Origin of the sequence: Pedobacter sp., assembly GCF_031119335.1 — a bacterium.
Classification (GTDB): domain Bacteria; phylum Bacteroidota; class Bacteroidia; order Sphingobacteriales; family Sphingobacteriaceae; genus Pedobacter.
The window spans coordinates 1-44,349 of record NZ_JAVHXT010000022.1; the positions used below are offsets into that span (position 1 = coordinate 1).

The following is a 44,349-nucleotide window of genomic DNA, read 5'->3' on the forward strand; positions in this document are numbered from 1 at the left end:
CAGCAGCTAAAGGTGAAGGTGCAGCAGTTAAGAAAAAAGAGGATACGCACAAAATGGCTGAGGCTAACAAAGCGTTCTCGCACTTCAGATTCTAAAAAGAAAATTTGATTACACCGATTAAAAGATTGCACTGATTGAATATTGATGATATCTGTGAAATCCTAAATCTGTGTAATCATATATCAAAACAAGATGGCAAGAGATTTAAAATTTACAAGAAATATTGGTATCGCTGCTCACATCGATGCTGGTAAAACAACTACTACCGAGCGTATTCTTTACTATGCTGGTGTTAACCACAAAATTGGCGAGGTACACGAAGGTGCTTCTACAATGGACTGGATGGAGCAAGAAGCTGAGCGTGGTATTACCATTACTTCTGCTGCAACAACAGTTTTCTGGGAATATCGTAAGAATAAATACCAAGTAAACGTAATTGATACTCCTGGACACGTGGATTTCACGGTTGAGGTAAACCGTTCGTTACGTGTATTAGATGGTTTAGTATTCTTATTTTCAGCAGTTGATGGTGTTGAGCCTCAATCTGAAACTAACTGGAGACTAGCTGATAACTATAAAGTGCCTCGCATTGGTTTCGTTAACAAAATGGACCGTTCTGGAGCTGATTTCTTAAAAGTTGTTAAGCAAGTTAAAGAAATGCTAGGTTCTGATGCTGTTGCTTTGCAATTGCCTATCGGTGCTGAAGATTCTTTCCAAGGTGTGGTAGATTTAATTAACAACCGTGGTATTGTTTGGAACGAGCACGATAAAGGTATGACCTTTACTGAAGTGCCAATTCCTGATGATATGGTTGACGAAGTTGCTGAGTACCGTGAGAAATTATTGGAAGCAGTAGCTGGTTATGATGAGTCGTTAATGGAGAAATTCTTCGACGATCCTAACTCGTTAACTGAACGTGAGATTTTAGATGCTTTACGTAAAGCAGTATTAGATAATGCTATTGTTCCTATGGTTTGTGGTTCATCTTTCAAAAACAAAGGTGTACAAACTATGTTGGATTTAGTAATGGAGTTATTGCCTTCACCACTTGATCAAGAGGCTGTAAAAGGTACTAACCCAGATACAGGCGAGGAGATTTCTCGTAAACCAGATGTTAAAGAACCATTTGCAGCATTAGGTTTCAAAATTGCAACTGACCCATTTGTAGGTCGTTTGTGCTTTATCCGTGCTTATTCTGGTAAATTAGATGCTGGTTCTTACGTGTTGAACACTCGTTCTGGTAACAAAGAGCGTATTTCTCGTATTTTCCAAATGCACGCTAATAAACAAAATCCTATTCCTTTTATCGAGGCTGGTGATATTGGTGCGGTAGTTGGTTTTAAAGACATCAAAACTGGTGATACTTTGTGCGATGAGAAAAACCCAATCGTTTTAGAAACTATGGTTTTCCCAGAGCCGGTTATCGGTTTAGCTATTGAGCCTAAAACTCAAGCTGACGTTGATAAATTAGGTATCGGTTTAGGTAAGTTAGCTGAGGAGGATCCTACGTTCGTAGTAAAATCTGATCAAGAGACTGGTCAAACGGTTATCTCTGGTATGGGCGAGCTTCACTTAGAGATCTTAATTGATCGTTTAAAACGTGAGTTTAAAGTAGAAGTTAACCAAGGAGCGCCACAAGTAGCTTACAAAGAGTCTATCCGTGGTACTGCAGAACACCGTGAGGTTTACAAAAAACAATCAGGTGGTCGTGGTAAATTTGCTGATATCAAAGTTGTAATCTCTCCAATTGATGAAGATTTCGATACAAGTAAATCAGCTTTACAATTCGTTAACGAAATTGTTGGTGGTGCAATTCCAAGAGAATACATCCCTTCAGTTCAAAAAGGTTTTGAAGTTTCATTAGCGAACGGTGTTTTAGCGGGTTACCCACTATCAGGAATGAAAGTTCGTTTAATTGATGGTTCGTTCCACGCAGTCGATTCAGATGCTTTATCATTTGAGTTAGCAGCTAAGATGGCTTACCGTGAAGCTTTACCAAAATGTCGTCCTGTATTAATGGAGCCTATCATGAAGGTAGAAGTTTTAACTCCAGAAGCTAACATGGGTGATGTAATGGGTGACTTGAACCGTCGTCGTGGTCAAATGCAAGGTTTAGATTCACGTAATGGTGCACAAGTAATCAAAGCATTGGTTCCACTTTCGGAAATGTTTGGTTATGTAACTCAATTACGTACCATCACTTCAGGTCGTGCAACTTCTACAATGGAGTTTGATCACTATGCTGAAGCACCTCGTAACGTACAAGACGAAGTTGTTGCTAAGTCTAAAGGTAGAGTTAAAGGTAGTATTGAAGACTAAATCGTATTGAGATATGCGTATTGAGTATAGAGACTTTTCCCAATACTCAATACGCACTACTCAGTTCCAAAAATAAATCCGCCGTTAGTTATTAATAGCTCTAACTATCGGTTTAATTAAATAACAAGATGAGCCAAAGAATTAGAATTAAATTAAAATCTTACGATTACAACTTGGTAGATAAATCTGCTGAGAAAATCGTAAAAACTGTAAAGCCTACAGGCGCAGTAGTTAGCGGACCAATTCCGTTGCCAACAGAGAAAAAAATCTTCACTGTATTGCGTTCACCGCACGTAAACAAAAAAGCTCGTGAGCAGTTTCAATTGTGTGCTTATAAACGTCTTTTAGATATTTATAGCTCAAACTCAAAAACAGTTGATGCTTTAATGAAGCTTGAATTGCCAAGTGGTGTTGAAGTAGAAATCAAAGTTTAATGATTTTAATACAACATTAAAAAAGCCCCGATTGAATTTTTCAATCGGGGCTTTTTGGTTACATTTTAATTGTTTTATGTGTAAAATTATCTACGCATAAATTTTTCTCATTTGTAAAACGTTTTGTTGTGGTGTTATTTTGAGGGTTGTTATTTTTGGCGCTTTTTTAGATGTGTTTAGCAACATCTATCTAACCAAATGAAAAAAAGATATTTAATAGTAGCTGTGTTTCTTTGCATGGTTATTTACCTTAACGCAGGCGCCCAACAAGGCTTCGGAACTAATCAGCCTGCACCATCGTCGGTAATAGACATGAGCTCAAATAATAAAGGGGTCTTGCTGCCCAGAGTAGCTTTAACTAGTACCAATGATTTGCTAACCATCCCATCGCCAGCAAACTCATTAATGGTTTTTAACACTGCAACTGCGGGATTATCACCAACTAATGTTTACCCAGGTTATTATTACTGGAATACTGCGTTAAACAACTGGATTAGGCTTGTTGATACCAAGAATAACTATTATAATGGCTTGTCAGTAGATGGCTTGAACAACGTGGGGTTGGGTGGTTCGTTAAATCATAACTCGTTTATTTTTTATAATGATAAATCTTTAACTTTTTGGGATGGCGTTGAAGGTAATCCTTTTGCTAGTTCTCACTCTACTGTATTAGATAAAAGCGGTTTAAAGTTGAGGTATAACGACGGAGGAGGCGTACCCCATCCTTCTGTTAGAGATTACTATTTAAGCATAGAAAACACAAGGACAGGACATGACACCAACACACAATTGGGAACTCCTTTTGACGGCGTTACAACCGGCATTAAAAGTATATTCAGTATTGGTAATGCAAATAACGAGCAATATATTGGCGGTCAGTTTGGCTCTAATGTAGATAATCCAACGGGTGTAAATACAGTACAAATTGGTGTAATTGGCAAAGTTGGTTACAATATTAACCACACGCAAGCTAATCAGGTAATAGGTGGATATTTTCAGTCAAATAATACCTCTACAGCTGGATTAAGTAACTACGCACTTTATACCAAAGCAACGGGTGTTAATCCTTATGCTTTATATGCAGATGGCGGTGCTGTGCTAATTAAAGATTTAGATACTACTTCAGCTCCGGTTTTAACGGGCGTTAGACCTATTTATGCCGATGCCAACGGTAAGCTGGTTATCGGTTCTGCTGGAGCAGGCACATCAAATTGGGGTTTGCAGGGCAATGCGCCAAGCGCTGGAGATTTTTTTGGTACAACGGCTAATTTTAGCGTACCTGTTAAGATCAACAACAATCTACAATATACTATAAATGAAGGAGGGATAGATTTTAATCCAGCGGCTGCAAGTTTTGATGCTGTTAAACCTTGGTATCAGCTCAGAATGTTTGATACAGCTAGCAGCAATGAAAATGGCGTGTATATGTACAAAGATGGTTCTTCGCAATTGTCGTCTTATGAAGCAGCAACGGGAACCATCAATAATTTCTTTACCACTATACCTGGTACAACGCTAGGGTTTTCAAGTGGCGCTTATATTCAGGCCTCTAATGGTACAACTACACAAGCAAGTTTAATTGCTACCCAATTTGATAAAATTACAGTATCTAACAATGTTCCAGTAGCATTTAAGGGAATAGAATATGGAGCAGATTACAGTGCAAATTATAGTCCGCTGAGTTTAATCACTAAACAAGACTTAACTACAGCTATTGCGGCTTTACCTACAAATATTAAAGGCAGGGTTGCTTGTGCAGGTACAGCAAACCAAACTATTGCAAATGCAAATGTTACACCTACTGCCGTAATTATGATAACCTACGAAGATGCTGCTGGTAGCGTAATTTCTGTTGGCTTAGGAGCCCGAGTAAATGGAACTTCATTTGTTGTAAATTTTGCCGCTTTGCCGCCAACTACAGCCTTTATTAACTATACTATCATTCCATAATCTTACTATGAAAAATAAATTAACACTTACAGCTGCTATTATTTTAGCAAGTGTAAGCATAGCTTTGGCGCAATCTCAAAATGTTAGAAATTTAAATTTTAATAATGATGATCCTTCGGCAACTACTAGGAAATCTATTATTTTAAAAGCTCCTGCAGCTACAACGCTAACTGCAGACCAAACTTGGATATTGCCTGGAACATTGCCAGCGGCAAACCAAACGCTAACGGTATCATCTGTTTCTGGTTCTACTGCAACATTGGGTTGGGCTAACAATTCAAATTCTTTTCCCGCTGTGTTCGTTACAGCTAGTCATGTGGTAACTGCTTCAGATTATTACATCATTGTGAAACCTACTACTAATGCTACCGTAGACATTACTCTTCCTTTGGCTAGTGCTAATACAGGTAGGGTAATTTCTATCAGTAATTTTGCAAACCCCACACCTACTACGGTTAATATCAAGTCAGTTTCTTTTCCACAATTAAAAATTGGATATGGAACGGCGCAGTCTTCGGTAGTACTAACAGCCAACAACTCTACAACTAGCATTGCGTCAGGAGCTGGAAAATCAACTTGGATCAGTGATGGAAATTTGTGGTATCAAATAGGCTTGTAAGAAAATATACATAAAATGCACTCAAAATCAGCTTTTTATTTTGTTGAAATTACGGTGACGATTAACCTAATTTATTAAGCTTTTATAGAAGGTTTAAAAAATAGATACAAACTTCACTCAATGAACCCACGTTTTTACTAGTTTAAAATCTGTGTTTGCTCGATAGAGCTTTTTTGAGTTAAACATTTTTGTTGCTTTGATTTGCCAAGCAAGTAATTGCTTTTAATTCAAATGCTAACAATATGCGCAAACTCCACAAAATACGGTTAGTCTTTGCTCTCTCTGTTTCAATGGTATGCATTAAAACTAATGCGCAAGATTTATCTAACCTGAAAAATCAAAAGCCTTTTAGCTATTCTGGAGCACTAGAGCTGCGTTCAATTGGCTATCAGATGAATGGGGCGCCTGATCGTAGGAACCCACTTTCGCTTATTGTTAGCGGTAGTCCTACTTTAAGTTTATATGGATGGGATATTCCGTTCAGTATTGTTTATGCAGACAGAAAGACTAATTTTCAACAGCCGTTTAATCAATTTGGTTTAAGCCCAAGTTACAAATGGATTACCCTACACGGAGGATATAGAAACGTTAGCTTTTCGCCTTTTACTTTAGGCGGGCATACCATGCTAGGTGCCGGGGCTGAACTAAACCCGGGAAAACTTAGGTTGGGTTTTATGTATGGTCGCTTAAATAAAGCTACAATAATAGATCAAACCACACAGTCGTTGGCACCGCAGGCTTTTAATAGAAAAGGTTATGCCGTTAAGGTGGGTTATGGTTCGCAAAAAAGTTTTCTGGATTTTAGTTATCTCAAAGCTAAAGATGACAGTGTAGGTTTTCAACGTGGGCAGCAGAACATGCAATTTAACCCTATTGCACCGGCAGGGAACTCCGTTGTTGGCTACAAAGGGCAGGTTACTTTCTTGAAGAATTTCTTAATTGAAAGTGAAGGTGCCATGAGTTTATATACCCGAAACCTATATACCAATATTCCTGATACTTTAGAAGATCCCATCCTTAAAAAGATAAAGAAATTTGCTACAGTAAATGCAAGCAGCGAGCTATATACGGCATTTAGTGCGGGTGTTGGCTATCGTGATAAAAAATATGGACTAAAGGTAAACTATAGGCGTGTAGAACCAGAATTTAAATCGATGGGGGCTTATTTTATTACCTCAGATTTGGAAGCTTGGACAGTGACCCCATCTTTTGTGGCTTGGAAAAACAAAATCAGTTTTAATGGAAGTATAGGTATCCAGAACGATAACCTTCAAAACCAAAAGGCAGCTATGAATAAGCGCTTTATTGGCGCTGGTAATGCTACTGTACAAGTGAACGACAAGTTTGGTGTAGATGCCAGCTACAGTAATTTTTCTAACGACCAAACACCAAATACGGTGCGTTTTGCCGACAGTTTAAGGATTGTGCAAACCACGCAGATGTACAGTTTAATGCCCAGATATATCATTAGTACAGAAAAATACAGCCACATGATTACGCTATCGGCATCGCTAAGTAATCTCAACGATTTTAACCAGTTTTTCGATAACAATGCCATCAGCAGGAATATGGATACCAAACAATTAATGGCAAACTATAACATTGGTTTTATTAAACAAGGGATAAATGTGAATACCAGTGTAAATACAACTATGCTCGAAGGAATGGGCATTAACCAAACTTATACAGGTTTTTCTTTGGGGGGAGATATTACCCTCCTCAAATCGCAGTTAAGATTAGCCACCAACCATTCCATCACCTTTGGTAAACAAGAGTTAGGGAAAAGCATGATTTATAACAGCTCCCTAAACACAAAATACCAAGTGAGAAAAGGACATATTTTAGATTTTGGCGTGTATCTGCTGAGTAACTCTCCAGCCGATAATGCAGGCCTGCAACAGAGATATACAGAGTTAAGGGGTGAATTAGCTTATCAATTAAGATTTTAGCCATGAAGAAATTATTACGTTTTTTTGCATTTGGTTTGGTGTTGCTGCTGGCAGCTCAGGTACTACAAGCGCAAGTTGGTGTGTCTATCCGGATTTTACCGCCATACCCAAATCGCATCACCGATTACGAAGCTAGGCCGCAACAAGTGTTGATTACGCTTACTAACCAATCTGCGGGTACACAACAGATACAATTAAGGGCATCTGTAGTTGGCGATAATGGCATTAGGTTAGAAGTTGGGCAGAATTACAAAAGTCCAACGCCGATAACCTTGGCTCCAGGACAAGTACGTAGCTTAAACGGTGCCGATTTGGTTACTTTGTTCGACTATAATAAGCTTACCTATTCGGGTATTACCAAAGATCAGTTTATTCGTGGTAATGGTTTGCCAGAGGGCAGTTATCAGGTTTGTATGCGGGCATTTGATTACAATACCAATGCGCCAATTAGTGCCGATGAACCTATAGGCTGTAGTAACAGGTTTAGCATTACCAGTTTAGAGCCGCCACTCATTATAAAACCTTTCGAAAATGAGGAGTTAAAGCAGGTGGCAGCCAATATATTTACCATTAACTGGACTACGCCGCCGGGAGCACCACCATCTATCAGGTATAAAGTTCGCATTATCGAAGTTTTGGGTAACAGAAACCCTAACGACGCTTATTTAAGTGCCGTGCCTCCTTACTTTTTTGAAAAGGAGGTAATGGGCAATGTTTATGTCTACAATCCTTCAGATCCACAACTTACGCCGGGCCGAAAATATGTTTTGGCGGTACAGGCTATTGATCCTAATGGGGGTTTTACCTTTAGGAACAATGGAATTAGTCAGGTGGTGCCTTTCGGGTTTGGAACTCAAGAGGTGGTAACTACAGATACAAAATCACCAGATGGTAAAGAGAAACAAAAAAAACCAGCAACTACGCATAGCATTAAGGGAAAAGCGCTCTGGGCGTTTAGAGCAAGTGAAGATACTTATAAGGGTGCAAATGGAATAAGTTTGGGCGGCGGTCTGTTAGGCTTTCTTGGCGCACAAAATAATGTGGGTGCGGTAGTTCAAATGCCAGCAGCATTTCCTACAGCTGGACTAGGCACGTTTAGTCTAAATTCGGGTACAACGGTAGGCAATAGTACTCCAAACAGGGGCACTTCTTCAACGGGACAGGCTAGAACTGAAACAATTGGTGGTTTGGTTTACGCTTCTTTTAACCCTTTAACAGATAACGCCAATAATGTTCGCAATGCGATGAGTACCGACCGTACTTTAGTCGCTTCCGTTGGTAACAATGGATATATGGCAAGTGTGGTAGCCCCACCAAATTTAGGCAGTACACCACCACTTTCATCTTATATCTCAGTTACTGGGCATCAAAAATTAGATTTCGGAATAGATGTGGCTGTATCTACACCATCTTCAACCAAAAACCCATTTGCTGGTGCCACAGTGAAAATAATTGGAGTTCCTTTTGATATTCCCGTAGTGTCTAACCCATTTAACAACAGCGTAAATAAGCAGAAGGAACAACAGCAGCAAGAAGAAAGTTCCAAATTCGGTATTTTTTCACCTAATGTTAAAAATAGCAACCCTACACCATCTAAAGTTAGCCAGCCAGTTTCAGTTAATAATGCAGCCAATACCGTTAAAGGTGCCAGCCCAAGTTTAAATACTGGCGCTGTTACCAAAGACATACAGCCAACAAGCAATTTGGGTAAAAGTACAACGAGTGGCGCTAGTATTTTGATTACGAAATCTATAGAACCCAATCTTATTGCTTCGGGTAAAACCGATGCCAATGGAAATTTCGATGTGAATTTCTTAGATCCAGAATATGCTGGTGGAAAACAATTTAAAGAGCTTAAAATTGTAGTAAGTAAAGGTAGTTTAGAAGAAACCAAAACAGTTCCCATCAGTGTGCTAAATAATACAGAGATTGATTTGGGAGAGATTATCTGCATGGCAAATACCTATCGTTTTACGCCAACTATAGAACTGCCAGACATACACGGTACTGCCAATGATAATAAAAAAGTGGTAGTAAAAGTCTATAGAGAAGAAGCTGATGCTGTTGCCTATCCGTTTTTAGCACACGATGGAAACTTGGCCGCAGATAAGAAACAGAAACTTGTAATTAACGGCAAGCAGATGGTGCTGGTAGCCGCAGATAGCACGCAGGTGAAAAGCGCTGCACAATTCAAGCTCAGCAGATTGTTTCATGGCATTAACTATACCGTGCAAATTAGCACAGGCATTAACGCACAGGGCAAATCGGGAGGTTTAAAAGTTGCTGATGTAGATTTAAACAGCACACAAATAGTTAATGTAAAACCAACCTACACCTTGGTTGCTTCGCCTCCGGCAGTTATTGGAACGGTACAACTAAGTTTAAAAACGGGGTTCGCCAGCGTAAAAGGGGCTATTGTTAAAGTAGAATTTAATGATGATGACGTGGAACCTCAGGTTGGAATGGTTAACGTTGGAGTTGGTACAGCTACAATGTTAGCTGGGCAACAGTATCAATCTAACTTGGTTAATGCTGTGATTGGTGCTAATTCGAATTTACAAAGAGCAGCTTCGTCAAGCCAGCCGAGTAATAACGTCGCAACTGCGCTTTCATCAACTACCGCTCGGTTCTATGCACCACAAGTAGGTAACTCCGTATTTGGTGGAGGTCAGTCCAACATGCTAACACAGACGGTTGGAAATGTTTTGAATAACAGTTTATCAACACAGTCTTATTTTGGTGCTTACACCGCCACTACAGATAGCGCAGGTAACTATATCATCAACAATCTTCCTAAGTTAAAAGAGGGCAAATCATTTACGGTTAAACTCTTGAGGGTGCCTAACGAATTTAAGTCGCTAAAAGTAGAACCTACCAGCGAAGTGGTTATTAATAGGGTTGGGCCGGGCGAACGTAAGGAAGTTTCTTTTAGACTTAAACCAGATTTGGTGCAAGTGGTAGGCCGCGTGGTAGCCGAAAATAAAACTGCTTTAAATAATGCCCGATTAAATTTTGAAGGATCTACCGATTACTTTAATACCGGCGAAACTGGTTTATTCAATACTACCTATTTTGCAGGAGAGCACTATCTTATTATTAAAAAAGAAGGCTACGCAGATGCTAGGGTAAAAGTTGTTGTGCCAGAGAAAAAACAAAGCGGTGGCACACCACAAAATGGTGCTACACAATTGCCCGGCAACATAGTCCAAGGACAGCATTTATTTAACACACTAAATGTTTTTGAAGATACTAGAGCTAATCAAACGTTAACCAATACAAAAGCAAACACTGTTGATTTAACCATACAATTGGTAAATACACCAACCGTTAAAAATCAACTGTCTACAGGTGCTACGTTTTCGCCTTTAATGTTTGGTGTGGCAAGTTCTCAAAGTGCTGCTAAAATCAATGCTTCTGGTATAAAAGGAGTTGCTACTGCAGTAACTCCTACAGCAGCGCCAGTTAAGGCGGGAGTTGGGCAGGTTGTAAGTTTCACCTCCAATAACAATACACCTAGCGCTAATAAAATTACCGACTTTACTTCGTTTAGTGCCGTTGGAGAAATGTACAACGGTCCGTTGGTGGGTTCTAACTATGGCGTAAATAGTTTAAGTTCTCTTGATCTGGGAGATATCGGTTTCTTAAAAAGAAAAGTAGGTAAAATTAGGTTTAAAATAGTTGATGAAATATCTAACACAGTAATAGCCAACGCTACCATTAAATTATTTGATACTACGGCGGTAACCGACAGCAAAGGCGAATGGTACTACGAAGGCTTTGGTGGCGATGCTAAAGTGATCATTGCCCCACCTAGCAACAGTGCTTACGTAATGGTAGAGCAAAGTTTATTGATTAACGAAACTGGAGATGAAGTTGCTAGGGTAATCAAACTGCAAAAAGGCATTAACGTTACAGGCAGTGTGGCAAGTAATGGCACGGCGATAGCTGGGGCAACCATCAAGGTTGAAGAAAAACCCTACTTGCTTACCACCACAAACGCTACCGGGCAGTACAGTTTTTATGTGCCAAAAGGTTCGTTTCAGTTAAAGGCTTCTAAATCTGGCTATGTTTCTAAAACGGAAAGCATTACAGTTAATGAGCAGCCCTTATTAAAAGATTTCGAACTTGGAAGCGGCGGAGGAAGAAACATTGCTAAAGTTCTAGGGTTTGATGTAGAACTAGACCAAATGACCAGCGAAGGCAACGCTTATCGCATTTCGGGTGCATTTGTTAACCTCGTTCCAACAAGCGATTTAAAAGCTAGTTCTACTATTAACTTAAAATTCAGCAATATCAAAATTAGTTTCGATGCTGCCGGCAACGCCATTCCAGAAGGAAATAAAATAGTTACCGACGAAATATCCATTCCTTTTAAATTAATGGGCTTTTTGCCAGTAACGTTTAAGTCCGCAAACGGAATTACCGTAGAAGCAGAGGGTACCGGCGGTAAAATTGCTGCAGAATTGGTAGCAAATACGGCGCAAATATCTGGGAGCAGAGGCTGGGGTTTCCCCAACACCGATATGAAGCTAACACTTAGCAATGCTACAACCTTAGTAACAGCCTTTGTTTCTTCTTCTTCGGTGCCGTCTAGCACTAGGTATTCAATTAAAGGTACACAAAGTGGATGGCAGGGTAACATCTACGGGTTTAAATTTATTGCCCAAACAGACGCCTCATTTATAGACAGAGAAGGCTTGCACTTGGTTGGCGAAATACATACGCCAGATTTAGGAGTCATCAAGTCATCAACCGTTAAGGTAGAAGAGTTTTTAGTAGGTACCGATTTATCGATTAAGCGACTAAATGTTTCCCAAAGCAATTTACCATCAATAAAAATAATGGATTGGAGTGCCAACTTGGCGTCTCTTATCTTTAACGAAGATGGTTTTAAAATTGGTGGCAATATGGTTGTTAAAGTGCCTGCATCTGGCAGTTCAACTATCAATTTTTCTGAAGTAAGAATTGGCAAAGACGCATTTTTTGGAGGAAGATTTGATATTCCAGAAAATGGCATCAATATCTTCAATATCGTAAGTTTAAAGAAAGGAAGCAGTCCAATTTCATTTGGCCAGGTACCTAACCAAAATGGCGTTTACAAACTTGGCGGTTCTGGAAAAATTAAGTTTACCAAGTTTATTACTTCAGAAATTAACATCCCGGTATTTGAAGTGCATACCAGTGGCCGGTTCTTGGTAGATGCGCCTACAAATTTCTCTGCAGATATCAGCTTTGCGAAAATTAAAGTAACTGGTATTAAGTTCGATAATACAGCAGGTTCACCATCAATAGGCATACAAGGTTCGCTATCTGTTGATGTGCCTATGCTTAGCTTGTCTGCTGCCGATATCACCTACAAAAATACGAATGGAAGTGTAAACTTTAGTATCGGCAAAATCAAGGCATCACTAGATATTCCGGTAATTAAAACGGAAGTGGAGGTGGTGATGAGCGATAAAGGATTTGCAGGAGCGGGTAAGTTGGGCATACCGGGCACACCAATAAATGCGGGTATCGATTTCCATTACTTTAAAGAAAATGGAGGGATAGATTTTGGGGCCAAGTTTAGCGCAGGGGTGGTTATCCCGATAGGTTTTGTAACTATAGAAAGAGTAGGGGGTGGTTTTAGGTACAATACCGGCACCAAAGATTTCATGATCGATATCAATGGCGGTCTATCTATCGCAAATTTAGGGGCGCTTGTGAAATTAGATCCCATTGGTTTAACGGTAAGAAGCGGACCGGTAATAGAAGGTTATGCCAGCGTGGTAGTGGGCACAGCATTGAATTTGGCACAGGCAAGGGTAAAACTAGATATTCCACAAAAAACCTTTGCGGTGCAGGTAGACGCTTCTATTGAGCCAATTAAGGGGGTAGCCCATGCTAAATTACAAGGAGACTTGATTATAAGTGCTAAAGAAAATGATGCTTTTGTATTCTTGGGCGCAGGGGTTGATGTGAACTTGCTCGGTTTAATCCAATCTAATGGAGAATTTGCCTTAGGTGTAGGCGTCAAAAATCCATCAACTCGCGGCGATAGGGTAAGTTATTATTTCAGAAATGTAGATAACCGTTACGTTAGAGATGTATTCTCGGGGGTGTATATAAACACAACTGCCCGAATGGGTATACCAGAAAATAGGGCAATAGGTTTCGATTTTAAAATAGCTAGTGCAAAGATATGGTATTACACAGAGTCTAATGCTAAACTGATACTGAATTTTGCAGAAAGCAGCTATTTATTTGGGCTGTCAGGAAAATTTGGAGGTGGATTTGAATTTTGTGTAGCCCGTATTGCTTGCGTGGGCTTCGATTATAGGGCTTGTTACGAATTTATGGGAGGAAGAAATGATGCCGATGGTTGGTTCATTTCTGGTAAAGCAGCTGGGCGTGTTTCATTAAAAGTGGGCGGTTGTAACCCAGGCTGTAATGATTGGACTATTAAACCGTGGTGTGCCGGCTTTAAGCTATGTGGAGAAGGAGGGGCTGAAGTTTCGTATAAACAAAGGGGAGGTTTGAAATTGGGAGTTTTTGTAGGCGGTAATCCTTTGTGTAATTAACATTTATCTAACTAAAAAGAAATTAAAATGAGCAATGTTTTTTATAATGAAATAGATAAGCAACAGCGTTTAACAAAGTTGTTTTGTATAGTTCTTGTGTTGTTTTCCTTTACTGCATTGGCACAAAAACAGCAGTTTGCAGCCACGGGTGTACCTATGGGCAATCTAATGCCAGGACCTAACGCGGTATACGGCTTTGTAGTAACTGATGAAAAGGAGAATACCTTTAATGCTTATTTGGACAAGGTAAAACAGTACGATGTATATAAGGACGAAAATGGCACCGGAAACTTTAAGAAGATAACTTCGTTAACTTTCCCAATTTCTTTTGCAGAATTTACAAAAAGGGCAGGAGCCGACGTAGCGGAGCACACCAAAATTCAGCTTGGCACCAAAACCGACGATGAGGCATACAAAGTTTTAGTTTCGGGAGATCCAAGAAAAATAGGATTGCTGTTTCTTTCGAAAGAGTTTTTATATGGTATGGGTAACTTATGGAAAGATAGCGATGTGAAAAAAAATCAACCTAACACAGCTTATAGATTGGTTCAGGTAGCGGTAGACGGAAAAGAACAAGTTTTATTTACCCAAAAAGTAGGAGAGGTAAGCAGAACCGCTTTTAATAGGTACGAGTTATTAGATGTTACCGCTACAGATAGTGCTATGCAGGTGCTTTGGGGCAATAAATATACAAATACTCCAGCATTTATGGGTAAGGTTTACAGAAAGGCGCCAACCGATAAAAACTTTGTTTTAATGCCTAAACCTGTTCTGATTACGGATATTGCAGATAGTTCTAAAGTGGCCTATCAAGAAAATGTTGTGCCGGGGCAATTGTATCAATATTATTTAGTGCCCGAAGATTTTGCCGGAAACGAGGGATACCCTTCCGATACAGCTTATACTATAAGTAAGTCGTTCAGTAAGTTGAAAGGAATAGCAGATTTTAAAGCGAAGGATACTTTAAAAGGCGCTTGGTTATCTTGGTCGGCTTTACCTAACGATGGCGTTTACACAGGCATACAAATTTTAAGATCAAGAAAAAATGCAGACGGTTTTGTGGAGGTTGCTTCAATTTCGCCCAATGATAGTACTTATTTTGATAGGGCGCTATTGCCTAATGTAGTTTACTATTATCAAATAAGACCATTGTTGATTAATGTAAAAGGGTACAAGCTAATGCCATCGGCTACTACAAATATAGCAGTGAAAAGCCCAAATGATATACCTATGGCACCGCAAGGCTTAAAAGTTTGGCAAGATAGTACGGCGCAAGTGAAGCTCTATTGGGATATCAACCCAGAAATTGACCAATTTGCCTACTATGTGCTTCGTGGCACATCTGCAGATAAGATGGAGGTAGTATCGAAAGCCTTGCGCACAAATGTCTACACAGATTCATTGGCTGGGCTAGATGCGCAAACCACCTACTTCTACGGTATTAAGTTGATGAATATCTCCCAAAAAATGAGTGATATATCTCAAGTTGTTGCTATCAAACCTTTAAAATTAGAGCTAGTACCTTATCCCTCTGGTATAAGTGCACGCTACGCCGAAGGTAGAGTTAAGCTTGTTTGGGATGATATGTTGGGTAAACATGATGACATTGTTGGCTATCGCTTGTACAGGAAAAGCAAAACTGACAAGGACTTCATCTCGATAACGCCAAATTTAATCAATACAGAGTTTTATGAAGACACCACAGCCTTACCTGGTGTAACTTACGAGTATGGCGTTACGGCAGTAAATAGCGCAGCTAACCAGAGTGTTTTATCGCCAACAAGTAATATTACAGTGCCTACTTCCGAAGTGTTAGCAGCGCCGGCAGATTTATATCTGCTTAACAAAGCACAAGGTATCTATATTTCTTGGCCGGCACATGCCGATGTTAAAATGGTGAATGTAATCTATAGAAAATCTCCTACGGATAAAGATTATCGTTTGGTAGCTGAGGTAAATGATGTAGACAATTACACGGATACCTCGGCGCAGGTGGGGATATTGTACAGTTACCGTATCGTAGCAAAAACTAACGCTGGTAGTAGCAATCCAAGTGTAGAAAAATCAATAAGAAGAACCGCATTATAAGAAGGTTTAAATTTTGAAAATTAAATGATAAGGTTATGTTTATCAAAAATAAATTATTGGGCTTACTGTTGGTAATTGTAAGTTTATTGTTGTTGCAATGCGCAAAAACGTACGATTACGAGTTAACGGATAATACCCCGAAGATAGATAGTATTAGACCCGAGCGGGGAACTGAAAATACGCAGGTGCGTATCTATGGAAAGAATTTCCCGAAAGATACTGCAAGCTTAAGAGCTTTTTTCAATAACAAACAGGGACTGATTATAGAACAAACTACAGCTAATGTAATTTTAGCGACTGTGCCTTATGAAGCCGGCACTGGACCCGTTTCGGTTAAAAGCGGTGATCAAACTTTTGCTGGCCCTACCTTTACCTACGATTATGATGCTCCGGTGATTTTGGATGTATCACCGTTAATAGGTATTGCTGGCACAGAAATCACCATTAATGGACGTAAGTTTAGTGGAATTGCTGCCAATAATAAGATACAAATTAACGGGGTTGATGCGGGTATAAGCTCATCGAGTACAACTCAATTAAAAGCTATAGTGCCAGAAGCGAAAAATGGTCCAATTACCGTTACATCCAACAATATATCAAACCAAGGGCCGGTATTTAAGTTCATTCCACAGATTGCAAGCATCGATAAAACGAGTGCGTTTGTAGGTGAAACAGTTAGGCTTACTGGAAAATACTTTGATGTGGCTACTGCCAAATCGGTAACTTTTAATGGTGTTTCGGCCAGCATTGTGAGTGGAAGTGCCAGCACTTTAGATGTAACTGTACCGGCTTCTACCAGTGGAAACATTGTGGTAAACATAGATGGTGTGAACAGTAACCCAATAGCATTTAATTACCGAATAGCACCTGCCATTACGGGTTTAAGCAAAACATCCGCCTTTGCGCAAGATACTTTAACCGTTTATGGAGCTAACTTTGCAGGAAATGCAGCGCCAATAGTAAGGTTTGGTAGCACTGAAGCTACGGTAATGAATTATGTGCACAATAGCATCAAGGTACGTGTGCCAAACGGCAGTGGTGTATTGCCTGTTACCGTTACAGTAGATAATGTGAACAGTAATTCTGTTTCGTTTACTTACTTGCAGAATATAGTTGCAGCGAGCTTAAATCAAACTTCGCCAGTTTTACGTAATGTTTCTGGGATTGATGCGGCAACAGTAGTAGTTAAAGGAAGTAATTTTGGTACAGATGCGAGTAGAATTCGTGTAACTGTTGGAGATCAGAATGCCCAGGTTACAGCAGTTGATGATGCGAACGTAACCTTCCTGTCGCCAAGCTATCATTCGTCATTGCCTAATCAGCAGCAAATTAAGATTTTCCATCAAAATGTAGAAGCTAGTTATCCAAACGGAAATCTCACATTTACGTATTTGGAGCCAACTATTTTATCAACTACTTGCACTGTAGTGCCGGCGGTGGGTTTACCTGCGGGTTGGTACACGTTTACATATAACATTGCTGGAAATCATTTTAATGCCACGGCACCAAATTCAAACTTTGAAATTTTAATTGATGGCGTAAAATATACTACTACAGTAAACGGAAATAATGCTGTAGTTACTACAACGCAAACCAGTCATTTTATTAAAAATAGGTATGATATTCGTGTAAATAATAAATGGGGAAGCTTTATTTCTGCGTTTCAACGAAATGTAACCATCAGTAATTTCGATTTTACGTTTAACAACAATCAGCGTATTGTTACCATTACCGGCGAAGGTTTTGGAAGCACTGTAGATTTGAACCGTTCGATAAGGGTTTATCGGATGGATGGCAGTACAAAAGTCTACTTAAATGTAGGGGCAATTACGAGCTGGACAGACAATCAGCTAACTACAACATTTACAGATACATATATTGATGATAGGACTTATGGAGTAGAGGTGAGAGTAAATAGTAGAAACGCCACCAGAGAGAAATTCTTAAACTATCAGCAGGTAAATTAGGGTTAGTTCATAATAGCAAGTGCCCCAAGGTTTTCCCGGGGCATTTTGCTTTGTTTTAGAACGATTTCTTTAAATAGGTTTTGAAATAGTTACCCATTACATCTACAAATGCTTTTGCAAACACTGGTCTACCTTCAGCGTCGCGTACTCCTTTAAAATGGCTTTCTATTTGCCAACCGAAAATATTAGGATATTTGTTTGAGGTGTATCTCTGCGTATTATAACCTCCGTTAAAATATTTATCTTCCTCTAAAGGAGCTTTATCCTGTTTTGAAGGTACAGCATCAATACCTTGTTGCGCCATTAAGGTGCCAAAAGCATCTGGTCCGACTAACAGTTGCTCAAGATCAAGGTGTTTATCTGTAGATAGTAAATTTGCCATCGAAGATTTTGCAACCTGTTTGTTGTCTTTAGCATCGAGTGCTCTTAATTCCTCTGCTTTTAAAAGATAACCCACTTCTAAACGCTGCTTACTGTGTCCGTGGCCATGTAAATCAATATAAATGGCTTTGCCAAATTTTTTCGTTGCTAAGGCTAAAGCAGTATCAATATAATTATGAAATTGGTTCCAAGGTTTTTCCATAGCCTTATTACCGCAAGTGCCTTCTGTCATATCTCTATTTTGATCTACGTTTTTTCTAGAGATGTTAGAAATGATGATGTAAGGTCTAGCATTGTATTTGGCGATAAAAGCTTTTTCAATTTCTTTAGCCAGCTCAATAGTTCTCGAGTCTGTAACAGTAACGGCGCCTTTGCAATCTCTCAGTGCATCGGGTAAAGTAATTGCTCCACCATGAGGCACGCTGATAATCAATGGTAAGTCACCAACAATAAATTCGGTCCATTTTTCATCGTCGGTGTAGGTTTTTCCAACTTCCCATTTTTGGGCGTAAACAAAACCAGAAAAGAGTAAGAGCAGTAAAGTCAGTTTAATATGCTTCATATTTGCTTTTTGTTTTTAAGTTCTAAATATATAGACTTGGCAATTTGTGTTTGGTACCGAAATTCATCAAATTATTATCAGTATTTTTATCAATTTCGATAAAAAATAAAAAAATGATATTAAAAGAGGTCCTATCTATTTTGGTATCAGTCTATCATATAGTTTTGAGGATAATTGTCTTGATCCCAAACTAACCTAACAAAAAACAAACTAACAATTCATATGAAAAAACTTTACGTTTTTACTATCGTTTTCTTTTTCGCTTTGTGCTTTAAAACATTTGCGCAAAACATAAAATATGTAAAGCTAGGCGCAACAGGTAACGGATCAAGCTGGGCTAACGCGTCAGGAGACTTGCAGGCTATGATTGATGCCTCGACAGGTGAAGATTCTATTTGGGTAGCGAAAGGTATTTATAAACCCACTAAAGCACCTTGGCCTACAACAACTAACAATGCCCCGGTTACAGAGCGAGATAATGCATTTGTGATTAAGAAAAATGTTAAAATATTTGGAGGTTTTGCGGGAACTGAGACACTTTTTGAAGAAAGAGATTTTGTTCTAAATGAAACAATATTGAGCGGCGACTTAAATAATGATAATGTAGCATCTATAGGTGATGCCTATCATATCATGGTTTCACTTAATAATTCAGATGGTTCGGAAGTAAACGGTTTCATTTTTCAGCATGGTTTTGCCGATGGTGATTTAGCAATGGGAACCGGCTCGGCAACATCAGCAGTAAGCCTTGCTCAATTAAACGGAGGTGCATTTTGTAGTAGAGGGACCAACACAGCGGTTACCTTCAAAAATTTAATTGTGAGAGATAACTATGCAAAAAGCCATGGTGGTGCTTTTTACCAGCGTACTGGGGGAGGTGCCAAAGAATTCAGATGGGAAAACATTAAATTTATAAATAACATTTCAGGCGGAGCAGGTGGAGCTATTTATACTTACCCATCTATTAATAATCAAAGATTTGTGATAGAGGGATGCTTTTTTGATGGTAATAAAGCGACAACATCAGGCGGTGCAGTTTACCACAACGGTACAAATGCTGGTAAAATAACAATTGGTAATACTACAGTTAAAAATAGTACCGCTGTGGCTAGCGGAGCTGGGATCTATATTACGCAACCTTCTGGCGACAGCACTGTCATAAGTAATAGCGTTTTCGAAACGAATAAAAGTTCAGCAAGTGCGACTGCAGCTGCTTATGGTGGGCATTTTTACGGAAATAGAACTTTGATTATTAGTGATTCGAAATTTATTGATGGATCAAATACACAGGGTGGCGCTATTTATGCTAGCTCTACAGCGATATTATATATATATAATAGTCATTTCGAAGGAAATAAGTCAATATCTTCTGGTAGTGGTTTAACTTCTGGCGGTGGTGGAGCTATTTATTTAGGTGCAAACCTTACAAGAAAGGGACTCATCCAAAATTGTACGTTTTTAAATAATACATCGGCAAACTTGGGGGGGGCAATTCACTTCCAAACTAACTCTACTCCAATTGTTAGCTCCAGTTTTTCAAAAAATATTGCTGGTTTAGGGGGAGGCGCACTTTCGGTTTATGGAACTTCAACAGCTGGTGTTAACCTAGATATTCTAAACTCGTTATTTTACGGCAACGAATCGAAAGGTACGGCAGCTACTTGGGCTGGAGGTGCAATTTTTTTAAGGGACAATAGTAGCGCACACATTGTGAACAACACTTTCTACGCAAATAAGTCAGCTACAGCAGGTGGTGCAATTTCTCAGGCTAATAACGATGCAAGTATAGGAGGTAATAGCGGTGTAATAAAGTCTAACATTTACAATAGTATTTTTTATGCTAACACAGCTGCAACTTTCGCAGATATTAGAAGGTTGGGTGCCAACAGTTTATCGGTTGTAAATACGCTTACGCAAGCCTTTGGAACGGACGGTGTAGATGACAACATTGTTGGTGTTAATCCAGCATTTGAGAGTGTGGACGAAACAAGTGCAAGTTTCTTAAGGTTGAGTTCTACCAGTCGTGCAATTAATATGGGCGAGGCTAGTCTACTTATCGATACTATTAAAACAGACTTACAAGGTAAAGATAGAATTATATACGACTTTTTAGATCTAGGAGCTTACGAATACGATGGTACATTGGATAACTTCTTAGCTTTCCCGATTGATGAAAATTCTCCTGTCGGTACTTTTGTAGGTAAACTTACTTCAACTATTGGAGGTACGCTAACGTGGCAGATGCTGTCTGGTAATACGGGAGATAGTTTCACCTTGGATCCAGCAACAGGCGACATTAAAGTTGCCAATAGCAGTTTACTAGATTTCGAGACCAGAAAAGCATTCCGTTTGCGAGTTCAAGTAAGTAACGGAACGGTAGTTAGTATTTTTACTGCTTTCGTAATTATAGAAAATGTAATGGAAGACCCTCAAACTCCGATACTTTCTAATAAGGACAGGGGAGAGGTGAGGAGTTATTTCCCAAGACTGCAAGGAGTGGCAGAACCATTAAGTACAGTATATATTTACATGAATAAGCAACTAACTCCCTACACTGCAGAAACAGATTCTAGAGGTAACTGGAGTTTTAAATTTCCTGAACAAATTACCCCAGGTGTTCATTCATTCTATATTGTAACCGAAAACAGTTTAGGTAGAAGTAACCCAAGTGCAGAGGTGAGTGCAAACTTCATTCTTTACCCAGGAGTTGTAGTGCCAAATAATATTCTAACACCAAATGGTGACGGAAAAAATGATGTTTGGATTATAGCGCATTTACCATTAATGTATCCCAAAAACCAGGTAACTGTTTATGACAAATCTGGGAAAATCGTATTCCAAAAATCAAACTACCAGAACGATTGGGATGGTACTTATAATGGAGCAACTTTAAACACCGGAACATACTATTATCATATCAACATAGGTGCTGATTTAAAACCAATAAAAGGCGCATTAACTATTTTAAGAGGAAGATAATAAGCACCGATCATCAATAAACATGAAAGAAATTGTTAACCAAACAACAATGAAAAAAAACTACATTACTTATATAACGGCGTTATCCATCCTGTTTTTTATCTCAATAGAATTGAAAGCTCAGGTAAGTCCGCCAATGTCGATGTATTACCTAAACGAATATCTATATAATCCCGCTGCCGCAGGTAAAAAGCAAGGTCTAAATGTTGGGTTATCCTACAAAAACAACCTTACCGGTAGCAACGGACAAACGGTTGCCAACACCATTACCTTAGATTACGGTATGGGTAAAAGTGGATTTGGTTTGTCCGTAAACACAGATAAAGATGGAATCTTAAACGTAAATAGATTTGCAGCTACTTACGCCTACAATATACAAACATCAACTACAGGTAATTTAAGGTTCGGTTTGTCGGCAGGCGTAGCCTCGTTAAAAGCCAATATGTCTGATATTATTGGCGATGTAGACGATCAATTAGTTCAGCAATTTAACGATCAAGGTTATATCTTTGATGGTGATCTAGGTGCGCACTATACCAACGAAAAATTGAGCTTAAGTGCTGTAGCTCCAAACTTGCGCAGCTTAATCTATTCAGAAAATGTGAACGACGGCTATAATTACACTACTTTTTTCTTGTCTGCAGCTTACCAAGTATTAGATGGTCCAGTAAAATTAACACCTAAATTAATGTATAGGGGTTTAGATGGATTTGATAGTGTAATTGATGCTGGTGTAAATGCACAATTTGCAGAAGATAAGTTTAATTTAATGGCATTTTACCATAGCAGCAATAGCCTTTCGTTAGGTATTGGTTTTAATATCATAAAAAAATATCAAATGCAGGCTTCTTACTCGCTGCCAATAAATAGTAATTTAAAACAATATACTTATGGCGGTGTAGAATTGGGTTTAAAAGTTAATCTCTCTAAATAAATGTTTCTCCAAAGTCCCGGTTTTCCGGGACTTTTTTATATAATCATTTTGTTTAACCTGGTTTTTAATGCCAGTTTTTTGCGTTTTATACCTAATGTGCTAAAAAATGAAAAAATCTTTTTGAATAATAAATAAGGATTAGTATTTTTAAAGAACCTAAACCACAAACTAGCTAACTTGCTTATTTCTAAGTGAATGTTAGCACATAACTATTTTAATGGCATTGTACGATTTAACAGCAGAAAAGCTATTGTTAAAGGAGATTTCCGATGGAAATTCTCTAGCTTTTAATAAGATGTTTTGTCTTTATCGAGGCAAAATTTTGGCTTTCGTAGATTCGTTTATCCATAGTAAAGCTGATGCTGAAGAAATAGTACAAGAGACCTTTCTGGTAATTTGGCAAAATCGCGAAAAACTGCTCGCCATAGAACATCCACGAAACTATATCTATACCATTGCCCGTAATAAAACCTACGATTATTTAGCTAAGGTAAGTAGAACTGAAAAAACAATTAACGATGCCTGGGTGAATACATCTGTTTCTCTGAATAATATCGACGATCAAATCAATCTTAAAGAAAGTGTGTTTTTGATCAACAAGGTATTGCAGACACTGTCTCTTCAAAAGCAGGAAATATTCAACATGAGCCGCAATCAGTACATGAGCCACGAAGAGATAGCTCAAGCGGTTGGACTTTCCAAAAGTCGCGTTAAAAATGTAATAGTAGAAGTACTCAAACATTTAAAGTACCACATTTCTAAGCACAATATTGTAGTTTCTTTATTGCTTCTTTTGAAATCTTATTTCTAAATCTTTTCGTTTTTAAAGCTGCTGTAAATTAAGTGTATAGTGCTTTTTTGTAGTGTTTTTTGCATTTCCGTATTTTTTTAAAAAAAAGTTGGTCTTGGGCGGTCCGTTGCCAAAGCTAGTCAGTCTATATAAGACAACAACAAACCTAAACCAACCGATTTATGAAAAAACTTTACCTTTTAATTTTAATTGCATTGAGTGCTCATTCACTTTCTGCGCAAACAATACGATATGTTAAGCCTGTGGCGACTGGTACAGAAGATGGTTCTTCTTGGGCAAATGCTAGTGCCGATTTACAGGCTATGATTAACGCATCGGCTTCTGGAGATGAAGTAAGAGTTGCTGCTGGTACTTATAAACCAACTGAAAAATTGCAAGCCATTACCTACGTGGCATCTCCCGGCACGGGTGTGGCCACTACTAACAGGGATATGGCATTTATTATGAAAGGTGGCGTAAAGGTTCATGGAGGTTACGATAGTGCTACAGGTAGTAGAGATATTATTGCTAATGTTAGCATTCTAAGCGGAGATCTGAATAATGATAACATTGCCTCAGATGGTGATTGTTACCACGTTGTGAGCGCCAGAAATAATGCAGATGATGCCGAACTAGATGGTTTTACCATTCAGCATGGTTATGCGAATGGAACTGCTTTGGTAAGCGCTAATGGTACTGCAGGAACGAGCGCTACAACAGTTGCTCAAAATGTAGGTGCTGGTATCGCTGTTAGAGGTACTAATACAGCCATAAAGTGGTCAAATCTTATTATTAGGGATAATCGGTCGTTTGATGTGGGTGGCGGTATGTACATGAGAATTTCTGGCACAGACGTTTCATTCGAATTTGACAACGTTAAGTTCATTAATAATACAACATTTAGTGATGGTGGAGGGCTATATGTCTATGGATCTCTCGACAAGCCGATTTTAAAGTTAAACAACATGTCTTTTATCACAAATTCAACAACTTCTACCTTAACTGGAACTAGCGATGGTTCCGGAGGGGGCGGTTTATTTGTTGCTGGAGCAACGGCAGCAAGTAACTTACGGTATGAAGTAAGAAATAGTTTGTTTTATAATAATACTTCCGCACGAGCAACTGGTGGTGGCGCTGCCGCATATTTGGCTTCGTATACGAATGGCTCAATTGTTAATTCGACTTTTTATATGAATACAGCGACCGGAAACTACGGAGCTGTAGGCTTTAATAATGGTTCTTCAACCACTATAAATTTGTATAACAACATTTTTAATCAAAATTCTACCGATATAAGAAATGGAACTGGAGCAATCCAAGATTTGCAAAACAATTTGTTCCAAAACAGTTTTTCTACTTCTGGTAGCAGAACAGCTACAAATAACATCGTCAACGCTGCTCCCGCTGCGCTCTTCGCTAGCACAATTTCTACAGACACTGACTTTCTAACTTTGTCTGCCACTAGCGTTGCCTTAGATGCTGGTTCTAACTCACTTTCTACGGCACTTGTAGATCTAGCTAATAAGCCTCGTATTCGTAACAATACAATTGATTTAGGAGCTTTTGAGTTCCAAATAGGGAATTATCCACTGCCAGTTAAACTAGAATCGTTTACAGCAGTTAAACAGGGGGCAATTGCTGTTCTAACTTGGAAAACACAAAGCGAGCAAAACAATCAAAAATTTGTTATAGAGCGTGGTTCATCAGCAGCTAATTTTAAATTTCTGAAAGATATTACTGGTGCCGGAGATAGCAATACACCATTAACTTATTCGATTACCGATTTTGCTCCACTATCTGGTAACAATTATTATCGCCTAACACAATTTGATAAAGATGGCAAGTCTGAAGTTTTGGGTACACAGGTCTTAAATTTCGAACTATCTTCTTCAAAAGCACAAGTATATCCAAACCCTGCCAAAAGTTACATCGAAGTGAAATCATCTTCATCAAATGCTATCGTTTCGTTAAATCTAATATCTTTGACAGGACAAAACATATCGACCAATAACTACGCTCAAGCAGCTTTAAATGAAAATGTAAAGCTAGATTTAACGAATATTCCTACAGGTACTTATATCCTGTGGATTAACAAAGGAAAATCAAATGCACAAAAGCAAACTTTATTGGTCGTGAAATAAATTAACGGCAATAAAAGTATAAATGAACAATCAAGAACATCAGATGACACACGGAACAAATAACAGATTAGCAGAACTTTTCAAGAAGTATGTGGATAAAACCATTACCGAAGAAGAATATGCAGAGTTATTTGTGTATATAAGAAATCCAGAAACCAAGGAACAGGTACTTGCTTTTATGGATGAGCATAATAGAAAAGTGCAATCTGATGTACTTGTTCATGAAGTAGATTGGGATGGGATGTATGCAAATATCACCAACCCAAAAAAGTTGGATGGTCGTAAGCGTATGCCAATTTGGAAATATGCTGCGGCCGCTGCAGTGTTATTGGTAACAGTATTTACTTTGTACTACACGGTACAAAAAACTGCTGAAAATAAGCCATTAGCTTATCATAACGATATTTTGCCTGGCGGTGATAAGGCAACTTTAACATTGGCCGATGGATCGCAAATTGTGTTGGATAATAAAAATACAGGACAGGTAGCTACAGAAGGAGCTATTTCCATAGAAACAGATGCCAATGGACAGATTGTTTATCTAGTTAAAGGAGATAGCGAGGCAGAAAGCCAAAAAATAAATACGCTATCTACGCCTGCTGGCGGTAAATTTAGCGTAGTGCTATCAGATGGTAGCAAAGTTTGGCTAAATGCAACTTCTTCCATCAAATTTCCAGCTGCATTTGCGAAAGATGAACGCAGGGTAGAGATTAAAGGCGAAGCCTATTTCGAGATCGAAAAAGATAGTTCAAGACCGTTTTATGTTAAAAATGGAAGTTCGGAGATTAAGGTATTAGGAACGCATTTTAATGTAATGGCTTATCCAGATGAGTACCGCTCTGAACTTACTTTGTTAGAAGGTTCTGTGCAGTTTACTAAAAGCGGAAATTCTGAATTGCTAAAACCAGGCAAACAGATCTTGTACACCGAAACCAGTACAGAAACCAAACAACGCGATGCTAATATTGAAGAAGTGATGGCATGGAAAAATGATCTCTTCGTTTTCAATGACACCAATATCGATGAAATTATGAAAGAGCTAATGCGTTGGTACGATGTTAAAATAAAATACGAAGGCGAGAAACCAGATATTTCGTTTACGGGTATCATCCCTAGAAATGCCAATGTTTCTAAAGTGTTAAAAGCCTTAGAACTAACCGGCGATGTAGTATTTGGTATTGAAAGTAATGTAATAACCTGTGAAAAGAAAATGAAGAAGTAAGAAGAAAACTATAAAAGCTAAAAAGCTTTTCCCGGCGGCAACCAGGAAAAGCAGTAAGAAGGCTTAAAAAAATAATAAACAAACCACTATTTATTCAAAACCCTTATATACAAATGTATGAAAGAAAAAATACATTGTAGATTGTCGTATGCTAATTTTAGTAACGATTTTTCGACCAAACAAAAACAACTATTTAAAAAAGCCTTACTGGTTATGAGAATCATTGCCGTAATTGTGTTTGTTTTCAGCTTACACGTTAGTGCCAAAACTTTGGGGCAAAACGTAAGTATCAAAAAGCAAAACATCACTTTAAAAGAAGTGTTTAAAGAACTGAGAAATCAGACTGGCTACTATTTTATCTACAATAGTAAAGAAGTAGCAGATGAAAAAAGGGTTTCTACAAATTTTTCTAACGCACCTATCGATGTAGTATTGTCATCGGTTTTAAAGGGAATGTCTTTAAGTTATACCATCGAAGACAAAATTATTTCCTTAAAACCTGCTACAGACAATCGGGATAACACTGCTTTAGAAAATGTAAATCAGCAAGACCGAACAATAACGGGAAAAATTATCGACGCTGAAGACAATTCTCCATTATACGGTGTATCTGTAAGAGTTAAAGGCTCTGTAGTTGGCACTATGACAAATGGTGAAGGTGAGTTTTCTGTTAAGGTAAAAGCCAGCGACAAAGTACTAGTTTTTACATATATAGGATATGTAACTAAAGAACTACCGCTTACATCAGCTTTAAAATACGAAGTAACCTTGGCCAGAGACAGTAAGCAACTAGATGAAGTTGTTATTGCATTTGGTACGTCAACCAAGGCAGAATTAACAAATTCAGTAACCAAAATATCGGCTAAAGACATAGAACAAAGGCCTATAAGTAACCTCAACTCCGCAATAGTTGGTGCCTCTCCAGGTGTACAAACTACCGCAGGCAGTGGACAACCAGGCGAAGGCCCAGTGGTTCGTATTAGAGGTTTTGGTTCTATTACCGGTGACAATGATCCGCTTTATGTTTTAGATGGCGCACCTTATGAAGGCGTAATCAGTAACATCAATGCTGAGGATATCGACAATATTTCTATATTGAAAGATGCGTCTGCAACGGCACTTTATGGTGCAAGAGCTGCAAATGGTGTAATCATGATAACAACCAAAAGAGGCTCAAGCACAGGTAAAACTAATATCACAGCTAAATTTACTCAAGCCTTTTCTAATCGAGGTTTACCTAATTACGAAACGCTTAACGCTTACGAGTATTTTCCGGTAGTATGGGAAGGGATTAGAAATAGTGTGTTAGGCACTAGCGTTAACCCAGCAGACAGCCTAGCAGCTGCTACAGCGGCAACCAATGGCTTAATTGGTTATGTTGGTTGGAATCCTTTTAATGTTGCTAATGATGAAATTGTGCTTGGCAATGGCCTACTTAACCCTAACGCTAAGCTTTTATATCCTGATGATTTAAGCTTTGGGAAAGAATTACAGAGACTAGGTATGCGTTCGGACATGTCACTGTCAGTAAGCGGTGGGAGTGCAAAAACGGATCATTTTGTTTCTGTGAACTATCTCGATGAAAATGGTTATGTAAAAGGCTCGGATTTTAAACGCTTTTCTGGTCGTTTAAGAGTAAATGCAGCCGCAAGTGATTGGTTAAAGTTTGGTCTCAATATGTTTGGTACCTACACTAAATCTGATCAAGCGAACGAGTCGAGCGGTATCAACGAAAATCCATTCTATGTAGATTTAATAATGGCACCTATTTATCCAGTTTATAAACACGACCCTATAACCGGGGCATATTTGTTGGATTCAAAAGGAAATAAAATATTTGATAATGGTGATTACAGACCACTATTTACAGGTAGAAACGTAGTGTACGAAACGCTGTATAACGTTAATCAGGATCGAAGAAACTCTTTAAATGGAGTAGCGAATGTAGAGGCAAAATTTTTGAAAGACTTCAAATTTACATCTAACTTCAGTTATAATTTAGGCAATTTCCGTGGCGTGGCCTATGATAATAGTGTGATGGGAGACGCTATCGGTGCTGGCCGTACCATTAGAATCAATACTACTACAGCATACCTGAACTTTAACCAACTATTAAATTGGTCTAAAACATTTAATAAGCACAAAGTTAGCTTGCTTTTAGGTCACGAGAATTACTGGAGTTATTATGATTATTTCAGGGGTGCTAAAAGAATGGAGGGTATTGAAGGTTTGCCGGTGTTAGATAACATGACAACTACAACCGCCTTGGGTTCTTATGATAGAGATTACAGAACAGAAGGATATCTTTCAAAACTTGATTACAGTTACAAAAGCAAATACATTTTATCTGCCTCGTTTAGATATGATGGGTCATCACGTTTCCATCCAGACTACCGTTGGGGTAAATTTTGGTCGGTTAGTGGTGCTTATAATATAGACAGAGAGAAATTTTTTAAGGTAAAATGGATAGATAACCTAAAAATAAGAGGTTCTTATGGTGAAGTAGGTAACGATAGGACAGGTACTTATTTTACCTATATGAACCTGTATACTTTAGGCTATGATAATGGTTCGGAGCCGGGAATGATTTTTACACAGCTGGGGAACGATAGGTTAAGATGGGAAACCAACTTTAACGCTGATGTGGCGGTAGAGGTATCGGCTTTTAAAAATAGATTTGGTGCAACTATTGAGGCATTCAGGCGTCAGTCTAAAAATCTGTTATTTGACATTAACATGCCGCTAACTTCGGGCGTTTTAACAAGAGATGATAACTTCGGAAGTATGAGAAATCAAGGCATCGAGTTGCAATTGAATGGTGTTCCTGTTAAGACAAAAAGTTTCAATTGGAGTGTAGTATTCAACGCAACAACTCTTGAGAATAAAATCATGTCGTTACCAGATTCATACATAAATAGACAGAACGGTACTAAACGATATAATGTAGGTAGATCTTTATATGATTATTGGCTGTATGACTTTGTAATGGTAAATCCGAATAACGGAGCAAATTTATATCGTCCAGTAGACAAAACAACTACTACCAATAGGGTAATAATTGGTGCTGACACACTTACATCTGGTACGGCCAACGCACAATATTACTATGCAGGTTCTGCTATTCCAGATTTTTTTGGAAGTATAAACAACACTTTTACCTATAAAAACTGGTCTTTGCAAGCGTTGGTAATTTATCAAATAGGTGGTTACACTTATGATAACGATTATCAAAGTTTAATGTTTAGAGGAAGCACATCAGCAACCTCGAACGGTAGAGCAATGCATAAAGACATGCTAACTAGATGGCAAAAACCTGGAGATATTTCTACCGTTAATAAGGTGGATATTACAGCGAGTTACTTATCGCAAAGTGACAGATGGTTAACGAGTTCTAATTACTTGAACCTGCGAACGGTAGCTTTAACGTATAGCTTTCCCAAGAAAACAGTGGCTAGGCTAAAGTTAACAAATGCCAAGGCTTATGTTAACGGAGAGAATTTATTTATCACATCAAAACGTAGAGGCTTAGATCCAACGCAAACTTATACTGGTTCAGCGTCGTATACTTATGCACCTTCACGTATTGTAAGTTTCGGTCTTAATTTAACATTGTAATACTTTTAAGATGAACAAGAAATTTTTATATACAGTTTTTACGCTTTTATTAATAGGCTTGGGCTCATGTAAAAAGAGCTATTTAGATACCAATCCTTCTGATCAAATTAAGTCTGATAGGGTTTTTGACAACATTAATAACGTTAGGGTAAACTTAAACGGCATTTACAGAATGTTGTATATGCAGTACTCTAATCAAGAAGAAGATGGACAGGCTTCGATGATGATCGTCTTCGACTTTTTAGGAGAAGATATTGTACATACAGCTACAGGTACCTCTTACTTTAGAGGCTCTTATAGATGGGCAGACCATAGGGCAGAAGGTAATGCTTTGCCACTGTTTTCTTATAGAATGTACTACCGAATTTTGGCTAACGTAAATATGCTCCTAAGTGGATTAGATAGAGTGCCAGATGTAAGCCAGGTAGAGTTAAATACGGTTAAAGGTGAGTTGCTGTCTCTAAGAGCATTTTCACATTTTATGTTAGTGCAGTTATTTGGTAAAAGATATAATCTAAACGATGTTGGCTTGCCAGATAATAAAGAAGGAGAATTTCCTAATTTGGGAGCCCCATTAATGACCTTTTATTCTGAACAGCCACAACCTAGAGCTTCGGTAGATGACATGTATGCATCTATTAACAAAGACTTAGATGAGGCTATATTATTATTGGCCGGAGCTCCCGCCAGAGGTATTTATAGAACTCATATCGATAAATCGGTAGCCCATGGTTTAAAAGCGAGAGTAGCATTAACGCAATGGAACTGGGATTTGGCTATCACAAATGCTAAAGAGGCCAGAAAAGGTTATACCTTAATGTCTAACGCTGCTTATCTTGATGGTTTTACAGATATGAAGAACGCAGAATGGATGTGGGGAGCTCATCAGTTAACAGAACAGTTGCCTACCTATGGCTCGTTCTATGCCTATATGTCTTCTAATTTCAATTCGGCGCATACCAGACCAAATCCAAAGCTAATCAATGTATTGCTTTACAATAGTCTAACTGTTACAGACGTTAGGAGAAAATTATTCTGCGATGATGTGAATGATTTTGTAAATTTTCCAGGGGTGGTTAACGCTTCAACTGGTCAGCCCGAGCCTCAGCAGGTGAGGAGAAGATTGATGCACAAAAAGTTTGTAGTTGCCGATCCAGCGGTTAGTGGAGGTGATATACCATTTATGCGTGCTGCAGAAATGTATCTGATAGAAGCCGAGGCTTTGGCCATGAAGGGCTTAAAACAAGAAGCACTAGATGTGATAAAAGTATTAGCGATGAATCGTGATCCTAATTTAGACCCGGCAACCATTGATGTAGACGATATTGCAACCTACATAGATATACAAAGAAGGATTGAGCTTTGGGGTGAAGGGTTTAGATTTCTGGATCTTAAGCGTAAAAACCAAGCTCTTGATAGAACCGGAACAGGAGCTACCACTGAATTAGGCCAATATTTGGAAAGATCTGCTGGAGGTATCTGGTGGCAATTTAAAATTCCTAGAAGGGAAATTCAGGCCAACCCTTTTATCAACGTAAACAATCCATAAGCAAATAATAAGTTAGTTAATATGTTAGCAGGAGGGCACATTCGTGCCTTCCACTAGCTTTCTATTGCCAAAATTAAATCTTTTCTTGTTATGAATTTCATTAAAAATTTCCGGTTAAGCTTTATAATAATGCTTTGCGTATTAGGGCTGCTTGCTATTTCTTTTATAGGTAAGCAGGAAGATGATAAAATCAAAATAGCTAAGCAGGTTAAATTTAGTGCAAAGGTTAATGTTGCCGACAATGTAATATTGCCTGAAGGATTTGTTGATACCTTGAAAAAAGCTGAGGATATTCTATCAAAAATATTGTCATCAGAAGAGTTCAAAAAGGAATTATCTAAACGTTCTTTTGCCGATTCGGCCTTTTCAAAAACGAAAAAAACTTGCTTCGAACGTATTTATGATGAGAAAGGTAGAGTCAGCGGATTAGGCGTCTACGAAAATATCACCCGTAATCCAAATATCGAGATAGAGTGGGTTATCAAAAAATATAAGGATGGTGAAAAAACCAGCGTAATGGGTTTTGCTACCTTTTGCGTTAACAGAATTACTAGCCACGACTACTGGATTAAAAACGGACAACATTTGTCGTTAAGGTTTGTAAGGCATTTGGCACACGAGTACACCCACGTATGCGGCTATAAGCATGATAAGTTGCTGCCAAAGGAACATAAGTTTAAAAAAGGTGATGATCCTGCAATGGGCGTGGGAAGTATTGTTGGTGATATCATGCTAGATTGGACAAAAAAAGGATTGCTTTAAACGATAACGTAAAATTAATAGCTCATGAAAAAAATAATCCTAACCTCATTAACAATGGCGGCATTTGCCGCACTTGTAGCTTGTAAAAAAAATAAGGAAGGCGCTGATCCTAAAGAAGAACTTCCAAAGTATGCTAATATTGAGACCGTGAAAGATGTGAAATTGAGTTTAAGCTATACCGTTACTTCAGACGCCACTTTGCCATCTACTTTTGCTGATACGGTAAAGAAAACGCAGGATTTGCTAAATAAAGTTTTTGCTTCGAAGGATTTTCGAGATGAACTTTACAAGCGTAATTTTCACGATTCTGCTTATACTAAATCAACTTCTACTTGTTTCAATAGAGTTTACGGTAGTACTGTTACCGGACGTAGCATAGCTGGTAAATCCGTTTACGATAACTTACTACCCAATACAACTTTCAGTATTGCTGTAAACATAAGAAAGAACGGAGATAATACCACTACATTAGGTTCGGCAAGTGCTTGCGGAACTAGAATTACCACCAATGATTATTGGCTTAAATTAAGTGAAAAGAGGCTGGCACAGCGTTTGGCTAGGCATTGGGCACATGAATATACCCATATTAGAGGTTATAGGCACGATTCGAATGTGCCCTCAGGATACAAATGGGGCAGTGATGTAAACAAAGATCCTGCTTATGGCGTGGGAGATGTGGTGGGTGTAGTATTAGACAAATGGACAGCTGCTGGTCTAATTAAATAGATGATAACTAAATCGTGATATGATGAAAAGAATTAATTTGTTGCTTATTGCTGGGGTTTTATCAGTATTTGTTGCATGCAAAAAAGGTGGAGATACGGGGGGAGACGGTGGCGGAACTGGACCAAAGCCCACAGAAGTTGTATACAAACCTAATACAATAGTTTACGGAAGTAATAAATATGTTACTTTTAAGGTAGGAGATGCTAATTCTCCCATTATTTTAGCGTCACCTCATGATGGTGAACTTACACCTGCTAGTATGCCTCTGCGAGATCATAAAGATGCCGTTACAGTAAGAGATTTGTATTTGACGCTTCTAACCGAGGAGATTTCTAACGCACTTTTTGCTAAAACAGGTTTGCGTCCTCATGTCATTTTCAATGATGTGGCAAGATCGCGAATGGAGCCCAACAGGTCTTTGGAAGAAGCTTATCATAAAAGTGAAGCAGCTAATGCTTTATGGCGTGAATATCATGCTTTTTTAAAGGGTGCACGAGATATGGTGCAACAAAATGTGGGTAAAGGCTTGTTTCTAGATATGCACGGGCACGGACATACCAAACAGCGTGTTGAAGTAGGTTACATCGTGTCAAGGACTAACTTAAATGCAACCGATGCTGTTCTAAATTCGGTACCTGCAACTTCCAGTATTTACCATTTGGCCAAAAATTCTCCATACACTTTCTCTCAACTAATTAGAGGCGATTATGCTTTCGGTACGCTATTGGCTAATGAAGGAGTTCCCGCGGTACCGAGCAAACAAGATCCCAAACCAGAACAAGATGATTATTTCAACGGAGGTTATTGTACTTTAACGTATGGTTCCAGAGACGGAGGAACGGTTTCTGCAATTCAATTGGAAACCAACGGTTCTAACCTTAGAAATACCCCAGCTCAGCGCAAAGCTTCTGGAGCCAAAATAGCCGATGCAATTATCAAATACATGAAAAACCACTACGGTTTGTTTCCAAATGTAAACTAGTAAAGTTGTTTAAACGTTAGATAAAACCTACTTTAGAAAATATGATAATTTATAGTTGATTAGATGTAATGAAGTTAAGTGCTAAAAAATACCTTTTAGGTGCTGCATTTGTATTACTGATGCAAGCATGCGCTATCAAGAAACCTACAGAAATCCATCAAAAAGTTAATGTAGATCTAGCTGCGATTAAGATTAAACCACAAGAAAGAAAAGTTTTTGCTTTTAAGGGGGAAGGTGTCTTTTTTAGTAATGATTTCCAGTCTGCGAGGGTAAATCAACTTCAAAAATTAAACGATAGTACTTTCAATATCACCATAGAGGCCGAAAATAAGCCAATTAATCCAAGTGCTTGGTTCGCCTTTAAAGTTTGGGGGAAGCCACAAAAGAACGTTTATATCAATTTATTGTATCCCGACGATAAACATCGCTACCACCCAAAAACCACAATAGATGGGCAGCAATGGCAAACTATTAATGATGTAAAAGTTAACAAAGAAAAAACCGAAGCCTCATTTAAATTGCAGCTTACAAAAGATACCTTAACAGTAGCGGCACAAGAAATTATTTCGTCTAATCAATCTTACCGATGGATGGATGAATTAACCAAACAACGTGGGCTTGTTAAAACTGTAATTGGACACAGTATCGGAGGGAAACCAATTGTTGCGCTAAATTCTACCAAAAGCGATGGTAAAAAAATCGTCGTTGTTTTAAGTCGCCAGCATCCGCCAGAAATTTCTGGTTACATGGCTATGGTTCAGTTTGTGGAAACCTTGTTGGGAAGCAGTGAGCTCGCCGAAAATTTCGTTAATAATTACGAGTTGGTAATTATTCCAATGATAAACCCCGACGGTGTGGACGAAGGCAATTGGCGACACAGTTTTGCTGGTGTAGATTTAAATAGGGATTGGATAGATTTTAAGCAGCCTGAAACACGGGCTATTAGAGATTATCTATTGGCTAAGGTAAAGCAGCAAAATGCAAAGGTTTATTTTGCATTAGATTTCCATTCAACTTTTAACGACGTACTTTATACTAATGATGATAGGCCAGACACCAATAAGCCAGGCTTAACCAATGCTTGGATCAAAGGCTTGCATGATTTCGAAGGAGCCAGACAAACTCCAGTTAAACCTTCTGGAAATGGTGGTAACGTATCTAAGGCCTGGTTGGGCAAAGTTTTAAATGCCGAAGCCCTAACCTACGAAGTTGGAGATAACACCCCACGTTCTTACATCAAAGAAAAAGCAACTAAAGTAGCAGAAGTACTGATGGAGGAGTTGCAGAAGAACTAGGTGCTTTAAAGCCGTAACCTTACCAAGAGCGTAAATGGCCTTATTGGATTCCGACACAATACGCAGTAAACCGATAGGGCGAAGCCCAGAGCTCATAGTTACCTATAAAAACATAAATACGCTATAAACTTTTGTAGTCACCTCCAAGTTTAGCTCCATATAAGAAATTAGGCAGTCGAGCGTCGGCAATTGCTTTAGGGCAAGACATTCTAATTTCGCCATCAAAGTTTTGCTAGCGTAATGTTAGGAAGGCAATACAGCCTTGATTTTTGCAATACTTTGTATCAAGACAAAGTATTAAGAATCTTTACCTTCTCCCATTCAGCTCATCCAACTTATTCCGTTCATCTTGTAGCTCTCTAGCCAACTTACGCTCTTTCTCTACAGATTTAGCCTTAAAAGCCTGATACTCTTCGGCTACCTCGTTATAAAGCTGGGTGCGGTGTTTTGCTTCGGTGATGTTTTTGGCAGATCTGGCAATTACAATAATTAAAGCTACAGCTAAAACGCCTATTACACTCCAAACCATAATATTATAGGTGCCTTTCTCAAATGGAATGCCCAAAAATCGGATTTCATTAACTTTATTGGTGTTCTCCGTTAGAGAAGCTTCTTTGCCAGAAATCTCCGTTTTTAAATAACTGATAGTTTTGTCTTGCTCGGTGAGTTTTTGTTGGATGTTTTTCTTCTCGGCTCTTTCCTTACGTAAAGTATCGCTCACACTTTTCCAAAGTTGGTCTAATCTATAACCAGCTACCATTTTGTAACCATCGGCCGATGTGCGTGTTCGCGATAGCATAAATCTATATTGCCCATTTAAACTTGGGTCGGTATTTTTAACCGTATCACGATAATAAGTTGTTCTTTGGGCTGCAGCCGTAGGTTTTTGAGTAGTGGTAGCGGCAGGTGTTTGGGCAAAAGTATCGTTGCAAAAGAAGCTAAATAACAAAATGCTAGAAATAGAGAGTAAGGCTTTTCTCATAATGATCATCATTTATACTAAAACAGTATTAGTAAAAATTTATTGTGAACTATGTCAATTGTGTTGTATGCTGTTAATTTTGCTCAAGTTAGGATGTTTAATCAATATTTCAATTGACTAGCGTCATTTTTTTATCCTCCTGCAACAATAAATTTGCAAAATGCGTATCGGAATAATTGGTTTGGGAGATATGGGCAGGCTTTATGCCCTTGCCTTTGCAAAGGCAGGTTACGAGGTTTGTGGCACCGATGTTAGTGATAGATTAGAAGCTTTAACGAGGGAGCTTTCATCCCAGCAAATCGAAATTTTGCCTGATGGTCACGAGGTTTCCAGAAAATCCGACTTTATTATTTACTGTGTAGAGGCTGAGAAGGTAGAAGCGGTAGTATCGCAATTCGCCAAATCTACGAAGTATGGTGCCATAGTAGCTGGACAAACTTCAGTGAAACACCCAGAAATTGCCGCTTTCGACAAACACCTGCCTATCGATGCGAATATTGTTACTTGCCATTCGTTGCATGGACCAGGATTTAACACCGAAGGACAAACATTGGTTGTTATTCGTCACAGAGCAAGCGACGAAGTTTACCAAAAAGCTTTAAAGTTGTACAATGCGTTGGGTTCTAAAATCATTCAAATGAAGAGCTACCAGCAGCACGATAAGATTGTAGCCGATACCCAAGCAGTTACGCACATGGGTTTCGAAAGTATGGGCTCTGCTTGGAAAAATGCTGGCTTTTATCCTTGGGATAATCCAGTTTACGCTGGTGGGATCGATAATGTGAAAGTGTTGACTACCTTGCGCATTTTCAGCTATAAATCGCACATCTATGCCGGCTTAGCTATTTTAAATCCTTATGCACAAGTTCAAGTACGCCAGTATGCTAAAACTGAAAGTGAATTGTTTAGCCTAATGATTGCGGAGAACGAAACTGCTTTCAGGGAAAAAATCTATGCCGCTAAAAATTTTGTGTTTAATGACGATAGACCTTTATTATTGAATGATCAGGTAATGGATGCTTTTAGTATGGCCGATAAATCTCACACCCGAAAGCCTAATTCACACCTCAGCATTTTGAGTATGGTTTGCGCTTGGCATGCTATGGGCGTAAGTCCGTATGATAATCTCATCTGCCAAACACCGCCTTTCCGTTTACGTTTGGGTATAGCCGAATATCTTTTTAAAGACGAAGAACTATTGGAAGAAACTATCCAAGCGGCACTTTACGATAAAAGCATCAGAAAAGATGACTTAGAATTTCATACCGCTGTACATGAATGGGCTTCAATTATCGGTTACGGCGACATGAAAGGCTACAAGGCGCATTTTGAGGCTGCCAAAACTTTTTTCGACGGTCGATTAGAGCAAGCAAGAGCACTAAGTGCTGAGATGATTTCTAAATTGATGGACTGAGATCCTCTGGTTTAACTACATGCTTACGTAATGCGTCATTGCGAGAAGGAACGACAGCCTGCTCCGACCATTCGGCGAAGCAATCTATTTAAAAGGTAAGCAAAATCAATATTGTGTTTTATGTTTTATTATTGTGTTTATCATATAGAAATAATTTTTTGTAAACTTTTTTATTTTTTAAAAAGTTCAATTGTTTGATAATTAGATTGTTGATTGTGTGTTTTTGTAAACAATTGTTTTAAATCATTTTTATTAATTTTCTTTTTTGGTAAGTTTGGGTAAGGAAAAAATCAATACTATGGAACAGATAACTGCTCAAAAAACTAATATCTATACACAAGATGAAGCTTATGCCGCTGCACTTCAATATTTTAAAGGCGATGATTTAGCCGCTAGAGTTTGGGTAAACAAGTATGCTTTAAAAGATTCGGCCGGGGTTTTGTACGAACGTGATCCTAACGATATGCACAAACGCATATCATCTGAGATAGCAAGGGTCGAGCAAAAATATCCTAATCCTTTATCCGAAGGGGAGATTTTCGAACTCATTAAAGATTTCAAATATATCATCCCGCAAGGTAGCCCTATGACTGGCATTGGAAACCCTTTCCAAATAGCTTCGCTTTCAAACTGCTTTGTAATTGGCAACAACGGTGATTCAGATTCCTACGGTGGAATTATGAAAATAGACCAGGAACAAGTACAGTTGATGAAACGTAGGGGAGGTGTTGGTCACGATTTGTCGCATATCCGTCCAAAAGGTTCTGCAGTTAAAAACTCGGCACTAACTTCCACTGGTATTGTGCCATTTATGGAGCGTTTCTCTAATTCTACTCGCGAAGTTGCGCAAGATGGTCGTAGAGGTGCTTTGATGTTGTCGGTGTCTATCAAACATCCAGATGCCGAAGATTTTATTGATGCTAAATTAGAACAAGGTAAAGTGACAGGCGCAAATGTGTCTGTGCGTATCAACGATGAGTTCATGAAAGCGGTAGAAAGTGGAGTGCCTTATGTTCAGCAATATCCTGTTAAAGCGAGTAATCCTTTGTTTACAAAAGAAACTGATGCCAATTCGCTTTGGAAAAAGATTGTGCACAACGCCTGGCGATCAGCAGAACCAGGTATTTTATTTTGGGATACCATTATTAAAGAGTCGCTGCCAGATTGCTACGCCGATTTAGGTTACGAAACGGTGTCTACTAATCCCTGCGGTGAAATTCCTTTGTGCCCATACGATTCTTGCCGTCTTCTGGCTATCAACTTATATTCTTATGTAGAAAACCCGTTCACGTCAAAAGCTTCATTTAATTGGGAACTTTTCAAAGAACATGTGGGTTTGGCGCAACGAATGATGGATGATATCATCGACTTAGAATTAGAAAAGATTGATGCGATATTAGAGAAAATAGATGAAGATCCAGAAGAAGCTGAAATCAAAAGAACGGAGCAAAATCTTTGGTTAAATATCCGTAAAAAGGCCGAAGAAGGAAGGCGTACAGGTGTGGGGATTACCGCAGAAGGCGATATGTTGGCTGCTCTAAATTTGCGTTATGGCACAAAAGAGGCTACTGAATTTTCAATTGAAGTTCATAAAAACTTGGCTTTGGCAGCTTACAGGTCATCTGTTGATATGGCAAAAGAAAGAGGCGCTTTCACCATTTACGATGCGGATAAAGAAAAGGCTAATCCGTTTATGTTGAGATTAAAAGAAGCTGATGCGCAACTGTATTACGATATGACGGAATATGGTCGCAGAAACATTGCTTTATTAACCATCGCACCAACTGGTACCACAAGCTTAATGTCGCAAACTACTTCGGGTGTAGAGCCAGTATTTATGCCGGTTTACAAGCGCCGCAGAAAAGTAAATCCTAATGATAAAGATGTAAGAGTTGATTTTGTTGATGAAGTAGGCGACTCTTGGGAAGAATACATTGTATTCCATCATAAATTTAAAGATTGGATGGAAATTAATGGTCACGATACTACTTATAATTATAGTCAGGATGAGCTAAATGCGTTGATCGAAAAATCACCTTATTATAAAGCTACGTCAAACGATGTTGATTATTTGGAGAAGGTGAGGATGCAAGGTGCTATCCAAAAATGGGTAGATCATTCTATCAGCGTAACTATTAATATGCCAAACGATGTATCGGAAGAATTGGTTGGCGAATTATATATGGCGGCTTGGAAAGCAGGATGCAAAGGAGTAACAGTTTATCGTGATGGTTCGCGTTCGGGGGTATTAATCGCCATAGATGATAAGAAAAAGGAAGGAGCTAAGGTTGATGAAGAGGCGACTTTTCCAACTACCCGTCCTCAGGTTCTGGAGGCTGATGTAGTGCGTTTTCAGAACAATAAAGATAAATGGATTGCTTTTATTGGTTTGGTAGATGAAAGGCCCTATGAAATTTTTACAGGCCTTGCAGATGATGAAGATGGTATTTCCATTCCTCGTTGGCTTAACCGTGGTTCTATTATCAAGAATAAGGAGGCCGATGGCACTTCTAGGTACGATTTCCAGTTTAAAAACCAAAGAGGGTATAAAACTACCATCGAAGGCTTGTCACATAAGTTTAATCCAGAATATTGGAATTATGCAAAGCTGATTTCAAGTACCTTGCGCCATGGTATGCCAATTGAAAAAGTGGTAGAGTTAATTGGTAGTCTACAGCTAGATGAAGCTATCAATACTTGGAAAAACGGTGTGGGAAGAGCGTTAAAACGTTACATACCTGATGGTACAGAAACAAGTAAAGCCAAATGTAGCAACTGTAACTCTACCAACTTACATTACCAAGAAGGTTGTTTAACCTGCAGCGACTGTGGTTCTTCTAAGTGTGGGTAAGGCAACCCATTAATAGCACATCATTTCTCCTAGACTTACGAAGTTTTTAAACGGCGAAGCCCTCAACTTTTCCGTTGAATAACAGTAATATGTTAAAGTTAAACTTCGTAAGTCTTCTAAGCGTTTCGTCATTGCGAGGCACAGTTTGTCGCGACCATTCCTATCGTGTGGACACAAATATTGGAAAATGTTGTTTTCCTCCCCCTGCCCCCTCGGAGAGGGGGATATGCAAAATGCTTAGGCACAGTGTGTCCCCCTTTGGAGGGGGATTCAAGGGGGAGGAACGAGATGTGTCCACACGATAGGGCCATTCGGGATAAACTGTGCCTCGCAATGACGTTTTAAACTATGGTGTTGCCTCGACATCCATAGAATAAACCAGCCAAAAACCACTATAATCGATAATTTCTAAGTATCCTATAGACTTTCTTTTATTGCTGTTTTATTGCATAAAGCCAATTCCTGTCGCTTATATTTGTTGCATGTCAGTATTGCTATTTACCTTAATTGTGCTTATCGGTGCTTTTTTAGCGGGCTTTTTAGGTTCGTTAACTGGTTTAGGTGGTGGCGTAATCATCATTCCCTTGCTAACTTTAGGTCTAGGTGTCGATATACATTATGCTATTGGAGCATCAATTATTTCGGTAATTGCAACGTCTACCGGTTCTGCCGCAGCGTACGTAAAAGAAGGCCTTACCAATATGCGAATAGGAATGTTCTTGGAAATAGCAACCACCGTTGGTGCAATTTTGGGAGCTGTAATTGCAGTATATTTAAATGCAGGCTATGTAGCTGTAATATTCGGTTGCATCCTCATTTTCTCCTCATTAATGACTTTGAAGAAAAAAGTAGATCATACTACTTTAGAATATACGAGCAAAGGAGCCAAGTTCTTCAAACTTAATGGCTCTTATCCAAATCAAGGTGTTGTTACGCCTTACGCTGTAAAAAATGTAGCTGGAGGATTTTTTATGATGCTTTTTGCAGGAACTTTGTCGGGATTGTTAGGCATCGGCAGTGGTGCCTTAAAAGTAATTGCCATGGACAACATCATGCGCTTGCCTTTTAAAGTATCTACCACTACCAGTAATTTTATGATGGGCGTTACAGCTGCGGCTAGTGCGGTAGTTTATTTACATCGTGGGCAAATAGATCCCGGAATTGCAATGCCGGTTTGTATTGGTGTTTTAATTGGAGCTACGGTTGGTGCAAAGGTTTTGGTAAAAGCTAAAACAGATAAATTGAAAATGATTTTTGCAGTAGTGGTAACTATATTGGCATTGCAAATGATTTATAAAGGTTTAACAGGAGGATTTTAAAGATTGTTGGCAGTTCTCCGTTCGTCGTAGCGTCATTCCCGCGTAGGCGGGAATCTTAAAGCATTAGAAATGACTTTTTGCTTTAGTATCCTTAAATAAATTTTGGGATGGATGATATCGGGATAGCGAAAGCTGATAAAAATTGAGGAAGAAAACAGATTGTTTTTAAAATAAGCATGGAACAAACAAAAAACATAACAGATAAAGACATCCAATCGCTAGTAGGCAATTTATTGCGAGCTGGAGTTTATATCTCTATGGTGATCGTTGTTCTTGGTGGTATCATTTATCTATCTGAGCACGGCAGCGAGAAAATAGACTATGCAGAATTTAGTTTCAACAAGGTTTCTTTAAAAACTGTAGAAACTATATTCGCAAACGTGCTAACTTTTAGAGGTGCGGCGGTAGTGCAGTTCGGCTTGCTGATGTTAATATTCACTCCAATTGCTAGGGTGTTAATGGCGGTCGTAACTTTCTTCCTCGAAAAAGATTATCTATATGTATTAATAGGACTAATTGTTCTGGCAATTATTATGGTGAGCTTAAGCGGCGGTTTTGCGCATTAACGCTGATTTGTCAATTAATGAAAAGTTCCTTTAGGCGGTTTCGATGTTTCAACTGGGTGCCTATCCAATTCCCCTCTCAACTTTTTACCGTAATGGTCCAGCATTTCATCGGCGGCTCTTAACAGCTTTGGTTCTTTTTTCTTCTTAACAAATGTAGCTGGATCTTCTTCTTGCATATATTGCATCCTTTTTGCTGCGCAAGAGCTAAACATTATACTGGTGAATACAAATAGATATATTACCAAAGCTTTTTTCATGGTTATTACATTATATGATAGCTCTAATGTAGTAATTTATAATGTAGATTTGAAGCCATTCCTGTGTGTTAAATACGATGGTGGTTTTTTAATGGTGTTAAATATTATCATCATTTTTTACTTGAGCCATGTGTTGTTTTCTTTTGCTGAATTGAGTTAACCAAACCCTATTGAAGCGAACACGTAGTGGCAAACCTATGTGTTTGCCAACGTAGCAAAGCGTAAAGAGGGGGCTAAGCCTTAATAATGCTTCTGTACATGCTTTTCAAAAAAAAACTGAAAAAATATAATTCGTTATTTATCAGTTGTTTGTGTTTTCTCATAGATTCTGCGTAGGGTAAAACCCGATCACTTTTTTCTAGCAAAAGCATCGGCTAATAAAACCTTAAAAATTTTTTAGCTAACTATTTGAAAATTAATAATTCTTGCCTATCTTTGCCGTCCCTTTGCGGGGATTGTATATCCACCTTGAACGAAGCCCTACTGCTTCGATGGGTGTTAACTTAAATAAAGAAATGTCAGGAATTATTGGAAAAAAAGTAGGAATGACCAGTATTTTCGATGCAGAAGGAAGAAACATTCCTTGTACTGTAATCGAAGCTGGGCCTTGTGTAGTAACACAAGTTAAAACCGAAGAAAAAGACGGTTACTCGTCAATCCAGTTGGGATTTGATGAGGCAAAAGAAAAAAACGTAACGCAGCCATTAAAAGGCCATTACGCTAAAGCAAACACAACTCCAAAACGTAAATTGGTAGAGTTCGCTGAGTTTGAAAATGCTTTAAACTTAGGCGATACAGTTACTGTAGACATCTTCGCTGAAGGTGACTATGTTGATGTTGTGGGAACTTCAAAAGGTAAAGGTTTCCAAGGTGTGGTAAAACGTCACGGTTTTGCCGGTGTGGGTGGTCAAACTCACGGTCAGCACAACAGGATGCGTGCACCAGGTTCGTTAGGAGCTTCTTCATGGCCTTCACGTGTATTCAAAGGAATGCGTATGGCTGGTAGAACAGGTGGTGATAGAGTGAAAGTTCAAAACTTACAAGTATTGAAAGTTTACGCTGAGCAAAACCTAGTAGTAGTTAGTGGTTCCATTCCAGGAGCTAAAGGTTCTTACGTAATCTTAGATAAGTAAGCA

Annotated in this window: 28 protein-coding genes and 1 pseudogene; 26 read left to right on the plus strand and 3 right to left on the minus strand. The window is 38.7% G+C overall.

The features are described 5' to 3' along the window. The 9 genes and pseudogenes from REI64_RS17475 to REI64_RS17515 all read left to right on the plus strand — a co-directional run. Positions 1 to 95, plus strand: a pseudogene (locus REI64_RS17475) (30S ribosomal protein S7); the annotation flags it as partial. Positions 96 to 192: 97 nt separating this feature from the next. Further along, on the plus strand, positions 193 to 2,319 hold the full coding sequence (gene fusA, locus REI64_RS17480) for an elongation factor G (protein WP_308851442.1): 2,127 nt from the start codon (positions 193 to 195) through the stop codon (positions 2,317 to 2,319). A 128-nt stretch (positions 2,320 to 2,447) separates the two neighbouring features. Next, positions 2,448 to 2,753: a 30S ribosomal protein S10 gene (gene rpsJ, locus REI64_RS17485; protein ID WP_008244591.1), complete on the plus strand. Its 306-nt coding sequence runs from the start codon at positions 2,448 to 2,450 to the stop codon at positions 2,751 to 2,753. Positions 2,754 to 2,951: 198 nt separating this feature from the next. Beyond that, positions 2,952 to 4,703: a hypothetical protein gene (locus REI64_RS17490; RefSeq protein ID WP_308851443.1), complete on the plus strand. Its 1,752-nt coding sequence runs from the start codon at positions 2,952 to 2,954 to the stop codon at positions 4,701 to 4,703. A 7-nt stretch (positions 4,704 to 4,710) separates the two neighbouring features. After that, on the plus strand, positions 4,711 to 5,322 hold the full coding sequence (locus REI64_RS17495) for a hypothetical protein (RefSeq protein ID WP_308851444.1): 612 nt from the start codon (positions 4,711 to 4,713) through the stop codon (positions 5,320 to 5,322). Between the two features lie 290 nt (positions 5,323 to 5,612). Then, the gene (locus tag REI64_RS17500) at positions 5,613 to 7,271 is read left to right on the plus strand and encodes a hypothetical protein (RefSeq protein WP_308851445.1); all 1,659 of its coding nucleotides are present in this window, start codon (positions 5,613 to 5,615) and stop codon (positions 7,269 to 7,271) included. A 2-nt stretch (positions 7,272 to 7,273) separates the two neighbouring features. Continuing rightward, a complete protein-coding gene (locus REI64_RS17505) occupies positions 7,274 to 13,831 on the plus strand; it encodes a carboxypeptidase regulatory-like domain-containing protein (protein ID WP_308851446.1) in 6,558 nt (2,185 codons plus the stop codon). A 27-nt stretch (positions 13,832 to 13,858) separates the two neighbouring features. Further along, on the plus strand, positions 13,859 to 15,919 hold the full coding sequence (locus REI64_RS17510; protein WP_308851447.1) for a hypothetical protein: 2,061 nt from the start codon (positions 13,859 to 13,861) through the stop codon (positions 15,917 to 15,919). A gap of 35 nt (positions 15,920 to 15,954) precedes the next feature. After that, on the plus strand, positions 15,955 to 17,886 hold the full coding sequence (locus tag REI64_RS17515) for an IPT/TIG domain-containing protein (protein ID WP_308851448.1): 1,932 nt from the start codon (positions 15,955 to 15,957) through the stop codon (positions 17,884 to 17,886). Between the two features lie 55 nt (positions 17,887 to 17,941). Here the strand turns inward: REI64_RS17515 and REI64_RS17520 are convergent, their stop codons facing one another. Beyond that, complete coding sequence (locus REI64_RS17520) at positions 17,942 to 18,829, minus strand: hypothetical protein (protein WP_308851449.1); 888 nt, start codon at positions 18,827 to 18,829, stop codon at positions 17,942 to 17,944. A 222-nt stretch (positions 18,830 to 19,051) separates the two neighbouring features. Here REI64_RS17520 and REI64_RS17525 point away from each other — a divergent pair, with 222 nt between their 5' ends. The 11 genes from REI64_RS17525 (at position 19,052) to REI64_RS17575 (ending at position 35,824) form a co-directional block, all read left to right on the plus strand. Beyond that, positions 19,052 to 21,808 (plus strand): gliding motility-associated C-terminal domain-containing protein, encoded by a 2,757-nt coding sequence (locus REI64_RS17525; RefSeq protein ID WP_308851450.1) that lies wholly within the window; start codon positions 19,052 to 19,054, stop codon positions 21,806 to 21,808. 49 nt (positions 21,809 to 21,857) lie between these two features. Continuing rightward, on the plus strand, positions 21,858 to 22,742 hold the full coding sequence (locus tag REI64_RS17530; RefSeq protein ID WP_308851451.1) for a PorP/SprF family type IX secretion system membrane protein: 885 nt from the start codon (positions 21,858 to 21,860) through the stop codon (positions 22,740 to 22,742). A gap of 217 nt (positions 22,743 to 22,959) precedes the next feature. Next, on the plus strand, positions 22,960 to 23,553 hold the full coding sequence (locus REI64_RS17535) for a sigma-70 family RNA polymerase sigma factor (protein ID WP_308851452.1): 594 nt from the start codon (positions 22,960 to 22,962) through the stop codon (positions 23,551 to 23,553). A gap of 161 nt (positions 23,554 to 23,714) precedes the next feature. After that, the gene (locus tag REI64_RS17540; RefSeq protein ID WP_308851453.1) at positions 23,715 to 25,673 is read left to right on the plus strand and encodes a T9SS type A sorting domain-containing protein; all 1,959 of its coding nucleotides are present in this window, start codon (positions 23,715 to 23,717) and stop codon (positions 25,671 to 25,673) included. A gap of 22 nt (positions 25,674 to 25,695) precedes the next feature. Further along, positions 25,696 to 26,895 carry a FecR domain-containing protein gene (locus REI64_RS17545; RefSeq protein WP_308851454.1) on the plus strand — a complete coding sequence of 400 codons (1,200 nt, stop codon included), beginning with the start codon at positions 25,696 to 25,698 and terminating at the stop codon, positions 26,893 to 26,895. Positions 26,896 to 27,108: 213 nt separating this feature from the next. Next, positions 27,109 to 30,510: a SusC/RagA family TonB-linked outer membrane protein gene (locus REI64_RS17550; RefSeq protein ID WP_308851455.1), complete on the plus strand. Its 3,402-nt coding sequence runs from the start codon at positions 27,109 to 27,111 to the stop codon at positions 30,508 to 30,510. 10 nt (positions 30,511 to 30,520) lie between these two features. After that, positions 30,521 to 32,059: a RagB/SusD family nutrient uptake outer membrane protein gene (locus REI64_RS17555; RefSeq protein ID WP_308851456.1), complete on the plus strand. Its 1,539-nt coding sequence runs from the start codon at positions 30,521 to 30,523 to the stop codon at positions 32,057 to 32,059. 129 nt (positions 32,060 to 32,188) lie between these two features. Next, positions 32,189 to 32,821, plus strand: coding sequence for a hypothetical protein (locus tag REI64_RS17560; protein WP_308851457.1), 633 nt, complete (start codon positions 32,189 to 32,191; stop codon positions 32,819 to 32,821). Positions 32,822 to 32,845: 24 nt separating this feature from the next. Continuing rightward, positions 32,846 to 33,547: a hypothetical protein gene (locus REI64_RS17565; protein WP_308851458.1), complete on the plus strand. Its 702-nt coding sequence runs from the start codon at positions 32,846 to 32,848 to the stop codon at positions 33,545 to 33,547. Positions 33,548 to 33,569: 22 nt separating this feature from the next. After that, on the plus strand, positions 33,570 to 34,529 hold the full coding sequence (locus REI64_RS17570) for a hypothetical protein (protein WP_308851459.1): 960 nt from the start codon (positions 33,570 to 33,572) through the stop codon (positions 34,527 to 34,529). A 68-nt stretch (positions 34,530 to 34,597) separates the two neighbouring features. Beyond that, positions 34,598 to 35,824: a M14 family metallopeptidase gene (locus tag REI64_RS17575; protein WP_308851460.1), complete on the plus strand. Its 1,227-nt coding sequence runs from the start codon at positions 34,598 to 34,600 to the stop codon at positions 35,822 to 35,824. Between the two features lie 307 nt (positions 35,825 to 36,131). Here REI64_RS17575 and REI64_RS17580 read toward each other — a convergent pair whose 3' ends face one another. Continuing rightward, positions 36,132 to 36,806: a hypothetical protein gene (locus REI64_RS17580; protein ID WP_308851461.1), complete on the minus strand. Its 675-nt coding sequence runs from the start codon at positions 36,804 to 36,806 to the stop codon at positions 36,132 to 36,134. A gap of 160 nt (positions 36,807 to 36,966) precedes the next feature. On the opposite strand from REI64_RS17580, the gene REI64_RS17585 reads away from it, so the two are divergent. From REI64_RS17585 to REI64_RS17600, 4 genes are all read left to right on the plus strand, one after another. After that, entirely contained in the window at positions 36,967 to 38,220 is a 1,254-nt protein-coding gene (locus REI64_RS17585; RefSeq protein ID WP_308851462.1) for a prephenate dehydrogenase, read from the plus strand. Positions 38,221 to 38,518: 298 nt separating this feature from the next. After that, positions 38,519 to 41,071, plus strand: a complete 2,553-nt coding sequence (locus tag REI64_RS17590) for an adenosylcobalamin-dependent ribonucleoside-diphosphate reductase (protein ID WP_308851463.1) — start codon at positions 38,519 to 38,521, stop codon at positions 41,069 to 41,071. A gap of 482 nt (positions 41,072 to 41,553) precedes the next feature. Next, the gene (locus REI64_RS17595; RefSeq protein WP_308851464.1) at positions 41,554 to 42,390 is read left to right on the plus strand and encodes a sulfite exporter TauE/SafE family protein; all 837 of its coding nucleotides are present in this window, start codon (positions 41,554 to 41,556) and stop codon (positions 42,388 to 42,390) included. Positions 42,391 to 42,566: 176 nt separating this feature from the next. Then, positions 42,567 to 42,956 carry a DUF1634 domain-containing protein gene (locus tag REI64_RS17600; protein WP_308851465.1) on the plus strand — a complete coding sequence of 130 codons (390 nt, stop codon included), beginning with the start codon at positions 42,567 to 42,569 and terminating at the stop codon, positions 42,954 to 42,956. Between the two features lie 14 nt (positions 42,957 to 42,970). Here REI64_RS17600 and REI64_RS17605 read toward each other — a convergent pair whose 3' ends face one another. After that, complete coding sequence (locus REI64_RS17605; protein WP_308851466.1) at positions 42,971 to 43,213, minus strand: hypothetical protein; 243 nt, start codon at positions 43,211 to 43,213, stop codon at positions 42,971 to 42,973. On the opposite strand from REI64_RS17605, the gene REI64_RS17610 reads away from it, so the two are divergent. Together REI64_RS17610 and rplC are read left to right on the plus strand one after the other, a co-directional pair. Next, entirely contained in the window at positions 43,212 to 43,373 is a 162-nt protein-coding gene (locus REI64_RS17610) for a hypothetical protein (protein WP_308851467.1), read from the plus strand. The two genes, REI64_RS17605 and REI64_RS17610, sit on opposite strands and share 2 nt — an antisense overlap. 355 nt (positions 43,374 to 43,728) lie before the next feature. Further along, complete coding sequence (gene rplC, locus REI64_RS17615; protein WP_308851468.1) at positions 43,729 to 44,346, plus strand: 50S ribosomal protein L3; 618 nt, start codon at positions 43,729 to 43,731, stop codon at positions 44,344 to 44,346. Positions 44,347 to 44,349: the final 3 nt, after the last annotated feature.

Coding starts and splice junctions, on each gene's coding strand:
- REI64_RS17500 (WP_308851445.1), top strand. CDS start 5,613: ATGGTATGCATTAAAACTAATGCGCAAGATTTATCTAACCTGAAAAAT.
- REI64_RS17550 (WP_308851455.1), top strand. CDS start 27,109: ATGAGAATCATTGCCGTAATTGTGTTTGTTTTCAGCTTACACGTTAGT.
- REI64_RS17590 (WP_308851463.1), top strand. CDS start 38,519: ATGGAACAGATAACTGCTCAAAAAACTAATATCTATACACAAGATGAA.
- REI64_RS17520 (WP_308851449.1), bottom strand. CDS start 18,829: ATGAAGCATATTAAACTGACTTTACTGCTCTTACTCTTTTCTGGTTTT.
- REI64_RS17510 (WP_308851447.1), top strand. CDS start 13,859: ATGAGCAATGTTTTTTATAATGAAATAGATAAGCAACAGCGTTTAACA.
- REI64_RS17585 (WP_308851462.1), top strand. CDS start 36,967: ATGCGTATCGGAATAATTGGTTTGGGAGATATGGGCAGGCTTTATGCC.
- REI64_RS17525 (WP_308851450.1), top strand. CDS start 19,052: ATGAAAAAACTTTACGTTTTTACTATCGTTTTCTTTTTCGCTTTGTGC.
- REI64_RS17610 (WP_308851467.1), top strand. CDS start 43,212: ATGGTTATTACATTATATGATAGCTCTAATGTAGTAATTTATAATGTA.
- rplC (WP_308851468.1), top strand. CDS start 43,729: ATGTCAGGAATTATTGGAAAAAAAGTAGGAATGACCAGTATTTTCGAT.
- REI64_RS17530 (WP_308851451.1), top strand. CDS start 21,858: ATGAAAAAAAACTACATTACTTATATAACGGCGTTATCCATCCTGTTT.
- REI64_RS17565 (WP_308851458.1), top strand. CDS start 32,846: ATGAAAAAAATAATCCTAACCTCATTAACAATGGCGGCATTTGCCGCA.
- fusA (WP_308851442.1), top strand. CDS start 193: ATGGCAAGAGATTTAAAATTTACAAGAAATATTGGTATCGCTGCTCAC.
- REI64_RS17605 (WP_308851466.1), bottom strand. CDS start 43,213: ATGAAAAAAGCTTTGGTAATATATCTATTTGTATTCACCAGTATAATG.
- REI64_RS17535 (WP_308851452.1), top strand. CDS start 22,960: ATGGCATTGTACGATTTAACAGCAGAAAAGCTATTGTTAAAGGAGATT.
- REI64_RS17490 (WP_308851443.1), top strand. CDS start 2,952: ATGAAAAAAAGATATTTAATAGTAGCTGTGTTTCTTTGCATGGTTATT.
- REI64_RS17580 (WP_308851461.1), bottom strand. CDS start 36,806: ATGAGAAAAGCCTTACTCTCTATTTCTAGCATTTTGTTATTTAGCTTC.
- REI64_RS17540 (WP_308851453.1), top strand. CDS start 23,715: ATGAAAAAACTTTACCTTTTAATTTTAATTGCATTGAGTGCTCATTCA.
- REI64_RS17495 (WP_308851444.1), top strand. CDS start 4,711: ATGAAAAATAAATTAACACTTACAGCTGCTATTATTTTAGCAAGTGTA.
- REI64_RS17570 (WP_308851459.1), top strand. CDS start 33,570: ATGAAAAGAATTAATTTGTTGCTTATTGCTGGGGTTTTATCAGTATTT.
- REI64_RS17515 (WP_308851448.1), top strand. CDS start 15,955: ATGTTTATCAAAAATAAATTATTGGGCTTACTGTTGGTAATTGTAAGT.
- REI64_RS17595 (WP_308851464.1), top strand. CDS start 41,554: ATGTCAGTATTGCTATTTACCTTAATTGTGCTTATCGGTGCTTTTTTA.
- rpsJ (WP_008244591.1), top strand. CDS start 2,448: ATGAGCCAAAGAATTAGAATTAAATTAAAATCTTACGATTACAACTTG.
- REI64_RS17575 (WP_308851460.1), top strand. CDS start 34,598: ATGAAGTTAAGTGCTAAAAAATACCTTTTAGGTGCTGCATTTGTATTA.
- REI64_RS17560 (WP_308851457.1), top strand. CDS start 32,189: ATGCTTTGCGTATTAGGGCTGCTTGCTATTTCTTTTATAGGTAAGCAG.
- REI64_RS17545 (WP_308851454.1), top strand. CDS start 25,696: ATGAACAATCAAGAACATCAGATGACACACGGAACAAATAACAGATTA.
- REI64_RS17600 (WP_308851465.1), top strand. CDS start 42,567: ATGGAACAAACAAAAAACATAACAGATAAAGACATCCAATCGCTAGTA.
- REI64_RS17505 (WP_308851446.1), top strand. CDS start 7,274: ATGAAGAAATTATTACGTTTTTTTGCATTTGGTTTGGTGTTGCTGCTG.
- REI64_RS17555 (WP_308851456.1), top strand. CDS start 30,521: ATGAACAAGAAATTTTTATATACAGTTTTTACGCTTTTATTAATAGGC.